Source organism: Tardiphaga sp. 862_B3_N4_1 (genome assembly GCF_051811085.1).
In the GTDB taxonomy this organism is placed as follows: Bacteria; Pseudomonadota; Alphaproteobacteria; order Rhizobiales; family Xanthobacteraceae; genus Tardiphaga; species Tardiphaga robiniae.
In genome coordinates, this window is sequence record NZ_JBPWQB010000001.1 from 683,482 (window position 1) to 741,152 (window position 57,671).

Here is a 57,671-nt window from a genome sequence, read left to right on the forward strand (position 1 = left end):
CTCGGCCCATAGCGGCAATACCAGCCGAGCGGACGCTCGCCGGTGGTGCGCGTAAGGCTCTCGACGGTCTTGCGAATGCGCTCGCGTTCGTCGGCCTCGGACAGCAACGGATGTCGCTCCCAGCGCCAGCCATGGGCGCAGACGTCGTAGCCATATTCCTGAATGGCGGCGCAGGCCTCGTTGTTGCGTTCCAGCGCCAGCGCGCAGCCCATGACGGTGGCGATCATGCCGCGCTCGGACAGAAGGCGCAGCACGCGCCAGAAGCCTATGCGGCTGCCATATTCGAACATCGACTCGGCGGCGAGGTCGCGGCCCTCGAAGCCGCCACCGCCACCTTCGGTCAGGGCTGCTTCGGTGACGCCGTCGCCATCGGCGTACGACGGCTCGGAGCCTTCTTCGTAGTTGATACAGAAGTTGAGTGCGATTCTTGCTGCGCCCGGCCATTGCGGATGTGGCGGGGTGCGGCCGTAGCCGACGAAGTCGCGGGTGAGGTGATCATCATGCGGCATCATTGCGATCCCTATGCGCTCTGCGGCATCACGGCGCGAATGTCGCCAGCGATATCGACGAACACGTCGTCGTCCTGTCGGCCGGTCATGCCCATGGCGACGGCAAATTCCATAGCCGCGCCGAGAACGGTCATGGGATGATGCCAGACATTGCGGGCGAAGGTGATGCTTTGATGCGCTCCGGCGATGAAGCACCGCAGGGTGGCCACATCAGGCAGGCCATCCGGGCCGGCATCGCACACGATCGCCAGGTATTGGCTGTTGCCGAGCGGGATGAAGGTCTGGGCGGAGAACGGATGACGCTCCAGCGTCGTGATTGGCAGGGGCAGACTGCCGAGCCTGGCGGCGCTGCTGATCCAGAAGGAAAAGGTGGCGGCGTCCTCGGTGCGATCGTCCGATGTCGGAAGATAGCGCCGGCGCACGTCGATCGGTCGCTCGGCTACATCGCCGAAGGCGGCAAAGGCGGCCGGGGACAGCGGTTCGGCCGCGACGGTATGGGAAGCAATGTGGTTCGGCGTCATTCAGGCGGGACATCTGGTTGGTCGGCCTGCTGCGAAGCGAGGCGATATTCCAATGGTATACCAGTGAACCGCCCATGCTGATTTCAGTCAAGCTGCGAAGCCCGGGAAGCTGCGTCAAATTTGGACGGAGTCCGACAAAATTGCGGGCAGCTGCAGAATTTTCGGACATGCACCCGCAGGGATTCTGCCTGATCTCGACCTAGCCGTGAGGCTCGGGCAGGAAGATCCCGAACCGTTCGAGCAATCCCTGCCGCACATTAGTGAGATGCAGGATCATCGCCTGACGGGCTGCGGCGGCATCACGATCGATGATGGCATCGATAATCGCCAGATGCTCGCGGGTGGCGGGCAGCAGCCGGCCAGGCTGGCGCTCTACATTGCACATCCGGATTTTCTGCCGGATTTCTCCAATCAGCTTCTCAAGCGAGCGATTGCCGCAATGCCGCGCGATCTGGTCATGAATTTCATCGTCGAGGGTCCAGTGAACCGTCCCGGACACTGTCGACGCAGCAATGATCTTCTCCAGCGCAGCCCTGATCGGTGCAAGGATATCCAGCGCGATGCGGGTCGCCGCAATGAACGTCGCTTCGCTCTCCAGCACCATGCGGAGATGGACCAATTCGAGCAATTCCGCCATCTCGATTGTGCGAACCACCACAGTGCCGTTGGACAATTGCTCGAGCCTGCCTTCACCCAGCAACCGGCTGATGCCAGCCCGCAGCGGTGTCCGCGAGACTTTCAGCCGCAGTGCAAGCCGGCGCTCTTCAATCACCTCGCCGGGCTGCAGCTGTCGCGACTCGATCAGGTTGTGCAGCTTCAAATAGGTTGCGTCTGTTATGCTGCCATTGGTCCGTGCCGGGCGTTTGCTGGTTGATTTCTTTGCTTTGTTGACAGAGGGCACGAACGTTGCTTTCGACGATTGGATAGATATGCCGCCATATCGGTAGACGTACGGTACGTTCTCGCCGCTGGTCAAGCCGAAGCTCTGGACGAGCCACCCATTCTCAATTGGTGTCGCCTTTTATGCGGACTTCGCGAAATTCCGCTGTCTTTGGAGCTCCACATGACCGCTTCTGGCGCAAAGCCGCACTCTCCACGACATGGTCGACCATCCATTTTTATTCCGGAACCAGCTCTCAGTTTCTTGCGGGTTTGCCGCCGCCACTTGCGGATATATCATGTCCGATGGAGTTGACGTTGCTCCCGCGCCGCGACAAGACCTCATCGCTGTGTCCATCGACGACATAAGGTCGTTTATTGAATGCATCCCCACGAGCTGAACCAGAGAGTATCGCTCGATACAATTCATGTGGCACCCCTACGCTACAGTATCCCGCGACACATGTGCGCCGTAAGACAATTTGGATCCCTCCGGCATAGACAATTACGATCCCGCTGTGCCTGGGTGTGAGAATTGTGTCGATTAGGCCGATATAATTTGCACAAGAGTAAACGCTGCATTCTGCCATCAATCACAGGCGCAATCATCGACGGTCGCTTATGAATCCGGGACGCCGGTGGTTTAAATAATTTTACAGACCCAGCCCGAATCTTCCTGCGCACGTCAACCTATCGACAATTTATCGATATGAAATGCCTGCATCGGACGACGCGTGGCTACGTAACGCGTTGCGCAGGGGCGAGGCAGATTATGGGTGGCGAGACAATACCGCGAGGCTTGTTGTTCGAGCCAGAATACGATTATCGCAGAAATTGCATCAGTTTTGAGTTCTGGAATTGTGGGAAGAGGCAGTCGGCTATCGTAAAGGTCGAGTCGCAGCTGCCTCCAGATATTGCTGTGAGGTTATTCAAGATCGCTTGGCCAAAGCTCTGGCTCAGTGCTGCTTGCACGAAACCGATCGATGGCGTCGTAGAGCTGGATTTCAAGCTGTAACGAAGCCTCTCGGCAGATGCGCTTGAGGCGGTGAGCATATCGTCAGACCTAAGATCAGCGGACCGGACTCGTCCCATCGCTATCAGATGCAATTGCGTTATCGCGTGCCTGGCGACCGGCGGATGTCGCGGTCCATAAATGGTCGAGTACGAGTGAGCCCGCTTCCTCATCAAATTCCTGTTCATGTGGTGGTGGCAAGGGAGTCGCCTGCAACAGAGCGCGGGCGAACAGATCGGAAGCTTCCTCCCCGCCGACGAAAATGCCGCCGCCTACGGGAATTTCGATCTTCGCATTCCAGCCTGGAGCCGGGCCGACTACTTCCGTCGCCAGGAGCTGAAGTTGACCTGGTGTCAGAAAGTGCGAGCTGCTCAAAGTTCCAATCCCGACGCTAAGTTCAACGCAGTCTCAACTGAAGAAATCTGCTGTATCTGGTGTCACATGAGGCGGGCGATGAATCGTGGCGACGTGGGGAGTATCCAGGGCTGAAGGTGAAGTGAAGCGGCCAGACAATACATCTTCGCCACCGCAATAGGCTGTCAGCACCATCAGACATAGTGCGGTAAAGGCCATGAGAAGAAGTAGAAACTCCGGACTCATCGTTTCTGACTCATCAGTGCGTATTTGGCCAATCGACGCTCGCAGAGATCTCAACGTAATCGCAATGGTCGCGCATGGGCGACCATATCGGTGGCCCTCAATCAAAATCTCGCAGGCACTTTATAAGTAGAACGTTGGCGCAAAAGTTATTGCTCAACGAAAATTCAGATTTGACGGCTGTCAACTCGCAACGGGTGATGTTGCCTATCCTGCCAATAAGCTCATCTGCACATCGGACGGTATCCGATGTGTGAAATCAGACGATGGCGACCAAAGGACAGGAGAGAATAATGAAGGTGGTGATCCTTGCAGGCGGCTATGGCACGCGCCTCAGCGAGCATACGTCGGTCGTTCCCAAGCCTTTGGTCGAAATCGGCGGGCGTCCAATACTCTGGCACATCATGAAACTCTACTCGCATCATGGTCTGAACGAATTTGTGATCTGCTGCGGCTACAAGGGCTCGGTGATCAAGGACTACTTTCTGAACTATTTGCCGCACCAGGGTGATCTCACCGTCGACCTGCAGCGTAACGACGTCGAGATCCATCGCAATGCAAGCGAGCCGTGGAAGGTCACGCTCGTCGATACCGGCGAGAAGACCATGACAGGCGGGCGATTGAAGCGCGTGAAGGATTATATCGGAAACTCGACGTTCTGTCTCACTTACGGCGATGGCGTAAGCGATGTGAATGTGCAGGAGCTTATCAAGTTCCACCACGAGCAAGGAGCGCTCGCGACGGTGACAGCGGTCCAGCAGCCCGGTCGCTTCGGTGCGATTAATTTGTCGTCAGAGCGTCCACGTGCGGCCCGCTTCCGGGAAAAGGATGCGCGAGACGGGCAGGTGATCAACGGAGGTTTTTTTGTCGTCGAGCCTGAAGCACTCGACGTGATCGAGGGCGACAGCACGAGCTGGGAGAACGAGCCGTTGGCTCAGCTCATCGATCGAGATCAGCTCGCGGTCTATCGGCATCACGGCTACTGGCAAAATATGGACACTCTGCGCGACAAGGCCGTCCTGCAGGAGTTGTGGGATACAGGAAACCCACCGTGGTGTGTCTGGGATCAGAAGTCCACGGGTCCGAGGTCCAATGTTTCGCGTATGTCTGATCCGGCATTTGCCGGTCAGACTGTTAAGTGAGGGCGAAATTATGCGTGTGTTATATACAGGAGCTGATGGCTATATTGGCGCAGTACTTGGGCCAAAGCTTCTCAGCAGCGGTCATGACGCAGTTGGCATCGACACAGGCCTTTATCGCCGGGGCTGGTTGTTTGATGATGGCTGCACACGGCCAATGGTCATTTCGAAGGACACGCGCCAACTAGCGACGACTGATCTTACTGGAATTGATGCAGTCGTGCACCTTGCCGAGCTGTCGAACGATCCTCTCGGCGAGAATGACCCTGGCATGACCATGGAGATCAATCACGAAGGCTCGGTCGCCTTTGCAAAGAAATGTAAGGATGCCGGCGTTCGACGATTTGTCTACGCGTCGTCATGCAGCATCTATGGCGCGTCCGGCGATGAGCTGAAGACCGAGACGTCATCGGTAGACCCGCGCACTGCTTATGCCAAATGCAAAGTTCTAGTTGAGCGCGACGTAAGGGCAATGGCCGACTCGCGCTTCACGCCAGTGTTTCTTCGCAACGCCACGGCATTCGGCGCTTCGCCACGGCAACGTTTTGACCTGGTCTTGAACAACTTGTCCGGCTTCGCATACACCTCTGGAACAGTGCGTGTGATGAGTGATGGGTCGCCTTTACGACCGTTGGTGCATATCGATGATATTTGCCAAGCGATTGTGTGCGCATTGGAGGCGCCCCGCGAAGCGGTGTGGGGCGAGGCCTTCAATGTCGGCGACGAGACGCAGAACTATGCGGTCCGTGACATTGCGAATATCGTCAATGAGACATTCGCCGGCTCCGTATTGACCTTTGGGCCTGCTGGAGCAGACGATCGTAGTTATCGCGTTTCATTCGCAAAGATAAAAGAGCATCTGCCAAGCTTTTGTTGCAAATGGGATGCGCGATTGGGAGCGCTGCAGCTAAAGAGCGTCTTTGAGCGCATTCAGCTTGACGAGAAAGTTTTCAATGCGGCGCCCTTTACGCGATTGGCTGAACTCCGGCATCTGCGGGATACAGAGCAATTGGATCCGCGGCTTCGTTGGACGCCAATGAAGGACATGTTCCCTGCAGTCGCGGCGGAATGACTGCAAACTAACCGCGACGTTTCCGCGCAGTCTGCATGTGTGCACTCTCGTGCCGAGTAGAATAAAGGTATTGCAATCCAGCCGAGTGCGCGATTGTCGATATTGCGAGTGCATAATTTATGCGCGTGTACCCAGATTTATACGGGTCATCGAAAAGTTCCATTTGATTCAATGAGTTGACACGGGGGCGTTCGTAGGTATTCTTGTTGCATTGCAGAATATTAAAGTGAGCGGCGGTAGAGGGCGCCCGAAGCAGAATTATCGCCGCATAAATTTGGATTACGCATACCAGGGGTTGGTGTCGTGTCAGTAATCTTAGTGGTCGACCAGCACAGCGTCTATCGAGCCGGCCTCAAGGACGTTATTGAGGCAAGACTTCCACACTCCAGAGTAATCGAGGCGTCTCGCCTCGAGGTTTTCGAAGCGGATGATTGTTTCGACTTGATCCTGATGGATCGAGCAAGCCTCAACGACCTTTCGCTTGAGGTGCTCGCGCAGGTTTATGAGCGAAGACCTGCAACGCGCGTTGCAATCATGTCGACGTCAAATACCCGCGCTGACGTATTTGGCTGCCTCTCGGCTGGGTTTCACGGATTTGTTTACAAGCTGCAATCCGACGAAGAGTTGCTGACGGCTATCAGCGATCTGCTCACTGGACGCATCTATGTTCCACGATGGCTCGCAGATGGCGATCATGGCAGCGTTGGCAGTCAGCGTACGATGACGGTCGATGTCGACAAACTTCGTTTGACGCGTCGCCAGCATGACGTGCTGCCGTTGCTGGCGCAGGGAATGTCGAACAAAGAGATCGCACGTGAGCTGAGCATCGCCGAGGGCACGAGCAAAATTCATACAGCTGCACTTCTTCGGGCGCTTGGCGCTCGCAATAGAACCGAGGCGGCGTTCATGGCCGCAAAGATTGTTGGACCGAAAGAACGTACTGCTAGCCGCGCTTCCAGCACTCGTTTCATGATCGAGGGGATGGGTATGAATGGCGGCCGATCACGCATGAGATTTCCGGCATAGAGCTGGCTGTCGTTGATCCTGGGTAACCTGGAGCTATCCCAGCGCTGGCGACTTGCTCGGCGCAGGGTCATACAGCAACGCGCCGCGCCAGATTGTGATCGCCCCAAACGTGATGATCATAGCGGTCCCGGCGCCATAAAGCCCCATGAGTGGCAGACAGAGCGACTGGGCGACGATCAGCCCAGTAACCGATGCGAGATTGGTGAGCGTCATAACGCCATCTCGGCGAGCCGTAAACAACGCCATGGCTCCAAAATCTGCGACGTTGCGCACTGCCATACCCGCCATGATAAGCCAGAATGCCAACAGGAAGTTTCCGATGGCTGGTTGCTGCTTCAAATACGGCAAGACGAGATAGAACGCCAATCCGGTCGCTGCACCCAATGCGATTGTCGAGAGCAATGTCGTGCCTAGAAACGGCATCAGCAGCTTCTGGTGTTCTGAATCGCCGCCATGATGGTGTGCCTTGATCAATATGGGACGCTGTACCTGCAGGACGGCAATGCTCACGAAGGTGCTCACGGCGTTTGCGGCCGACCAATAGAGAAAGTAAATGCCGGTTAGCTCCAGCCCGAGGAAAAATGAAACCAGATAGCGATCGATATATTGGCTTGCAACAAAACCGAGATCGCTCAGGTAAATGACGAAACCTTTCCTGATCGTGGAGAAAATTCGTTGTGGGTCGATCGCCGCCAGCGAGGTTGCTGTCCACGGCCACAGTCTGGTTGTCCAGAAGAACAGAGCCAAAGCCACGATACTGCCGGCGAGCCAGAAGCACAGCAACGCGGACATGGATCTGAGTTCCGGATACCAGATGGCCAGTGGGGTATAGACCAAGACCCAGAGGGCCCCGCGAATGAAGGCGCTTATGTTGGCCAGAAGGGGCTTTTGCAAATTTGATAGTAACTGGAAAGCGTCGTTGCCGAAGTGCTCTAGCAGCGTAATCGCGATGACCAGCGACCATATGCTTGATCCGTTCAGAAGGTGCGTGACCGGAAAGGAAACCGCCAGCGCTAGGGCGTAAACGATGGTGACAAAGGACCAGTAGTGCCGCAGCAGGTCGATCAATTCAGCGAGCGGCAGCGTAACTGCATCCCGCACGATGAGATGGACCATGCCCATCCCGACCAGGCTCGGTCCCAAGGCGACAACGCCGGCGCAGAGTCCAAAGACCCCTAGCGATGAAAGATCGAGATAGCGGCCAACAAAGATGGCGAGCCCGAACTTGCATGCCAAGATGGTTACCCGCATCCCGAGGATAGCGACTGAGGTGGCGAGAAGCCCCGTTCTGACCAATGGCATGCGCTCTTTCGATTGGTGAAAGGGCTTCACTCTCAAGCGATATGCCGCTTCACCCAGTCACGTCTCTGGATGACCTTGAATAGCAGCGTGAGCCACTCGATGGGGCCATCTGTGAAGTCCGCATTCAATCAAAAAAGGTCAGTGCATAATTGACGGTCGTCACAGAATTCGAAGATGACATCGATGCGTGAATCGCGCATATTCCATGCGTGATAGTAAATACGTAGAATGCTGCGCTCGGTGGCAATACGCCAGTATTATAGGCGCTATCATAACCAAAAATGTGCGCCAGCTAAGCGCAGTATAGTTTTCCTGACATTCGGTCTAGACCATCAGGCCGAGTTGGAACCATAGAAAACTTAGCGCACGAGCCTGAATTTTCTTAAAGTTGTCTGCATGCCACCTTCAACGCACGCTTTAACGTTGAGGGTTGGACCAATGCCGCTAGACATGGTTTCCCTAAAGCCGTCCTGCACACGCGCGCCGATTGGCCTTGCTGTGCTGCCCAGCAAGATAATGCTGGATCGTACTCCCACTCCGACGATTGTTCCGCGGGGCAGAGCCCTGTTCTGGGAGGGAGAGCAACAAAACCAGAAGATCGAAATCATCGAAGGCGTCGTGCGGGCAGTGCGTCTGCTCCCCGACGGCAACCGGCAAATCCTTGCCTTTTATTGGCCAGGCGATGTTGTCATGCCCACCCAGCAGGCGTGCCAAGAATTCACAGCTGAAGCAGTTACGGATTGCCGAGTCATTCGCACCACCGTTGCTCGCGTTTGTCATCAGGGCGAGCCATGCGGGACTCATCAAGTTCTGTCGGAAACACTCTCTCTTGTACTGACGATGAGCCAGCGAACCTGCGTCGCCCGGATTGCGTGGCTTCTGCTTCGCATTCAACCTCATTTGCGCGAGGACCCGAAGCGTCCCAAAGCGCTTCGGCTGCAACTATCTCGGGCCGATATCGCCGATCATGTCGGAACATCAATTGAGACTGTCTGTCGAGCACTCGCTGATTTCAAAGCGAAAGAGCTAATTGATTTGCCAAGCCGGAAGACCATTCGCTTCATCAATCAAAATGGGTTGATGAAGGTCGCAAGCGCAAGGGCGCAGAGATAGCGGATAGTGTGGTGAAGCTCTCAAGATTTGGTAGGAGCAGATTCAATGGATCCGGTGGGCGATCGAAAGGCCGCGGCGAGACTGGAGCGACCGCACGGTCAGCACGAGTTCGGCGTGCCGTCCTCCTTGTCAGTGATTTCCCCGCTCGTAGCGGCGCTTGACCTGGGATGGATTGTAATTCTGTCGGTCGCGACGGGCGTCATTTATGATGCTACCGCTGTCACTGGCTATAGCAGCGCGGAAAACAACCTGGGCTCGGGAATGGCTGTCGGCATTCTGTATTCCGCTATTAGTCATGTTTCGAAGCTGTATCAAGCGTCCAATCTGCTGCGAGGCCGGTGGCAGGTTGGCAGATCCGCACTGACATGGTTGGCCGTATTTGCGTCTCTCGCGGCTCTCGTTTTCTTGCTCAAGAGCGGCTCGACCTTCTCTCGTGGCTGGGTTTTGCTTTTCTTTGCAAGCGGTCTTGTTGTTTCTTCCGTGTTGAGAGTTATCGTCGCGGAACTCTGTTCCTATGTCATCCGCTCGAAGCTTATTCGGCCGAACCGGATCGTTTTGGTCGGTCTAGAGGAGGAACTCATCGGTAACGCAATGCTGAGTAAGCTCGAGTTATATGGCTACTCTGTTTGCAAAATCGTATCGCTTCCAATGGGGCCCGGCCAATTACTCGATCCCGCCATCCTCAAGGAACGCATGCGCGAGCTCGTTCGCTATGTCCGCCAAACCGGGGTGGACGAGGTCGTGATCGCAATGCCCTGGGCATTTCTCGATGCGGTCGGGCAAGTCGAAAGCGAGCTGCGTGTTCTCCCGATTCCAATCAAACTCGTTTCTGATCAAAGGACAGCTCGCCTGCTGGATCGACCGCTATTCGATTTTGGCCCGACAAAGGCCCTGCAGCTGCAGCGTGCGCCCCTGAGTGCCACGCAGCGGACAATGAAACGATCCATGGACCAGCTGTTGGCCGCATCGGGACTCATTGTCCTGCTGCCAATGTTTGCGATTATCAGCATCGCAATACGCCTGGAGTCGCCGGGCCGGTCGTTATTTCTCCAGCAGCGGGCAGGCTTCAACGGAAAGCCGTTCAAGATCTATAAGTTCAGGACGATGAACACGCGAGACGACGGACCGGTCATTGTTCAGGCCAAGAGGAATGATCATCGTATTACGCGGCTGGGAGCGCTGTTGCGAAAGCTCAGCATTGATGAGATACCGCAGCTAATCAACGTACTTCGTGGGGAAATGTCGCTCGTGGGGCCTCGGCCGCATGCATTGGCACACGATTCTGAATACGATCAGCTCATTGCAACCTATGCCATGCGACACAAGATCAAGCCAGGAATTACAGGCTGGGCTCAGGTCAATGGATTCCGAGGCGAAACCCCAGAGATCGGCATGATGAAGAAGAGGGTCGAAAGCGACCTGTGGTATATCGAATCGTGGTCGATCTGGCTGGATCTTCGCATCCTGGTTTTGACGGTCTTTCGGGTGTTGAAGACTGACAACGTTTATTGATGTGTTGTTGAAGCTTGTTGCACGGGCGGCAGTGAAACCTCAGAACACCACGCCTAGTGACGGCCAGTTCGGAGAAGCCGTAAGTTTACTTCCCCACCGCGTCGCCGGGATGTCGGGCGCCTTAGCACTGAAGCGAGATTGCGGTCACCCCCGTCATTTGATGAGCGCTGCTGTGCGAGCCGCATTGAGCGTAAGCGCGATTGTCATTGCGCTATCAGGGCAAAGTCTCGTTCAGCTATAGGGCGTCAATGCGCTTCTGTACACAAGGTGGGATGATCCAAATGGAGACATCGCGCTGCTGAAAAGCCGCGACGAAGGAATATCGATCTCCTACCGCCAACTACCATCTAGATCTGTCGAATCACGCAGAAATCTGCCACTTTCATGTTTTAAGGTATCTACGTGATGTGAACTGTCGACGTATGTGATACGCCGCCAGCGCGGCCGTGGTGGTCCATCCACGATGTCTTTGCTCCCCTTAAGCGGATCTGCAAACTATGTCTTTGATGCAGCATATCTTCGCACTTTGGCTTATCGCGCATTTGGCGTGGGCGGCACTTGTGTTGCAAAGGGAGTTGCAGAGGTCGCGGACGACCTTCTGTGGGATCGCTAGTCGGTCGGGCGACAATGTCTCGAACGCCTCACGGGGCAATCTGTAAGCTTCGATTTTATCCTATCGTGGATTCGGCATAACGCGAGTTGCGCCGATTTCCGGCTGCAGTATTGGAGGCTCGTGGTTTGCGTCGGGGTCTAAGCAGCGTCTTCGTGATCTGAGCGCTGGCTGGCGCGTTTGTCCCGCTGCTTGTTCTATCGCCATATCGATTGAAAACGGGGCGGACGGGGCGACCGATCAGATATGTGTCAATTCCGTCTTCTAGCGCTTTGCGATACACGTGGAGCGCTTGATCAACCGCATCGATCGTTTGATCGATATCGTCGTCGGAATGGGAATAGCTCGTCACCAGCGAAGGCGCGATAATTCCGTGGCGGCAAAGTTCTTGCAAGAACAAGGTGCGGTATGGCTGCGACGGTATCCCGTCTCCATCGCAGCAACTGTATACGAGATTGGACGGTCGCCCGGCCAGCTTGAATAACTGGCTCAAGCCATGGCGTGCCGCTGCGGCATCCACGCCGGCTTTCAATCGATCGCCTTGACGTTCCAATGTCTCAATCACGGCTTCTTCACGATAGACTTTCATCACCGCCAGCGCGGCAGCAAGTGCATGCGTTTCAGCGCCATGTGTCGTAGACAGCAAAAAGACGCGTTCTTTGTCGTGTTCGCGACCGCCCTGCACCATAATCTCGCGCTTGCCGGCCAGCGCTGAAATGGCAAAGCCGTTTCCCAGGGCCTTGCCGAAAGTGCTCACGTCCGGCGTTACCTTGTAGAAGTTCTGCGCCGTACGTGTCGGCCATCGAAATCCCGTGATCATCTCATCGAGGATGAGAAGCGTTCCGTTGCTCGTGCAGAGCTGGCGAATTCCCTCCAAGAAGCCTTCGGTTGGCGGAACATCCTTTTCGGCCTCTAGAATGATGGCGGCAATCCTGCCCGGATAGAGCGCGAACAGCACTGCCACCGATGCCAGATCATTGTAGCGGAACGTCAATGTGAGGTCTTTTGTCTCTTCGGGAATGCCGGCGGGCATCTGCGACGTGCCGATCGCCCAGTCATCATAGGAGTAGAACGGATGGTCGGAGCAGAGCGCAACAATGTCCCGTCCTGTGTAAGCTCGCGCGAGGCGGATTGCAGCCGTGGTCGCCGTAGATCCGTCCTTGGTGAATTTTACCATCTCGGCGCCTGGAATGACCTCCAGCAGGCTTTCCGCGCATTCGACTTCGAGTGGCGACGGCCGGGTAAAATTCGACCCATGTCGTAACTCAGCGGCCGCAGCTTCAATAACGGGGGGGAAGGCATGCCCCAATCCGACGGAGCGAAGCCCCATGCCATATTCGATGAATTCCGTACCCTCGGTGTCCCATACGTGGCAGCCTAGTCCTCTGGCAATGAAGGCTGGCGCGGAAACTGGGAACTGGTCGTCGCCCTTTGCATAAGTGTGGGCTCCGCCGGGGATTGCTGCGTGCGCTCGGATCCGCAATTGCTCGCGAACGGACGCGTCAGTGGATGAAACTCCATTCTCAAAAATGCTGTCGGACATGACGGTAACCTCTATCGACGCGACAATACAAAAGCATCCAATGATAATTTGTCGCAGCCAGATCGGGGAGGAAACTTGCGCGTCGTCAAGTCCGAACACGTTTTCGACGAAATTAACGAGCGATCGCTGATGGGTCATAGCGAGCACGACGCTGTATAAGACCCGCTTAAGCCGGTCTGGAAGGGGGGCCGCTGCGGAGACCAACCGATGTTCGCGTTGCGGCGTTGGGCGCGCGACCACGATGGTCTTCGACTATTGAGCATTGTCATGTTCAGGCGAGTTGAGAGAGTTAGCATCCATACTGCTCACGACGATCAGATGTGGATGACGCATATGGATAAGCTGAACTCACAAAATATCTTGGCTGACACCGTGATCTCGAAGGGCGAGCGCCGGAGGCTCGATTGGCCAACGGCCGTTGTCCTGCTGGCAACCGGCGCAACCATCGCCTGGATCTACGTGCTGGGCAGGGCATGCGTTACGGCTATCCAATTTGCTATCTTATAGGACGACTAGTCATCCGCGCGTTTGCACCACCATGCGGAGCTCTCGACGTGCATAGCTGTCGTGTGCCGTTCCAAGTGGGTATGAAACTATCTTATTCGCAGGCCTAAATGATCCTTACTGAGACAGATCTGGCAGGCGCTTTCGTCATTGACGTCGAGCGACACGAGGACAGACGTGGATACTTCTCGCGTGTGTTCTGTGTTGAAGAGCTCTCCGCTCCTGGGCTGGAAACCTCGATCCGGCAAGCGAACCTGAGCTATAACTGCAAGGCAGGAACGCTAAGAGGACTGCATTTCCAATATCCGCCGTACGCAGAAGAGAAATATGTTCGCTGTGTCAGGGGCGCCGTTTTGGATGTCATCGTGGATCTTCGTCCTGAATCCAATACGTACTTGAGGCATGTTTCCGTTGAACTTTCCGCCGAAAACGGTCGCGGGCTTTATATTCCGAAGCGGTTCGCGCACGGTTTCATCACCCTGGCTGATGATACCGAACTTCTTTACTTCATGAGCACGTCTCACATGGCCGGCGGCGAGGGAGGCATCGGATATCAGGATCCGGTCCTCGGCATCAGCTGGCCGGCTGTTTCGGTAATCTCCGAGCGGGACGAGGCCTGGGCGCCTCTCAAAGGCCGCGAAGCGGAAATGCGGGCGCGTATGTCTACGCCTGCGAGTAGCGAATTGGCGCACAGTCTCATTCCGATGGTCGACTAACATCGAGCGAACGATTGCCGCAAGGCGCTGCGCCAATCCGCAATCCCATCCGTCAAATAAAGTAGTTGTGATAACTTGACAGAGGTCAAGTGAACGGGTGCGCAGACAAATACGGTTCCGGTGCGAGATAACGCGAACGCGCATCAGGAGCGTACCCATGTTGAATCAAGAAGTCGCTGTGCAGTCCTTCAATTCGGCGTCGACACCGTCGTTGCATTCGGATGAAACATGTAGCTGCAGATTCTGTAGTGCTCCTCTGGAGAACGTGTTTCTCGACCTTGGGATGTCTCCTCTCGCAAATTCCTATCTGAAGAAGGATGACAATGGAGAGAAGGAGAAATTCTTCCCGCTGAAGGCCTATGTATGTAGCGAGTGCTTTCTTGTTCAGTTGGAAGAGTGGGAAAGCCCGGAGAACATCTTCGGCGATTACGCGTATTTCTCGTCATACAGCGAATCATGGCTTCAACATGCCAAGAAGTATGTCGACAACGTAATCACTCGCTTTAGCCTCGGTCCCGATACGAGCGTCGTCGAGATCGCAAGCAATGATGGATATCTCCTGCAGTACTTTGTCGAGCATGAGATCCCGGTCCTCGGAATCGAGCCGGCGCAGAATGTTGCCGCGGTCGCCAGAGCGCGCGGTATACCCACGCGCGTCGATTTTTTCGGTGAGCGGTCAGCCAAGACGCTTCGCCGCGAAGGGCTGCGTGCCAATCTTCTGATTGGAAACAACGTGCTGGCGCATGTGCCAAACCTGAATGATTTTGTCGGCGGGATCAGCATTCTCCTCGATGATCGTGGCGTGGCAACAATGGAATTCCCGCACCTCATGCGGCTTTTTGACGAGTGCCAGATTGATACGATTTATCATGAGCACTTTTCCTACTTCTCGTTTCTGACCGTTGAGAAGATCTTCGCATCCCACAGTATGACGTTGTTCGATGTTGAAGAGCTGTCGACCCACGGCGGTTCGCTTCGGATCTATGCACAGCACACGGGTCGCGGACGTCACGCGGTGTCGAGCCGGGTGTCAGCGTTGCGAGAAAGAGAGATCGCAGCGGGGTTCGCCAATCTAGAGCATTATCAGGCCTTCGAGGAGCGCGCCCTGGAGACGAAGCGGAAGCTGATCGACTTTCTGGAAACAGCAAAACGTGAAGGTAAACGGGTCGTCGGATATGGAGCGCCGGCCAAGGGAAACACTTTGCTGAATTACTGCGGTGTCAGCCCCGACCTCATCGAGTACACGGTCGACAGGAACCCACATAAGCAGGGGCATTTATTGCCCGGAACGCACATCCCAATCTATGAGCCGGAAAGGATAGGGGTGACAAAGCCGGACTATATCCTGATCCTGCCTTGGAATCTGCAACAGGAAATCATCAGCCAGCTGTCATTTGCCCGCAGTTGGGGAGCAAAATTTATTGTTCCTATTCCGGAGCCCGTTGTCATCGCGTGACGATCAAAGCATCAGAATAGAGAGTGGAATGAGACCAGGCGATGCATGATATTGTTCGGAAGGTGGTGTCGGGTCGACTCGAGAGGGGCGCTGCGACGACGGAATTGTCGGCCGATCGCAGTGGCCAGGCCATGCATGAATTCATTGCAGATCTCTATCCGATATGCAGGAGCATTACCGGCGAGGGAGTTCGCGAAACCCTTCGTCATATTCAGAAGTATGTTCCGCTTACCACTTGTGAGGTGCCGTCCGGTTTGAAAGTGTTCGACTGGACGGTGCCATCTGAGTGGAATATCCGCGATGCTTACATCAAGAACAGTGCGGGAGAGCGCATCGTAGATTTCCGTGCGTGCAATCTTCATGTGGTTAGTTACAGCGTGCCTGTTCATGTGCGCCTTAATCTTGAAGAACTGAAGAAGCACCTCTTTTCAGATCCAGACCATCCGGACGTCATTCCGTATCGCACATCGTATTATCACGCCGCCTGGGGATTTTGCGTCACACATACACAGTTGTTGGCGCTCAAAGAAGACGAGTACGAGGTTTGTATCGACTCGATGCTTGAACCCGGGCATCTGACATATGGCGACTTGCGGCTGCTGGGAAGTTCATCAGAAGAAGTCCTCATATCCTGCCACCTGTGTCATCCGTCTCTTTGTAATGACAATCTGTCCGGAATTTCCGTGGCGACAGCACTCGCCCAGTATTTGCGCAACATGGATCTACGCTACTCTTATCGATTTGTGTTTATCCCAGGCACGATCGGATCAATCACTTGGTTGGCGTTGAATCAGGCGCATCTCAGCCGGATCAAGCATGGCTTCGTTTTGACGTGTGTGGGCGACGCTGGGAGCCCGACATACAAATTAAGCCGCCAAGGCAATGCCGAAATCGATCGTGCGTGGACCTATGTATTGAAGCAAGGTGGCGAGCCCCACACAATTCAGCCTTTCTCACCATTTGGCTATGACGAGCGACAATACTGCTCGCCTGGCATCAATCTCCCGGTCGGCTCGTTCATGAGGACGCCGCACGGGAAATTCCCTGAGTACCACACATCGGCCGACAATCTGTCATTCGTGAAACCAGCGGCTCTGCGCGATTCATTGGACAGGGCAGTCGCGGCGATCGATGTGATTGAGAATAATCGAAAATATACCAATCAGAAGCCGATGTGTGAGCCGAAGCTCGGTGACTATGGTCTTTACAGCACCATTGGCGGGCGTTCTGCTGGTGAGTACCAGTTGGCGTTGCTATGGATTCTGAATATGTCGGACGGTGCAACCTCTCTGCTCGATATCGCCGAACGCTCAAGCCTGCCCTGGGGGACCCTCAAGGAGGCGGCTTCTGCATTGCAGTCCGCCGGCCTGGTGCGCTGAAGGGGGGCAGCGTCTGCCGCGCACAAGCGAGTTAGCGCGGCATATGCTGGTTCCGAGCGGTGGAGAGTACGGCGGTCGTAATTAAATCATCGTGCTACCGCTCGCGCAGACTTTCTTGTTTGTAGCGCAGCAGCGGGGACATGATGTAGCTGATAATCCGACGTGATCCGATGTTGATCTCAGCAGTGACAGCCATGCCGGCCGATAGATCAACGGTTCTATTTTCTACATCCATCTGTTTGCGATCCACCGAGATGCGTGCGGAATATACGAGCTCCTGACCGGCTGGTTCGCTGCTGGCAGTGTCTGTAGCAGGTGAAGAATCGACGCCTCGGGCAGGCGGCTTGTTGCGGGTGATGGCATCCTTCGAGATACTCAGAATCTTGCCGCTCAGAAGGCCGTAGCGCGTGAAATTGAACGTATCGACCTTGATAGCCACGTCTTGGCCTGGTTCAACAAACCCGATGTCCCTGTTGGAAATATTGGCTTCGATTTCCAGGCGGCTGTCCTCCGGGACAATCAGCATGAGCGTTTGGGCAGGAGTGGCGACCCCGCCAACAGTGTGAACGGCCAGTTGCTGGACGGTACCGTCGATAGGAGCCGTCAAGGTCTGTAGCGCGGTGCGGCGCTCCGCCTTGATGACGTCCTGCGTGAGCCCCGCGACCTTCTGTTCCGCCTTGGCCAATTCCTCGAAGAGCGACCTTTCATATTCTGCGACGGCCTTTGTTCGCATTTCGACTAACACCGCAATTGCAGCCTCCGCTTCGCTATGGCGGCTGTCCTGTACGGTCAGCTCCTGGCGTTGGGTAACCAAGTCCTGCAATTCGGTGAGATAATTGATCTTCGAGCCCAGGCCCTTCTGAAACAGCTGCTCCCGGATTTCGACCCTTTGCTGCAAGGGATTCAAGACGGCGCGTAATTTCTCGCTCAATGCCTTGGAAGTCGCTCGTTCGGCCTCCTTTTGCGCGATCTGGCCATTGATGGTTGCGAGTTTGGCAGCTTGCTCGGCTGTCTGGCTGATAAGAAAGCGCCGGTGCATCTCAACGAGGGCCAAGGGCGCATGGTCCGGCGGGGCAAAGGCAGTCAGGGGATTCAGCGCTTTATTCAAAGCCGCCTTCAGCCGTGCCACGTCAAGCTCCGACCCAAGGAGGTCACTTTTGAGGTGGCCAAGTTCTGCGGTGCTCATCGTGGCATCGAACGCGATCAATGGATCGCCGCTCCGCACGGCCTGGCCGTCCGTGACGCTGATCGCTCGAATGACGCCGGCTTCGAGAGGCTGGATTGATTTCGTGCGTCCGCTCGGGACGAATTTCCCCGGTGCGGTGGCCACAATATCGACGGTGCCGAATGTTGCCCAGATGAGCGCAAATGTGAAGATGGAAGCAATAGTATACGCAACCGCGCGCCCGATTGGAGACGGAGGGGTTTCCACGATTTCGAGGGCAGCGGGCAGGAATGCCAATTCATGAACTTGAGACGCCTGATCCCTTGGCTTCAGGCTGGCCACAGCGCTACCGAATTTTCGAGCTTGACTGGACACTGCGGCGGCGCCCCGTCGTGCAGTGACCAGAACCGCGACCTGGCCCGGGGGGCTATGCGACGTGGCCTGGTCGAGCCGGCGTGGCTTCTGGAGGATTCGTGTCAGCAGTTTGCGAATCCTCAGGGTCGATGCGGATACTGGAGATAACCTTTGGATCAGAAGGAGGCGTCCGTCCCAGAGTGAGGTGAATTGTGCCTCACTCAGAACGCTTGGACGAGATGCACCAGCATGGAGAACGACGACCTTCTCGCCGGCGACGCTACCGACAATCGAGAAACTGCCATTGCGAAGAGGAATGATGCCCGGCAGTGCATATTTGGGAAGGTCAATCCACCTTGTCTCGATACATCGTGCGGACAGCTCGGCCTTCCGTGCGTAAGCTAGGATGCTTGCAACATCGACGGGACCGTTGTTGCTGATGCTACGCAGCAGGGCAACGTCGACCTCCAATCCGGCCAGGCGTAACAGCATCTCCAGGGCAAAGAAGCCAGGATCGTCGCTACTGTGCAAGGATGTGGTCTCAAGTACGGTCAAACTGCGTCTCTCGTTCTTGGGAAAATTCGAATCCCGAGTAAGAATAATCTGGCAATGCATCGAGACAGGGATCAAGCCGGGTCATGAAACCCCGCCTGCAAACGATAAAGCTTGGCATAGCGCCCGCCGGCTTTTATGAGCTCCTGATGGGTACCGTCCTCGACCAGCCGTCCATTCTCGATCGTAATGATGCGATCGGCCATGCGGAGGGCGGAAAGGCGATGAGCAATAATGAATACTGTACGCCCCTTGGCGATCTGCGCCATATTCTTTTGGACAATCCGTTCGCTTTCGTAGTCGAGCGCGCTTGTAGCCTCATCGAAGATTAGAATACGGGGATCAGTTATGAGCGCGCGCGCGATGGCGACGCGTTGGCGCTGGCCGCCCGACAATGTGTTGCCCCGCTCGCCGACGACAGTATCGTAGCCTTCCGGAAGCTCGATGATAAAGTCATGGGCGCCCGCGAGAGCGGCAGCTTCGACAACTTTTCCGGCAGGTGTCGCTGGATCAACCAAAGCGATGTTTTCGCGAATGGAAGCGTTAAGCAGAACGCTATCCTGCAGGACAACGCCAATCTGCCGACGAAGCCAACTTGGATCGACCTGTGCGATGTCGACGCCGTCGACCAGCACCCGGCCCGTTTCGGGGACATAGAGGCGCTGAACCAGTTTTGCGAGCGTGCTCTTGCCCGACCCGGATGGGCCAACCACTCCAATGACCTGTCCAGCAGGACAATAGATGTTGATGTTGTGGAGGATTTCCGGTCCATCGATGCGATAACGGAACGTTACATGTTCAAAGCGGACGTCCCCTCTGATGGCCGCAAGCGACATCCGACTGGGCATATAGGCTGGCTCCGGAGCGGTATTCAGGATGTCACCAAGCCGGGCAACCGAGAGGCGTGTTTGCTGAAAGTCCTGCCAGAGTTGGGCCAGTCTGAGAATTGGTGCGTTGACACGGCCCGCGAGTAGATTGAATGCCACCAGTTCGCCAACGGTCAGGTCACCACTGATGACCAGTTTGGCGCCAAAGTATAGAATCAGCGCACTCACGATTTTGCTAATGAACTGAATGAACTGGCTGGTGAAATTGCCCAGACTGAGGACGCGAAAGCTGGCAGACACATAGGCTGCCAGCTGCTCCTCCCAGCGCCGCTGCATCTGGGGCTCGACCGCCATTGCCTTCAACGTTTCGATGGCAGTGACACTTTCGACCAGAAATGCCTGGTTCTCGGCGCCGCGCCTGAATTTTTCATCGAGCCGGTACTGGAATAGCGGCGTCGCAACCGCAGAGATGACGACATAAATGGGAAACGCGGCGACGACGATCCAGGTGAGTAGGGGCGAATAGACAAACAGAACGCCAATGAAGATGATCGTGAAGAACAGGTCGATGGCAACGGTCAAAGACGAACTGGTGAGAAAATTCCGGATGTTCTCCAGCTCACGGACGCGCGCCACGGAGTCGCCGACGCGCCGGGTCTGGAAATAGCCGATCGGAAGCGCCAGTAGATGTCGGAACAACCGGGCGCCAAGCTCTACGTCGATGCGGTTGGTGGTGTGAGACAGGAGATAGGTCCGAAGAATCGAAAGGACGGTCTCGAACAAAGCGATGGCAATCAGGCCAATCGCGAGCACGTCGAGGGTGCTCATACTGCGATGAACAAGAACCTTATCGACCACAACCTGGAAAAAGAGCGGAGAGACCAGCGCAAATAGCTGGAGAAAGAACGAAGCAAGGAGAACTTCGCTCAACAGCCAGCGGTACTTGTAGATTGCCGCGATGAACCAGGTGAGGTCGAACCGCCGAGCCAGATCTGAAAGGGTTGCCCGTCTCGTCATCAAGAGAAGAGGGCCGTCCCATACGGTTGTCAGCTCGGATGGCGTCATCATTGTCGGCTGCGATCGACCCGGCTGTAGGACAATGACCCTCTCGGGCTCGACCTTGCCGAGCAGGAGGAACTGACCGTCCTTGAGAAGCGCCAGGGCCGGCATTGGCACCTTGGACAGCCGCACCCAACTGCTGCGCACAATGCGCGCCTTTAGGCCGAGATCCTTGGCGCAACGGAGCATCTCAGCCACGCCGATGAGCTTGTGACCGAACTGATGTCGAATGCGCTCCGGGTCAATGCTCAGCCCCTGAAATCTGAGCATCATGACGAGAGCTATAAGACCGCCGTCAGGCTTTGCTGCTGTTGGCTCGAGGTGCTCTTCCATTGGTCCCCTCGCGCCGCGCGGCACCTGTGCTGCTACCATGTCGCGCTCGAGCCGCAGTAGTGATCCGATCCAATTCTGGCGCCGAAATAGAGGAGAAGTTCAGGCAGATGTCGTTGAGAGAGACTCTATTGCGCTGCGCTAAGCGGAGTTGACGCCCGTCAATATCACTGTCGTACCTACGCATACGCTTCGTTCATGGGTCGTTTGAGAGACGTCTGAGAGATGGCTTCAACCCATAAAGACGAGGTCATTACGCATGCCCGCCAGTAGCGCGTTCCGCAACGAGAACATCGTGATGCTAAGGCCGTCGCAGGCCGAACGTAGCGCGGACGGAGGCACCGATATTCAACGGCCGACACTGAGTTGCGCTGCGGATCAGGTCGAAAAGATCCTTGTCGCGAATAAATTCTTCTTCCGGAATGGCGGCTCAGAGGCCGTTATGTTCGACGAAATGGACTGGATGAAGGGGCGCGGCATCGACGTCATGGAGTTCTCCATGCGCGACAGTCGCAATCGCCCGTCGAAATACGAATCTTACTTCGTTTCCGAGAAGAGCTACAAGGCGGGGTCGAGAAGCAGCAAAATAAAAGCGGCGATCTCCTTCGTTCGGTCTCAGGAAGCCGTAAGTAATATTTCCGCGCTCATACGCGACGAGAATCCCAACCTTTTACATTGCCACAACATCTACCATCAGCTGACGCCGTCGATCATCAATGCCGCTGCGCGGCTTCATACGCCAGTCGTCCTGACGCTGCACGACTACAAGCCGGTTTGCCCGGTCTACACGCAACTGTCGAATGGCGCAGTCTGCACAGACTGCACCAGCGGACGTTTCGAATCGATTTTGCGTAAACGATGTGCGGACGGGTCGCTGGGGCGAAGTGCGTTACTTTGGGCGGAAGCGCGCTATCACGCGGTGGCGCAAAGTTATCAACGTGTTAGTCAATTCATCGCGCCCAGTCGATTCATGCGTGACGCCGTCGCACGCCGGTTTGGAGACGCGAAAGTCACGCATATTCCCAATGGTATCGACGCCTCTGCGATCCAGGTATCTCGTGAAGATGGCGGCTATGTCCTCTATCTCGGGCGACTTTCGTCGGAAAAAGGTGTGGCCACCCTGCTGAAAGCACATGCTGCAGACAGTGCCATTTGGCGGCTTGTGGTGGCCGGGACCGGGCCTCTGTTATCTGAGCTCCGGACGCAATTTCCAGACGCCGAGTTCAAGGGACATCTGGCTGGTGCAGATCTGACGAGTGTCATTCGCGGAGCCGCCGTCGTTGTGGTGCCTTCGGAGTGGCACGAAAACAGCCCGCTCTCGATCCTGGAGGCGATGGCGCACGGAAAAACCGTTCTTGCATCGCGAATTGGTGGAATTCCCGAGTTGGTCAGAGACGGATTGACCGGGCTGCTGTTTGCCTCGAAGGACGTTCACGACCTATCGAGCAAAATTCGACTGCTGCTCGCGGACCGTGACCTCCGTGGGCGACTTGGTGCTGAGGCCAGGAAGGTCGTCGAAGCCGAATACTCGCTTCAAACCCATGGGGCGGCGCTGCTCGCGCTCTACCAAAGCGTCGTGAATCCCCTGAAGGAACAGAACAGAGTCGGAGTATAAAATGGATCTCACTATCATTTCGACGTTCCGCTGCAATTCCAAGTGCCAGATGTGCTATATTTGGCAGAACCCGACCGATCCGCGGGAAGAGATATCACTCGAGACACTGTCGAAACTGCCACCTGGCTTCGACAACCTCAATGTGTCGGGTGGCGAGCCAACACTTCGCAAAGATCTCGCCGAGATCGCGGACCTGCTTTATCCGAAAGCGCGGGTCCTCGAGATTTCGTCGAATGGCCTGCATCCCGAACGCCTGGTTCCAATCATCAAGAAGTATCCGAACATCAAGGTTCGGTTCTCCGTCGAAGGTGACCAAGTAACCAGCGATACGATCCGGGGCGAGAAGGGCGGCTATGCCACGAAGGTCGCCGGGCTCCGGATGCTGAAGGAGGCGGGCGGCACGGATCTTGGCTTTGCGATGGTGATCCAGGACGAGAATGTCGATCAGCTGGTCGATGTCTACGAATTCGCCCGCAAGGAAGGCTACGAACTCGCAACCTCGACGCTGCATAACGCTTGGCAATTCTACAAGAACGACAACTATTTCTATGATCGGCGCAGTGTCGCGCGCAAGGTCGAGGGGCTCGTCGAGGCGCTGTTGAAAAGCAACAAGCCGAAGAACTGGTTCCGCGCCTATCTGAATCTCGGTTTGATCGAGAAGATTCTCGGTCACGACAGGCTCATTCCCTGCAGCGCCGGAAAGGATTTTGCGTTCATCGATCCGTGGTCGGATGTCTGGGCTTGCAACGTCCGGTCCGATCTTCCGATGGGAAATCTTGCAAAGCAGTCGTGGGATGAGATCGCCAACAGCGACACCGCCCGGAAAACGCTCGGCAAGGTCGCTGGATGCGCACAGAACTGCTGGATGGTGACCACCGCACGGACAGCGATGCGATCCCGGATCGTGCCGCAACTGCCAAAGCAGGAGCCATTGATGTGGGTTCTGAAAAACAAAGCCAAGGTGTCGATGGGCAAGAAGATCTGCTTCGACAGCTATATCGACTATTCGGATGCGCGGCCGTCGCCGCATGTCGAGCGACCGTCATTCCTGGACAAGACCGTCAAGGCCAAGCTGGTCAAGGGGCGCATAACAACTGACCAACATTACCCACTGAAGTCATTCATCAACAACTAAGAGCGGGGAGTGGCGTCATGGGTAAGGGAGAGGTCTACACGTTCGGGTTTCGTGGCTTCCCGGACGTTCAGGGCGGGATCGAGAACCATGTCGAGAATCTCGCACCGAGGCTTGCGAAGCTCGGACAGGGTGTAACGGCCTGCGTGCGATCGCCATATGTGGACGCGCAGGAAGGCGATGCTTGGCGCGGAGTGAGGATCCTTCGCCTCTGGACTGTTCGCAGTGTGTATCTCGAAACGTTGCTGCACTCGCTGATCTGTGCGCTCGTCGCCGGGATTAAGCGACCGAGCGTCGTGCATATTCACGGAATCGGCCCGGCGATTGTGACGCCGTTGCTGCGATTATTTGGCTTGCGCGTGGTCGTGACGCATCATGGCGAGGACTACAATCGAGAGAAATGGGGTTGGGCTGCGCGGACGATTCTGCGGACCGGCGAGGCATTCGGAATGCGATACGCGCATAAGCGGATAGCTGTCAGTCGCAGCATCGGTCAGCTCATCGAGGAGAAGTATGAAAAGACGTGCGATGTCATACCAAATGGGGTCGTATTTTCCGAGCTTCCGCTGAACACAGACAAGATCAACGCGCTGGGTCTCGAAGCGGGGCGGTATGTCTTGACGGTTGGGCGGCTGGTCCCCGAGAAGCGGCAGATCGATCTCTTGCGGGCGTTCGAGGGACTGAAATCGGATGGATGGAAGCTCGTTATCGTTGGGCGGATCGATCACAAGAACGAATACGCAGATCGGCTTGTGATCGAGGCGCAAGGCCAGGACAACGTTGTGATGGCCGGATACCAAAGCGGCGAGACGTTGCGTCAGCTCTATGCGCATGCGGGACTTTTCGTATTGCCGTCGTCGCATGAAGGATTACCAATCGTCCTACTCGAAGCCTTGAGTTATGGGCTTCCGGTGTTGGTTAGTGACATTCCGTCAAACTGCGAAGTTGTGACGGATCCAGCCAATATCTTTCCGGTTGGCGATTGCGAAGAACTCAGATCGAAGATGGCTGCTCTCACTGCGGTTCGGATGGGAGCGGCCGAGCGCGAGACGATTCGACACGAGAGTACGCGCCGTTATGACTGGAATGATATCGCTTCGAAGACGCTCGAAATTTATGATGCCGTGATGGGAGCGTCCCACCCGGACAGATCGACGACGCGTCCGCAGAAGGACAAGGATGACCTCATCGTCAGACCCCCAATTGGCCGCCGGCAGAAGCGACGACCATCGATGGTGGTGTCGGAGGTTGCGGTGATGAGGGCAAAGGCTGAGGAAGCGATCACCGATATGAGTGGCCGTCGATGAGCGAATTTGCGATCGAAGGCCGACCCACTGTTGCGGTACCGAAGTCGTCTTACTTCTCGATGTTCTGCATCGGCTTGTTGATCGTCAATCTTTGCGCATTTCTTTATCACTTTCTGGGAGCGCAAGTCTTCAATGCCGTGGGAAACGCCGTCAGCCTCGCGATCATCGCATATTCAATTCAGATCATTATGCAGTCGAAGCGGGAAGACGGCGCGGCGAAGGGATATCTGCTCGTCGCGCTGGTGACGACGACGTTAAGTGTCATCTACAATCTGCAGGTTGCGTCGATGACGGATGCTCTCAAGTACCTGTCAATCTATGTGTTCTATGCTGCGGGACGCGCAACCGGTGGCAAGATGAAACCGATCGAGTTGCGCTGCATTGTTGCGCTCGGCATTGTGCCGATACTTTTCTTGCTGACCAAAGGGAGCAGCAAGGTTTACGAGAATGAGAGCTTTGCGAGTGAAGTCTTCTCGTATTTTCCGAACGCGAATACCGGTGTTCTGTATTTTTCTGCGCTTCTGTTTGCGGTAACGCAGCTCTACGGCAACCGGGTCATTCTGTTCCAGTTCATCAATGCTATCGTCATGAACAAGCTGGGGGCAGCCGTCGCGACAGCAGTGGCATCCTGCTTGTGGATCGTCATGCCGATCCGGAGCAGTTCTATCGTTGCTCTTATTGCCGTTGGCATAGGCGGTGCTGTCGCGCTGTCGGTTGGCGCCCTAGATCGCGGAATTGCGACGTTCGACAACTTGATGCTGGTATTCAGCATGGATCCGAGCGCGATTGCGTCAATGTCCTACAAGCAGCTTGTCACCATGACGGGTTCCACAGATCTTTCGGCATTCTTTCGTCTGATACATTGGACGGATATCTGGAATGTGTATTCGAGCCAGGGGACCGGTGTTTTTCTCTTCGGTTACGGATCGGGGCAAACGGCGCTTGTCACCTATGCCGCGCTCGTTGCGCATAACGACTATCTGCGCATTCTGGTAGAGTACGGTTTGATCAATCTCGCTATCTTCGTTCCATTTCTGATCCACGTTTACCGATCACTTCCGGTTGGAGCGACGCGAGTTCTGTTTGTCGTTCTCTGTATCTATTTCTTCTCGGAGAACCTTCTCGATAATTTTACATCGATGGCCCTGTACTTTGCCTATGCGGGCCGGGCGTCGGTGATGCATGTTCCGACGCGCAGGCGAGCGTAAGGAAAAGGGCGCGATACATCAGTCGGGAGACCGACGAAAAAGAATTTCTCTAGCTGGCCCGAGATGTCGAACCGTGAAGATTGTAACGGCTGAACGTGGTGGTCCGTATGTGAGGCCGAGCGCTGCGTGTGGGGTGGATGATGAGTGAGACGCCGAATGTCGTGGTCGTGGGCGGCGCTGGGTATATAGGGTCGCATTGCTGCAAGGGTCTTGCAGAAGCCGGCTATCGTGCAATTTGCTATGACAATCTGTCGACGGGACATCGATCATCGGTCAAGTGGGGCCCATTGATCGAAGGCGATATTCACGATCAGCGACGCTTGGCGGAGACGATTGAGAAATATCGCGCCGTGGCGGTGTTTCACTTCGCCGCCTCGAGCCTCGTCGGCGAATCCGTCAGTGATCCGGAAAAATACTACAGAAATAATGTTGAAGGCACGGTGAGTCTGTTGCGTGCCATGCGCGATGCGTCGTGCAAGACATTGGTGTTCTCGAGCAGCGGCGCTGTCTATGGATGCGTCGATAAGGATTTGATTGAAGAGAGTGAAGTCCTGCAGCCGATCAATCCATATGGGAGAACCAAGCGGATCGTCGAGGACATGTTGGCGGATTTCGGTGAAGCCTATGGCCTGGCGACAATCTGCCTGCGATACTTTAACGCGAGTGGTGCGGATATTGGCGGAGAGATTGGCGAAGACCATTCCCCCGAGACGCATCTAATCCCGCGCGCTATTCTGGCGACGCAGGGCAAGCTGGATGATTTTGCGATTTTCGGAGACGACTATGCGACTCCCGATGGCACAGCCATACGTGACTATATTCACGTTACGGATCTGGCGCAGGCTCATGTCCTTGCCTTGAAGCATCTTCGCGCGGGTGGGGCCGGTGGATGCTTCAATCTGGGAACGGGAAGGGGATACTCCGTCAAGGAGATTATCGGTCAAATTCGGCGTGAGACGAATAGGGAGACGCCGTTCGTCATCAAGCCTCGGCGGAATGGCGATCCGCCGGTTCTGGTTGCAAATCCGGGGCGCGCCAAGGCAGTTCTGGGCTTCCAGCCCAGGTATTCCGACCTTTCGACCATCGTCGGCTCTGCATGGAAGTGGCATCAGCGAGCGACCTGAGAGAGACGCGGTATGCGATGCGCTCTCACGCAGTCATAGGCTGTCGGTTTGCCGTTATTATTCGGCTATCCAAATCGCACCGGATTGAACACTGGTGGCGCCGGCGTGCGAACATGCTAAAGGGAAGCGGTACGTAGACCCTGGACGCCGGTTCGTGCGCACACCGACTGGCAATCTGTTTAGCCTGAGATGGCCGGCGCCAATGAGCATTGTTGAAGCAGAAGCTGCCGCCTCGCAGATCGCAGCAGGCTTGCTCGATCGGATCATAGATGATGCCAAGGTTAGCCTGAGCGTCGCCGATGCACCCTACCTCAGCTTGTTGCCAGAATTCGCGAGAAATCCGATCGCCATGGCACATGATAAGCTCAGGGAAATTATAGAAACGTTATTGCAATTTGAGACGGTCTGCGAAGATGCATGGGAGTTTCAGAGAATCGCGAGTGGTCTGACGCAGGCAGAGGAGGCTAGCCGTCCGTATCAGCGTCTGAGATTCGTGCATTCCCATTTGGAGTATCTGTGCACCTCGTTCGACGAAGCGGTTATGCGTTTCGGGGTCTGTTATAACGCTGGGCTCGAATTGCTATCTGCCGATGAAGAGCCGGTCGATGTTGGGTCGTTGACGCCGGGTATCCGCTCCAATTTGCAGGCGGCGCATGGTGAGACGTTGCCAAATGTGGGGCCGTGGTATACGGCTTCACCGAAATCGGCCGAGTTTCCGTTTCTCAATACGCCACGGATCGTAAGTCGCTGGCCAGATGAGTGGCCGTCTTTCGCGGAATTCTATGCTGAAGCCGATAAGGCGCTGACTCGTGAAATCCAGCGCTGCTGCGAGGAGATGCGAGCGAGATCCACGAGTATTGTTCTCGCCCATGGACCGGCTGTTCTTGAATTAGTTGGTCGACACAACACGATCGTTAGAAATTTCCAGTCGCAAAATCACGCTCCGTGAGGAGTGAGAAAAGGCTCCTCGAGGGGCGCGCATCTGGAGCGGCGCCCCCTAAGATTGATGTTGTCAGGTGTGCTGCTGCGATTGCGCTAACGTCTGTGAGAGAGTGGTGAGGGAGTCGGCCGCGTTCGCCAAGGGGCTGGTCCCGTAATCTGAATTGACAGCACTTGTTGCGGAATATTGATTGATAAGGTCGACGGCACGTGATGCCTGAGCCAGACTGGCCTGTGACGCGGATGTTATCGGCTGCTTGGCCACCAAACTCACATTGTCATAAAGTGCGCCCAAGCCGTCGCCGCCTTGGCCTGCGACCTCACGAATGGTCAGACGGTCAGACCCACCTGTGCCGGTCACCGTAAAATTATAGGTCTGCCAGCTACTTCCTGGTGGTACGCGCGCGACCACGGTGTCGTTCCAGAGAATTTCCATGGAGCAGGTTGCCCCCGTAAAGCCAGGCCGACTGCGCGCGTCGAGTGAGAGGTCGTAACTCTGGCCCTGGATAGTCAACACGTTCTGGTAGAGCCCGTCATCGGCGCCGAGATAATCGAGCTCTCCAAAGTTCACGCCATTGGTCGCTTTTACGCCGTTCAAATTGTTCCAAAGTTCGATCGTGCCACCGCTGACGGCCGACCATCCCGGAATCGTACTGAATCCAGCAAACCAGCTGGATTTCACGGCTGATGCCTCGAACGATCCGTTGACCAAAAGATTCTCACCCGTGACCGGGGGCGTAGAAGTCCCGTCTCCATCGACCCTGACGTTGAGCGGCGATGACGCTGTACTTGAGTTGCCGGCGACATCGGTGGCCGTAGCTGAAAAAGTGTGAGTGGCCGTCGATAGTGGCCCCGTTACCAAACTCCATGATCCCTGCGAATCGGTCCTTACGGTCCCGATCTGGGTCGCCCCATCGAACACCTTGACGGCGCTGCCAGCCTCCGCTGTTCCGGTCAGCTTAATGACAGTCGCGTCGGTCTTGCCGTCTCCGACGACGCCCGTGTCGGGAGAGAACGAGAGAAGCTTCGGTGCAGTGGGGGCAATCGTATCGACCTGAACAGTGAGGGTTGTCGATGCGATGCTCGTACTTCCTGAGGCACTGATGGCCTTTGCAGTGAAGCTGTGCGACGTGCTGGTAAGCTGCGCCGTCGTAAACGTCCATGCACCGGACGCATCAGCCTTGGTGGTCCCGAGAAGCTGGGATCCGTCAAAGACGTTGACAGCGAGTCCCGCCTGAGCGGTCCCCGTCAACTTCAAGACAGATGCGTTCGTAATGCCGTCGCCGACGACGCCGCTATCGGCGCTGAAGAGCGTGATGGTAGGCTTTGGAACTTCCGTAACCACTCCTTCAAGCGGTGGTGGCAGGTCTGCCTGAAATTGAGCTGTCGTTGAGGAATAGAACCCGAGCGTGGTCCACTGAGTCGACAGCTCGACCCAGTTGCTCATGCCTGCCCCGGGATTATTGGTCATTCCGTTGGCGTAGCCGACCGAAGGGGTGCGCCACCAATCGGCGCCAACATTGGCGATCAGTTGCAGATTGGGATCGCTGACCTTCATATCCATCTGCACATAGACGGCATCAACCGCCCCCGCTGCATAGATACCGCGCGCGCTGGGCCAGAAATGGTCGTTATATCCGGCTGGCGGCGTCGCCATTGTCGCGCTCCCCGCGGCCTGGGATCCGATCTTCATGGCGATCGCCGAGTTACCGCTGAAATCGGCGACGAAATGCGCGCCCGCAATCTGGTTATTGGCCTGATTCTGAACCAGAACCCACTCACCTGTGGCCTTCAGGTGCACATATGTCTTGGCGTTGGCGACATCGATGGTGGCATTTGGATTCGAATACGCCGGGGCACCAGCCTTCTGATAGACTTGCCCCCATCCAGTTACCGACGTGAAGTCGGATGGCGGACCGCTATAGCCAACTGGCCTATACAAACCGTTGTACCATGCGTAGCTCGCCGGCACGCCAACTGGTTTACCCTCACTATAACCGATCGTGTTCTGAGCTATGATATCCGAAACAGAAATTGCCATCCTATGTCCCCGGTTGTCGCTGCTTGGTGCGCCCGATTTCAAAAGAAATACCTGTGAAGAGCATCCATCTCGGCCAAGAAGATGGGATTTTGACTGTTTCGAGATTATGCCCGTACGAAACATGCGGGCGACGCGAAACTAGAGTTTTGCCGAGTGCCCACCGAACTTGCATCTGTCCCGGATGTCGGCCGATGAGGGTTGATGTGACGAAGGCTCTTGTCGTTTGAAACGATTCGTAGCTTATGCGTAGTAGTTGTGCAGTCGCCAATAAATCGTGCATTGACGAATCAACAATAGTGTAGCGAACCGTGGCAATACATTTTGTTTTCAATGTGTTCGTGTTGCACCGCGTAATGCGCAGCAGCAGCGATACACTGATCGAGTAGTAGCTAACTACATAATACATTTAGAGAACGCATCTGCTATTGAATGCGAACGTCAATGTAATCGCGGCACTGTGTCGCGGCGTGCAGTTTCCGAGGCGCCTTTCAAGATAGCTATTGCGGTTGGGTTTCGCGACTGAGGGAACAAGGTATCCTCGCGATGTCGCGCCGCTTCGTTTTCGTAGGCATGTAGGGTGGCCGCGTGGATAGTAAGGGAGGCGGTGGGTCGGCCCACAGGTCGTCGTTGCTGGTCGAGTAGAAGCGTAGCGTCGACCACTGCGTCGAAAGGGTGAGCCAGTTGCTCATTCCGGCTCCGGGATTGTTTCCGAAGCCGTCTTCGAATGCGGCTGTTGCGTTGCGCCACCAATCGGCCCCGACGTTAGCGACGACGTTCAGTGCGGGATCAGCCGATCGCATATCCATTTGTACGTAGACCCCGTCAACGCTAGAGGCTGGATAGGTGCCGCGCGTGATGAGCCAGAAATGGCTGTTGTAGCCGGGCGGTGGCGCGCCAATCATCGCGGCGCCGCCTGGGCTTTGGCGAATCTCCATCCGGATCGCCGCATTCTTGGAAAAGTCGGAGACGAAATGCGCACCGGCGAGCTGCATGCGCGCCTGACTTTGGACCAATACCCAACCATTCCGTCCTTTGAGGTGGACATAGGTGCGTGAATTGGCGACCTCAATGACCGGATCGAGTGTGGAATATTCGGCTGCGCCTATTGCGGGATAGATTTGCCCCCAGCCGGTCACAGCGGTGAAGTCCGGTGGAGGCGCACGGTTGTTAGGCGGCCTGTAAGATCCACCACACCAGGCAAACGTCTTCGGGACGCCTGCAGGATACTGATCGCTGTAACCCGGAGTGTTTTGAACCGTAGCGTCTACTAGTGGTGTATCAATTGTGACCTCTCGCTCCGGTTTGAATCGCGGTATCCCAATTCGCCGTGGAGCCAGGTCCACTGAATAGGCTGCGAGCCGATAAGGCTGCGCCATAGCGGAGCGCGGCGTCGCGATCGTGAGGAGTTGCGTTGAATCAGATGCTGGAGGGGAGGAACCGTCAAAAGCGTTGGCGCTAACATTGAATGCAAGCAGAAGCGTTCCAGCAGCCGCAGTCACCGATTTTCGCTGATATCCAGAAGAATGTTGAGTGCTATTCTGGCCTCGAAAAAATGCCGTCCATGGGTGAAACGGCTGGCGACAAGCAGGCATTTTCACACCAACTGCTCTGACGCGCCCCGACGCCGCTGGCGCAGATAGTCTGCAATGAAAGGAGGGCAGAGGACGAGTGCGAAGAAACGTAAGCCGACTTTTGGTCCGGCGGACGTCAGATAACTGCGGAATTTCCAAAGTAAGGTGATAAATCGGTCCATCTTCCCGCCGCTTGATCGATAATCGGAGAGAACGGTCAAGCCTCGTTGTGCAAAACACCGACGGGCATTGAGCTGCAGAAGACGCTGTTGCTCGGGGTCTCCGACATACTTTACGGCAAGGTCAGAAATCATTTCCTCCATATGCCGTCCGTCCAATAGCAGCTCCTCCGGACTCAATCGGGACGTCTCGGAGTTGCCATGATAGGAGAAGGTCGCGCATGGCTCGTTCACCAGCCCAGCTTCGCCTAGAAATAGAAGTGGTGCCCAGGCTGCGATATCAGCCATATGAGGACACTCCGGAGGAAATCCTCCATTTGCCCGAACGTAATCGACACGCAGCAGAACGCTGCACATCGTGACAGTAATGTTATTCTGCAGGAACTCATCCAATACTGCCGTTCCTGGCCAGATTCCCGTCGACAACTTTCGGCTCCCGCGAGCCGCGAACGTCTTGCCAACAGCTTCAGAATGCAAATTGCTCAGCGTAACGACTATCGGCAGGCCGGGTCGTTTACGGACAACGTCGATAGCTTTCTGAATCATAAATGGCGACACACGATCGTCGTCGGAGAGAAAAACGACGTAATCGCCCTTTGCATTGGCGAGACAAGCATTCCAATTCGGAAGTAGTCCAATATTGCTCTGCTGCTGGACAATACGAAGCTTCTCGTCTGAAAATTCCTTCAGCACCTCGTACGTTGTGTCCGTTGATGCATTGTTGGAGACCAGAACTTCGAAATTATCGTAAGTCTGAGCGAGCGCCGATTTGATGCAATAGCGCAGATGCCTTGCGCGATTAAATGTCGGAATGGCGATTGTGACCATTGGCGACTGACGGCGCGGTGATCCGACGTCTAAACGAGACGGGTCCGAATGAACGTTGTCATCACTATCAAAACAGATTTGATCCATAACGCGTCCATGTATGCTCAGTTTCAAAATACAATGACAAATCGGTCACCAAGCGGCGCGACTCATTCGGCCGCTTGTGCTGCCTTCAACGCAGCCTTGTATTCGCGAACCGATCGGATGCCGATTTCGTTCATTGCGAGCTCGCGCTCTTCAAGCTCGTACTGATCTTGGCGCAAGCCGCTCAATTCCTTCATGATGATGATGGCGGATCCCGCAATTACGCCGCCGAACAGCGCCAGCAGGACAAAGTGAAATCTCTGCGGAAAGATCGGTCGGAGAGGGCGATCGGCAGCTTGGATTACACGCACGCTCGACAACTGAGTTTTCTTGGCGATGTCGAGATTGATCTTTTCCTCGATGACTCGTGCGCCGTAGTGATCGGCGGCCGTGGAGGCACGGACCAACGCGCGCTTGAGCTGGTCATACTGGGATTCCTTGGACGATAATGACGCGAGCTCGGCATTCACATGTTCGAGCTCGTCAGCAAGGAGGCTCTCGAGCTTCATGGATCCGTTCAGATCGGTATTGACCTTGAAGAGAGTGGCGACGGCGTCCTGATACACTTTGATCAGCAACAATGGAGGGGTTTCCTCAAAGTTCTGAGGTGTCCCGGCAGCATTTGGCGTAACTGGATAATCACGCGCACCCAGGCTATTGACGATACCAGTGACCGTTTTCGATTGTTGAACCGGCTTCAGTATCAGGAGCTGATCAACGATGGACTGCTTTTGGCCCTTTCGATCCTGGATCTGCGCACGGGTCGTTGAGATTAACGTACTCAGCTCGTTTGCCCGCTTGAGGAGCAGTGCGCGTTGCTCCGCGACAGAGTATATCGCCGCTCCGACCGAGAAATTCTGGAGTTCGGTCGCCGACTTTTCAGCTTCCAACTGCAGCCGTCTCGTTTGATCTTCAAAGAAGATATCGGCGCCAGGTGTCTGGACGAGATCGGCCTGAACCGCGACGAGGGCATTTGCCAGTTCAGTTAAAAAGCGTGTGGCAACAGCAGCGTCGGGATAGCGAAAGGAAATGCGCAGCAGGTCTGACCGCCCCTCCTGCTTCGCGGTAATCAGATCACGGAGCGAAGCGACCAATGCCGCCTCTTTACTTGGCGCCTGATCGCTGGCCTCGTTCGTGTCAGCCGGCTTCGACCAACTCGCTAATGCATCGGCGACACTCTTCGGCAGCAGCCGCGAAAGATCGATAGACCCGATCGTCTTGCTCATGGACGCCATTAGACTGTTGTCTCGGCCTTTGTTGAAGCGATCAAAGCCGGTGCTGGACGCTGCTTCCCGGACAACGTGGTCAGTCGTAACAAGTCGAGCGAGCGAATCGATTCGGATAGACAGGTCGGCGCCCTCGGCGAACGGATTCACGCTTGCGCCTGAGGACCGGTCTTTGATGCCCTGGCCGACACGCAGCAGAGTGTAGGACTCATATCTTTCACCGATCGTTGCGTAGGCCATGAGGGTCAGGAGTGAGACGACAACGATGGAGCTGCCGACAATGCCCTTTTGGCGCCAAATGCTTGGCAAGAGGACTCCGAGGAGCTGACCGTATCGTGTCATGTGCATTCTCCGAATTCAGGACGACGCGACGGCCTCTCCTGATTGGAGAAGACGCGGGTTCTGTCGCCGCGATCATGCGAGACGCGCATGGGTCAAAGTTGATGGGTGTCAAATTCGGGGGGCGATTTCCCCATGAATGCTCAGCACCTCCAAATGCCGTCAGGGGAGGGGCGGTTAGGTGCGCTCCCTTCGAACGCCAGCGTATTGAGAGTTGTCAAGTCTAAGGGCGTTGCCTGCGTTTAGCTGGTTCACACAGGTCGATGACGTGCCAATTGCAGACTGACGCTTTGCAGGATCTCGAGCTCATGGATGAGGGTTGGATCGGGTTTCGTACCAACGCCGTGACGCCGGCGAATCTGCCCACATGGCTAGATCTCGCCCGTACGATGGCTGCAATCGAGGTGGTTGCGTTCCACTCCTACCAATTGATGTTTCTGGAAAGGTCTCCGGACCCGGGAGATGGCTCTCCAGTCAGCTATCTCTACTCTCTTGTACAGACCCTCAGCGCGCATGGTATGGCCGCTGTCATCGTCTTCTTCGTTTTGAGTGGCTATCTCGTGGGCGGACCAGCGATCGTCAGAGCAAGATCGGGGCAGCTCAATGCGATTGAGTACTTCGCGGCCAGAGGCGCTCGCCTCTATGTGGTGTTGATGCCCGCACTTGTGACGTCCATCTGCGCATATGGTTTGGCGAGACATTTGCCGAACTGGCAGGAATTCGTTGCGACGCGCCACGACCTATATGATGCAGGGAGGCTGTTCTCTGCAAGCGCGGGGGCAACGACGGCTGTATGTAATGTCGCCTTTCTTCAGACGATCGCATGCTCGGAGTTTGCCGGAAATCTGGCATTGTGGAGCCTCTCCAACGAATTCTGGTACTATGTCCTGATCTTTGCTCTTGTCGTCGTTTGGTCTCGTCCCAGTTTTACATTCTTGATCATCGGCATCCTCGCCTTGTTCTGGTATGCGGAAAGGCATGACCCGGCGGGGACACATATCGGAACCAAATTCATCTTCTACTTTTTGATATGGTGCCTTGGCGCCGCCGTTTACGCCATTAGGGCGCCTGCCGTGAGTTGGCTGTTCTTATTCTGCGTAGGTCTCGTTGGAGCCTGGCTGCTCTATGTAGGGGGGGCGGCGCCGAAATGGGCGGCAAGCCAACTGGCAACCGGCCTGATTGTCGCAGGCAGCATCGTGGGGCTGACCCTCTCAGGTGCATCTATGCCAAGGCAGCTGCACCCACTCGCAAACGGCGCGAAGTATAGTTTTTCGCTATATGCAACACACTATCCAATTTTGGTGGTGCTGAACGTTATCTTCAGTAGTGGCCCAAGCGAGTTTACGTTGTTCTCTCTCGTTCGCTTCGTGTCCTTCATGCTGCTCTGTGGTGCGCTATCTGTTGCGTTTTATCGCCTGTTCGAAATACACACTTCATCGGTCAAGGCGTTCGTCGCGAAAGCTGTGAGAACGATAGCGACCGAGACAGGAACGGCATTCGCTTCTCGGAGAGTTATCGAAGAGTATGCGTCGACTACAAACTCAACGAGGAAAGAAGATCTACTTTTGCCCGACGCCCGGGCCGTTGGGGCTCGCGATAATTCCCGGTAATCTAGACACCGAACTGATAGCTCTCGGGATAACAGCCTGCTTGCAAAAGTATGGGAAAGGCAGCAGGTCGAAATCGCTGTGCTGAGGCTTAGTTGCCCCAACGTCGTGTCAATTTCGCAAGAGGATTTCGAGTTGGTAAGGAGAATACGAGGCCGCAAAAATAGGTTTCATACCCTGAGCTTAAAACTGCGTTCGAGTGAAAGGCCGATCTGCAACGCCGCATCTCGGAATTTAGCTTCGGTTGGATTATTGGTCGGTGTTATCAGGCATTCCCAGCTGTCATCCACGCGAAATACAAATATATCCAGGTTGCTGGGCCACGGGCCGATGAGTCGGGTAGCTTCAGCAGAGATCATGCGGATAATTTCGGTTGGTGTCGTCTCTGTCTTGCCCATGCGTCTGGCTCGGGTCTCGGTTTAGATTGTAGAAATTGATTTCATGTTCTTGTTAAGGAGATGGGATTGACAAGATAAGCTGAATTCGATTCACGGAAAGGCGGATTGACGCGAGATCACGATCGACTTGCGCTGTTAACAGCCTTCATCACGGTGCCTCGCGGCGTAAATAATCGTCTGGATTAAGCGTCACGACGGATATGCGCGCTCGGCTTTTGAAAACATTCCCCTTTAAGAGTGGGTTTTTGCGAACAGTATCAGAATACAATTTATGGAAGCTGTCACTAACTATTATCGGGAAAGGAATATTCTCGTGACCGATCCTTTCAGTGATCGACTGTTGTTTGCCGTAGAGATTGACGGACATCCGACGTTAGCGTTCGATGCGAGTTCTGTTGAGGTCGCGAAAGGCATATGTCTTCTTTCTGAGTTTCGAGAGGATCTCGGTAGGGTGACGTGCGACGGTCAGCGAATTTTCAGGCAGACATCGGTTATCAGTGTGCGAGGCGCAAGCGCGTGCGAGGCTGCAACGTTTTATGCCGCCTTGAAAGATTTGGGGCCCACGGCTGAAATATCGTTTGTGTTCCTCAGCAAGGTCGATCGTATTACTCTTGCAGCCGATGAAGGCGCTCAGCCACTTCCGGATGCCTTGGTCACTATCCGCAGAACCCATCCCTCATTTTAAAACGAGGCCCCGAGTTCCTGAGTGATCGTGCGTAGTTCACTCTCAAGCCCGCTTGGCCTGCGGCCTATACAACCGATTGGGTCGCTTGTGCCGGAAGGATTTCGATCTGGAGCAAGTGCTAGGCATCATCCTGCTGGTTGTAATCGTCGTTGTGCTCGCGATCGGATTACAGGCTGCCTACACAACACTTCCGACCTGGATCGATCATCCTGTGCAACCCCGTTGTTAATCAGCACGACATTGACCGGAAGCTAGTGCTGAGAAACAGTCCATAGCACCTGTTGGAATGCATGGCGCTTTCATCGCCGACGTAACAGACGATCGGACTTTTGGGATTGGCCAAGCTCATTCCCACCTATGCTGGATGCTCCAGAATTCGAGTGGCGTGGTCCGGCGGACAAGGGCGCTTGGTACAATCCCAGGACAGGCGAAAGTATGCGGCCTGATCGAGCGCACGCAAAGTGCGGTTGGGGCGAACGGTGGGGTTGATCCGGAAGAAATCGTAAAATCTAATAAAATCAACAAACAATGCGGGATACAGCTGGCATCACCACAGCTTTGCAAGCCTTACTCCTGATATGGCATCGAGTGCGGATAACCAACGGCCGTGCGGCACCGGCGGGAGATGCGGCAATTACACCGAGTTGATCGGAACTGCCTATACCATCGATATTGCTTCATTCAATATTTCATGAGCGGCATTGCTTTAGGTGGCACGCTGTGGCCGCAATCGCTGCCCTTCGTAAAAGATGCATCATGCCTCATCTCGAGGAAGGAGTGGAACTACAGATCGCGCGGCTAACTCTTCCAGGCCATCAGAAATCCAACGGGCGTAGTGCTTCTCGATCATTGAGGTGCGCGCTGTCACGCCCGTAGATGAGCGCGACGAACTCTACCGGCCCCAGAATGCCGGCGTCGCCTTGAAGCGCCGCCATTTCTTGCGCAGCGTTTTCGCGGCCGCAATCTCGTCGCGGGCCTGCCAGCCAGTGACCGTGCCGATGGCGAGGTGAAGCGCGGCCTGACCGTCCTGCCTGACGGAACCGAGCAATCCGCGGATACTTGCGATATCGCATACGCGTCCCAGACTCTTCTGGAGTCTGGCGAGCCGAGCCACGTAGCGCTTGGCGGGCGCATGGCCGGCGTAAAGTGGCAAGAAGAATTCAGCCGCATAGCGCAGCCTCTTGAGCTGGATCCTGAGACTGTGCCGTGCAGCGGTGTCGAGCTGCCGGAAGTGCCCGCCATGCTTGCGCACCTTCCGCTGCTGTCGCGCCAGAATTTTGTCAGCGAGCGCCGGTATTGGCTGCGACAGGACAGCCAGCGCATCGCTGTCGATATCGTTGCGCCAGCTGCGGCGCTCGACCCAGTGCCCGAGCGAAAGCAGAAAACGGCTGTAGCGCGGATCGTCGAGAACCGCCTGCAGGCTGCCATAGCTCGACTTGCGCTGCCGCTCGATTGCCTCGCGCAAGCCGCCGAAGTCGACCTCCGGCGTGGTCGTCGCCACGCGAGAAACGATCGTGGTGGCGAAAACGTCCCAATCGCGGGTTCGGCCGAGCTGTCGCATCAGCGACCTCGCTTCGCTGTTGATCGCCTCAAATGAGGGCGATGGGATCTCGCGCCGGAACAGCGCACAGATCGTGCGCAAACGGCGCAGAGCGATGCGCATCTGGTGCACGCCTTCGGGGTCGGATCCCGCCTTTGCCACCGCATGATTGCGCAGGAGATGATGCCAGCAGGCGCCTCCCAGCAGCGCAATGACGTCGTCAACCGCGTGCTCGGCAGTGATGTTGACAGGTTCGGCTTTCACTGCCGGTTGCATGACATTGAACGCCAGCGCATAACCGCGTTCTGCCTTGCTCCGTGTGCCGACCTGCAGCGGCGCGGCATCGAGCAACTGCGTTCCGAGATCAAACAGCGCGCCGGCGTTGCCGCTCTTCAATTCGAGCTCGATCTCGGACAGGACTTCTTGACGCGTACCGGCCTCGATAGTCCCCACGTCGAAGGCGATCTCAACTGACGCATCAGGCAGATCGAGCTGCCGTGCATGCCGGCGAACTCTTGTCGCAAACGCTGGCACGAGCGCATCGGGCGTAAGCGTCGTCAGCGGATCGCCGATCTCGGCGCCAGGAAGTCGCGCCAGATCGGGAGTCATACTGTCAACCGATGTTTCCCACTGCCGTCGCGCCAACGGCCGCCCGATGTCGGGCAGAAGCTTCAATGTCTGAATGAAATGCTTGCCGCTGCGTCGCACGCGCAGCGACATGCCGCGTTGAAACAGCGCCCCCTCCGGTGTGTCGTAATAAATTGTCTCCAGCCGGCGGACCACGCCGCGATTGCGCGCATGCTGCACGATGACGGGCATCTGGCGCAGTTTTTCGAGGATAGCTTGCGGCGCCAGCAGCTTAAGTTCGATTTCCGCCTGTTCGCCCGGTCGCACGGCAATTGCTGCGCCAGCAGAATCGGGCACGATTGGCTGCTGGGCGTTCAATGGTAACTCCATCGGAAGCACGCATCATATTTTATGACACTAGCAAGACATGCCCAAGATGGCGATGGAATGACGCGGTAAATTACGACGGCAATTTCCGGATCGATCGGGACCAGCGGGACTCAGGGCTGTTCGAATGGTGCGAACGCCCACATCCGTGAAAAGCAAATCCCTACCTCAGCTGGCGGCCTTACTTTGCTTTTCGCTCGGCGGTTTGATCGCGGTCTGCGGTACGGGACCGGTCACGACTGGAGATGATCTACCATTGGATGGCTTATCATCGGAGGCGTGACTTCTGATTGTCTCGAGCACCAGGAAAAACTTCTCGGCAAGCATGGCAGTAACCTCGCTGGCGAAGTATCTCCATCATTAGTTGCGTCGAGTTGCTGAAAATTCAATCACTTACGGCAGGCCGCCGCAATTAAATTTACGCGCCAGAGTATCGCGAACGGGGCAGCGATATCCGCCTAGTTTACCTCGTCGGAGCGAAAGCGATCCGGCGGAAGCCGGCGCTGCATTCCGGACGAGCTACATCGTCCTTCTGGAAGCGGGACTGGGCCGCAAAGCGGCCCTCGGCACGATTGAGCCTAAAGGCGCTCCCATAAATTATATAATGATATCAATTATATAATGCGCCTCTTCTTCAGGCGTATCGAGCGCAAGATCGAGGTAGCAATAGGCTGGTTCGAACAGGACAGAGAATGATGGTGCCAATCCGGATAAGGACGGATGGTGCCGTGCAAATCAATCTCGAAGCAAAGGCAGGAGTATTTTGCCTTGTCGCTCGATCTCCGCCAGATAGGGCGTGTCGGACAGGATAAAATACTTGATGCCGAGATCGCGGTATTTCTGCAGCGAGCTGGCCACTTCGGATGCCGAACCGACCAGCCAGGTGGTGCCGGCGCCGGCTGCGCCGAATTTTCCTGGTGCCGTATAGAGATTGTCGTCGAGGACGTCGCCGCGGGCCTGCAGGTCGAGCAGTCGCCGTTGGCCGATTGCGATGGCTGGGCCGTGGTCGTTCCAGCCCGCGCCAGCTTTCTTCGCCATGTCGGCAACCTTGGCTTCCGCCGCAGCCCAGGCTTCGGCCGAGCTCTCGCGGACAAGCGTCGTGATCCTGAGTCCAAACTCCAAAGGCGAGAGGTCCCGATCGAGGCGCTGACTCAAGGTCTTGAGCCGTTCGATGCGCTGTTTGACGTCACCGAGCGGTTCGCCCCAGAACAGCTGGACATCGGCTTCGGTTGCGGCGACATGCTCGGCCGCGTCCGACGCCCCGCCGAAATACAGCTTCGGATGTCGGCGATTGCCGCGCTGGAGTATGCGCGGCGCCGCGGTCGAGTCTGAAACGCAAAAATGTGCGCCGGAATAGGTGACGTTTTCTTCGGTCCATAGCCGCCGGACGATGCGCATGAATTCCTTGGTGCGCGCATATCGCTGCGACGAGTCGGCTTCGTCATCCCCATAAGCTGCCAGATTGTCCTTGCCGGAGACGATATTGATGCGAACCCGGCCACCGCTCAATTGATCCAGTGTGGCTGCGGCAGATGCAAAATGCGCCGGCTGCCAATAGCCGGGACGGATGGCTATCAGCGGCTCGAAACGCGTCGTTCGGGCCGCCAGCACTGACGCGACAGTGAATGTGTCCGGTCTTCCCCAGCCGGTTCCGATCAGCGCGCCTTTCCACCCATGACGTTCCAGCGCTTGCGCCTGGTCGGCAAGCGTCTCGACGCTGTTGTGGTTTGGATCGACGACATCGCCGCGGTGACCTGCCTTCACGTCATTCGGGATGTACCAAAGAAACTCCGAACGATCGCTCATGATGTCCTCTGACGATGGGACCGCATGTTTGCGTGCGGCTCACCGTCCCGTGCCGTTGTCAAAATGGGCGCACCGATGTCGCGCCGAACACGATGGCTGCGATCAACGCAAATGCGCCGTAAACGGCGGCCGTGTGCAGGCGCACCGCTGTGCGGTTCGACGACGCGCGCGCACGGTTATGCAACCGGGCTTCCGCCGATAGTTCACGCATCATCTTTCTCCAACGCGACATTTGCAGATAACAAGGCGATAAATCCGATCTACGCAAGCGCGTGCCAGAAATAATGATGATCAGCACGCCGGGGCGTTCCGGCGTGGAGTAATATTCTCCATGCCGTCTGCGCCGGGCAATTTTGTTCGTTCGGCGCTGATTGTCATTCTGGTTGGGGTCGGGACAGTCTCGATCTCAACGAGCCGTGGCGATACGGGATTGGCTAGCCTTGTGACTTCGCTGGTCGATGAGTGCCTTCGCCGCGCGTTCCGCTGCACGGGCCGATCCGAAATGGTCGCCTTCGAGCGTGTCGAAGGCAGGCTCGGATGAAAAGAAACGAAATCCGCGCTCTTCGGCGACGACGATTCCGGCAGTACGATTGAAGACTTCGATGACATAGGCATTGGACATGCGCGTTCTGTTCGCCGCCGAGGCAGCGATCCTATCAATGAGTGATGGGATGTTCGGTGTGAGTCGTTACGCTGGAATCAACAACACGCGCCGGTGGCCGCGGACACGCAGCGGCGTGTTACGCGCTTGCGCAACTGGCTTACTACTGTTGTCTCATATGCGGTCATGCAGGCATTCCGAAGTGCATAATCTGTGTCACGAATATCCGACGGCGGCGTTCGTTCGTCAATGAAATGGCCATCCAAATTTATCGTCATCGCAATGACGACGCTGCTGTGCGCAGGCATGTGCGGCGAATGGATGGCTGTTTGGCGACGGCAGCAGCCATCCGACCACGGGAAATCGTTCCGCCAAGCAGCGTGCCCAAGGTTTGGAGCTGCGCGCGCTGGGTCGACTGCTTGACTGTGATCGTATCGGAAGCGAAGGCACGTGACGTGAGGTCGGCGCGTGAGAAGAAAGGATGGACGTATCGAAAATGGGGCACTTTTGGAATTCCTTGTCCTCGGCTCATGAGTCACAGTTGCAGCTGCATGAGATCGGAACAGGGGAGCCGCGATGTCGAGGGTTGCCGACGACGTCAAACAAGACATAGGTCGGGACGGTCCGGCGCCGCTTTGGGACTTGGGTACGATCGTTGCCGGGCTGCGCGAGTCCCGCGACGTTGCCCACAATATCTGGCAGCGTGGGCCGAGCAGACGGGCGCCGTCGCGCGAAGCCCTCGCGGAGGTGCTCAAGAGCCTCACCGAGGCATTGTTTCCCCGGCATTACGGCCGCTCCGATTTCGGCACCGAAAACATCGATGCGTTTGTCGAAGGTAAACTTGGCGCTGCGCTGGATGGCTTGCTCGAGCAAGTCTACCGCGGGCAGACTTTCGTTTCCGACGGCGCACCGACCGAGCGACATTTCGAGGATGCCGTTACGTTGACGCGCGACTTCGCCGCCCGGCTGCCGGAGATCCGAGGCAGGCTGGTCAGCGATCTCAGGGCCGCCTTCGTGGGAGATCCTGCTGCGACGAGCTTTCCCGAAATCCTGATTGGCTATCCCGGCATGGTGGCAATCATCCATCACCGCGTCGCGCACCTGCTCTACAATCTCGGGGCGACGATGGTGGCGCGGCTGATCGCCGAGCTGGCGCATAGTGCAACGGGAATCGACATTCACCCGGGCGCGCGTCTTGGCGCCAGCATCTTCATCGACCATGGCACCGGCGTCGTGATCGGCGAAACTGCCATCGTCGGCGATCGCGTCCGAATCTATCAGGCGGTAACGCTTGGAGCCCGGCACTTCCCCACCGATCACGAGGGCAAGGCCATCAAGGGCAATGCGCGCCATCCGATCATCGAGGACGATGTCATCATCTATGCGGGCGCAACCATTCTGGGACGCATCGTGGTCGGAAGCGGCTCCACTATCGGCGGCAATGTCTGGTTGACCGAAGACGTGCCGCCCAACAGTTTCGTGACGCAGGCATCGGTGCGCAGCAAGATCAGCCCGCGATGATGGTTGGATAGCCGGCCCGCTGCCGCTGTCGCGACAGGCACGGCCCGTGGTCGGGCCATGCTACATCGCGTCAGGGAGAACACGCGAGCTGCCCTCCCGCTGGGATTACCAGGCGGCGAGGATCGAGCCGTTGAACTTGGTGCGGATGAAATCCTTCACCGGCTGCGAACGATAGATCGAGATGAATTTCTTGATCTGCGAATCGTCTTTGCGATCGTCACGCGCGGCGAAGACGAGGGTATAATATGGCTTGGCTTCGACGACGCTGGTCTCGGCCGCAAGTGCCTTGTTGAGGTCCAGGCCAGCGAGATAGGCGTAGTTGGATGACACAAAGGCGGCTGCCACGTCATCGAGAGACCGCGGCAACTGGGCCGCGTCGATTTCAACGATCTGCAGCTTCTTCGGATTTTCAGTCACATCGAGAATGCTCGCCGAGAGGCCGGCATCGGTCTTCAACTTGAGCAGTCCGGCTGTCTGAAACAGCAACAATGCGCGTGCTGCATTGGTCGGATCGTTGGGGATGGCGATCTTGGTCCCGTCGGGAATGTCGGAGGCCTTGGTGTATTTCTTGGAGAAGACGCCGGCCGGCACCAGGATCGATTCATCGAGGGCGGAGAGCTTGTAGCCGCGCGCCTTCGATTGATTGGCGAGATAGAAGCGGTGCTGGAAGTTGTTGAGGTCGATGTCGCCTGCCTGTAGTGCTGCATTGGGCTGGTTCCAGTCGCTGAACTCGATGATCTCCGCCTTCAGTCCCTCTTTCTCGGAAAGCCGCGCGGCCTCGCGAAGAATGTCACCATAGGGCCCTGCCGAAACGCCGACCTTGAGCGGCTTGTCGGCGGCATTGGCCTGCAGGGTGGGTAACGACAGTGCAAGCGCTGAAAGGGAGAGAATGAGAAATCGAGATGCAGCTTTCATGATGTGTCCAGGTTGGGAATGAAGTGAATGTACCGCGCTCGCTACGATGTCGCAGCGTTCCGGATGGCCTAGAAGAAGCCCTTGGCCGGCAGCGGCGTGCCGTTGATCTCATACGCGCCGATCGCCTGCGCCTTGTAGGTCACCGGGTTGTGCGACGACAGCGTCCGCGCATTGCGCCAGTGGCGGTCAAGATTGTCGGACTTCTTGGTCGCGGATGCGCCGCCGGTGTCGAACAGCAGGCTGCCACTGCGGATGGCCAGTTCGTCGACGACGATCTTGGCCTTGGACGATGCGAGGGCGGCATCCAGCGCCGGCTTGGTGTCTTCGCGATCAGGGGCGTTGCTCGATACGTCAAGCGCGTCGGCCGCGGCCAGCACGGTCGCTTCTGCCGCGAACGCATTGCTTGCGATCTGGCCAATAGTCTGCTGCAGGATCGGGTCCTCGCGCGGGCGAAGGGTGGGCGCGTAATAGAAACTGCGCGCGCGCCGCCTGACCAGGTCGCTGGCGTCACGCAGGATGGCTGCGGCGATGCCGGCATTGATGGCCGTCAGATAGAGTTGCGCGAACGTGTTCTGATAGGCGGCCCCGTAGCCGATATTGGGTTGATCGAAAATGAGTTCGGCCGCTTCGACCCGGACGTTATGAAAATGCGTGGTGCCGCTTCCGGTCAGGCGCTGGCCCGAACCATCCCAGTCATCGACCAGCTCGATGCCTTCGCGCTTGACCGGAACGATCGTGGTCGCGAGCGCTTCATTGGCGTCCGCGACGCGCACCAGCACGTAGTCCGCATAGAGCGTGCCGGTGCTGTAATATTTGGTGCCGTTAAGGCGGTAGCCGTCGCCATCCGGCGTGACGATAGTGGCGGGAGCGATGTCTCCCACCTGCGAGCTGCCGAGCTCCGTGGTGGCGAGGCCAATGATGGCGCCAGCCGCGACGTCGTCGCGCCACTTGCGATTTTGCGCGCTTGGCGGCGAGGCCAGCAGGCGCTCGACCACGCTATAGTGATTGCGCAGGATATGCGCGACATTGGCGTCGGCTTCCGCCAGCCTGATGACGGCAGTGAGCAGTTCTCGCACGGTACTGCCGCCGCCGCCGTCGGCCTTGGGAATGCGGAGCGCGCCGATCCGCGATCGGCGGATCAGCTCGATGATGTCGTAAGGCAGAACACGGTCGTGCTCGCGCTCTGCCTCGCCCTGCGCGATGTGATCAAACAATTGTTGCAGATCGGACGAGCCGATCCGGATCGGCTGCGACACGTCGAACGCGTGATGTGGTGTGGGCTTGTTCATGGGATTCTTTCTCGGCGATTCCGGTGGGAGGATCGAGCGGCGACAGAGGCTTAAAGACTGGCCAGATGATCCGAGACGGTGACGGACTCGGGCAGGACCTTTCGCTCGGTCAGCCAGTTCGCTGCGGTTTGCAGTTCTCCGACGAATTTCTTATCCGACACGGGGATGAGCGTGTAGTTGCGTTTGCGCTCGATGAACTGGTCTCGAATCCGGTCGTCATATTTCGCGACCTTCTGGATGAGATGCTCGGCGTCGGTGGTGTTCTTGTTGACCCACTGCGCTTCCTTCTCATAGGCCGCATTGAGCGCCCGCACGATGGCCGGATTGTCCTTCGCGAACTTGCGTGACGTCACGTAAGAGGAAAAGTCGATCTGGAACGGCAGGTCGCGTCCCTCAAGGAAAACGTCGTGAGCCTTGTAGTCCAGCCGCGCGATGTCGACGCCCGGCGACCACATCGACCAGGCATCCACCTTGCCGGATGCGAGTGCCGGCGCTGCGTCCGGCGGGTTGAGATAGACGAGTTTCACCTTGGAGCGGTCGACCTTGTGCTTCTCGAGCGCGGCGATGAGCAGGAACTCGCCAAGCCCGGAGCGGTTGACCGCGACCGACTTGCCGACCAGATCCTCGACCTTGTTGATGCCGGAATCATCCTTGGCGATGATCGCCGTCGTGCGCGGCTCGTAGAGCACGAATTGGGTGAAAACGAGCGGCGAGCCGGCGATGATGGCCGCCAGCGCGGGCGTGGTGCTACCGCCAAAGCCAAAATCAGCACTGTCACCGGTCACCGCCTGTAAGGTCGGCGCGTGGTTCGGGAATGGGCCGAGCCATTCCACCTTGATGTCATGCTGGGCGAGTGGCTTCTCGAACTCGCCGCGTTCCTTGGCGATCAGCGTGAGGCCGTGATAGCCCCAGGTGAGACGGACCTTGTCGGTCTTTCGCCCGGTGCCTTGCGCGATGGCGTCGTCATGGCTGGCGAGATGAATGCCGGCATAGGCGCTGACACCAGCCATCGCTAGACTGAGAAAATCCCGGCGTGACGATGTGAAGAACGGATTTGACATGAGAAAACTTCCTGTGAGGTGGAATCAGGCGACCTGGAGATTGGTGGCGACGCCGAGTTCGCGAAGCAGTTGATCGCGGGATGCAGCCGGCCCGCCATGAGTGTCGGCGCGGTGCTCGGACGCGATCACGCCGTTGCGCATCACCAGAATTCGATCGGCCAGAGCAATTGCTTCATCGACGTCATGTGTAACGAGAAGAACGCCAGGCTGGTGGCGGGCCACAAGCTCCTTGACCAGCACATGCATGCGAATTCGCGTCAGCGCGTCCAGTGCTGCGAAGGGTTCGTCGAGCAACAGCAGCCGGGGCTCCTGCACCAGCGCGCGGGCGAGGGCGACGCGCTGCGCCTGTCCGCCAGACAGATTGCGCGGCCAGTCGTCCAGTCGGTCGCCGAGCCCGACTTCGACCAGAGCAGCGGCGGCGCGCTTGCGCGGATCCGCGCCGGGAAGGCCGAGCGAGACATTCTGCCAGAGCGTATCCCACGGCAGCAGGCGATGTTCCTGAAACACCACGGCAGGTCGCCCGGGCGCATCGATATGTCCACCCTGGATCGGGTCGAGACCGGCGAGCGCGCGCAGCAACGTGGTCTTGCCGCAGCCGCTTTCACCGAGAAGGGCGACGAATTCACCGCGCCCGATGCGAAGATCCAGCCTGTCGATCACCACCCGCGGGCCATAGGCCCGCGTCAGGCCACTCACGGTTACGGCGTTTTCGCTTGATGTCACGGATGTCGGGCTCATGATCGTGCGCCCTTGCCGTAGTTCGGATGCCAGGCGAGCAATTTGCGTTCGAGCAGCCGGGCGATGGAGTCGGCGGCAACGCCGATCAGCGCGTAGATCACGATGGTCAGCACGATCACGTCGGTGCGCAGAAACTCGCGGGCGTCCATGGCGAGGAACCCGAGGCCTGATTGCGCACCGACGGTCTCGGCCACCACAAGCGCCAGCCATGCCGTTGCCAGCGAATAGCGGACACCGGTGAGGATCGACGGCAGCGCGCCGGGCAGGATGATGCGCCGGATCAATTGCAGCGTGGACAATCCTTGCACGCGGCCGAGCTCGATCAGCTTCGGATCGATCTGCCGAATGCCGAGGGTGGTGTTGATATAGATCGGAAAGGCGACGCCGAGCGAGACCAGAAAGATCTTCTGTCCTTCGCCGACGCCGAACCAGACGATGACGAGGGGCACGAGGGCGAGGAACGGGATCGCGCGGATCATCTGCACGCTGCGATCGATCAATGCTTCGGCGATGCGCGAGAAGCCCACCAGCGTGCCGAGAATGAAGCCGATGCTGCCGCCGATTGCAAAGCCCGCGGCCGCACGCAGCAGGCTGACGCCGAGATCGTTCAGCAGCGAGCCCGACAAAGTCAGCTTCCACGCCGTGCGTAGCACCTTTGAGGGGGCAGGAAGCACTTGCGGCGACAGCCAACCGGCCTGCGCCAATGCCTCCCAAACAACGATAAGAATAACGGGCGCGATCCAGGACAGGACGATCAGATTTGGCTTCAGGCCGGGTTTGGCAATGGCGGAAGCGTGGCGCGCGGGTGCCGGCGTTGCGGGCGCGCGATACTCCTGTTGAATGACGTAGTCGACGTTGCTCACCCTGCCATCCGTTGCTGCAGTTCTGAAATTCAGCGGCGATGATAGAGCAACGAAAAGCGCAGCGTCTTCAGTTTCTTCGGCGAAACCATTCTCCATGCGATATTAGATCAGTTTGATATCCGAGCGACGCGATTGAGAGGTGAACGATCTTTTGCAGTGCTTGTTTTTGGAAAATGAAGCTGCGTGTTGCCTTGAAATTTGATCGGCCCGAAGCGCAGTGGAATTTTCTTGTGGTGCTATGCGTCATGCGAAGAAGAAGTTTCTCGTTCGATCCGCGCTATTTTGCCGCCGATGTCATGAGTGCATGGCGGTGCTTGCATTGTTGTGTGCGGGTCGTCTTATAGCGAGAGCGACGTGAATATGAGGCAGACAATGAGCACGAATCCTCTTCGATTTGGCGTCTGGGCACCGGTGCATGGGCCACGGGCGGCGCATCAAGATCCCGAAGAGCCGTATGATGCATCGTGGGAGCGTAACAAGGCGCTGGTCCTGCAGGCCGAGGCACTGGGTTACGATTCGACTCTGATCGCGCAGCACACCATCAATCCGCATCAGGAAGATCTCGACCAACTCGAGACCTGGAGCTCGGCAGCGGCGCTGGCTGCGCTGACCAGCCGGATCGAGATCATTGCGGCGATCAAGCCCTATCTGTTCCATCCGGTCGTACTCGCCAAGATGGCACTGCAGATCGAGAATATCAGCCGCGGCCGCTTTGCGCTCAATCTGGTCAATGCCTGGAACAAGCCCGAGCTGGAGAAGGCCGGTATCGGCTTTGCCGAGCATGACGATCGTTACGCCTATGGCAAGGAATGGATCTCGATCGTTGCGCAGCTGACGAGCGGGGAGCGGCTGACGCACAAGGGCGAAAATTTCGACATCCGAGACTACGCGCTGCGGCCGAAGGACCTGTACCGCGCGCGGCCTGCGATCTATGTCGGCGGCGAGTCCGAGCCGGCGCGCGATCTGGTGGCAGCGCATGGCGATGTCTGGTTTATCAACGGCCAGCCGCTGGCCGATGTGGCAGCGCTGATCGCCAATGTCGCGGCACGACCGCGCGCCGGCGCACCGCTGCGTTTCGGCCTGTCGGCCTTCGTGATCGCGCGTGAGACTGACGCAGAAGCCGAACAGGCACATCAGCGTCTGCTGGCGCTCGCCGCGCAGGACGCGCCGATGAAGGCCATTCAGCGGGCCAATACCGATCCCAAGGTCGTGATGATGCAGACGATGCAGAAGTCACCGCGGGTCGGCACCAATGGCGGGACCGTTGCGGGTCTGGTAGGAAGCTACGATACGGTCGCTGCCCGTATCCGCGAGTTCCATGCCGCCGGCATCGAGTTATTCATGCTGCAATTCCAGCCATTGGAGAGCGAGATGCAGCGTTTTGCCGAGCAAGTCTTTCCACGGGTGAGGGGGAAGGCAGCTTTGCTGAAGACCTCGCGCGGTTGAGTTGACACCGCGAAGCGGTCTTGCCGGAAGGCGAGAGCCCCGCTTAGCCAAACCACCACACGAACAGGCTGAGGAACGTCGCGTGTCCCAGTACCAAAACGATCATCTTTCCGAGATACATGCCTTGGTCCCTTCTTCCGTCTACATGGCCGATGCGTTGTCTCTGACTGTATCGAGGCGGAGCGCCTGCAGGGCACGATCGAGTTGCTGGGCTGGCGTCGCTGTGGCTGCAGTATTCCGGGACGTGTCAGGCTTGGGCTGATGGGCAGCGTGATAGGTCTCGACGGCCGTCGCAAGCGCGAGAGCACCTGCGATGGCGACGGCGAGAAGTGGCGGATGTGGCATCAATTCGACTCCTGAAGACACTCATTAACGCTCCACGCAGCGCGCTTGGGAATTCCAAAGTTGGGCCGAACGGCTTCCAATCCTTCTTTCGGAGCGCCGGTCACGAGGCGTAAATGCTTGCAGATGCAAGCGATGTTCCGGGTGCGGAGAAGCACCGACGCCGAACGTTGTTCACGATGATCGTGATCACAACATTAAACATCTTCAATCGATACCGATGCTGAAATCACATCATCCGTTTTCACGCTGACGGGAAATGACGTTCTTATTTGAGACGCCCCATTGGCGCGGTGGGTCTCCGGGATCAGATTGAACCAAATGGGCCGCATGAAATGTGTGATGAGCCCATGTCAATCGGGAGAACCATCATGGGACTGCTCAACGAGAAGATCACGGCCGGTGCATTCGTCACCGCGGATCTGAACTACCTGGCACCGATCAATGGCCGCCCTCGTACCTACACATTCGATCCTCCGGCCGGCGAGCCGCGCTCCACTGCGGAGCCGGAGCCGCATGCGGTTGCGATCCATGATGCGCGACCGAGCATCGATCAGTGGTCGCTCGATGAACACGGCTTTGCGGTGGCGCACCAGCACAGCGCGGTGTCCGATTTCTACGACGACGAGAACGTCAAGGACGTCTACTATCCCGAAGCCGAGAAGCTGCTCAAAGACATCACCGGCGCGAGCCGTGTCTTCATCTTCGATCATACCGTGCGCAAGCGCGTCGATGGCGTCAATGACCGCGGCGAAGGCCCGCGCCAGCCTGTCGCCCGGGTGCATGTCGATCACACCGATAAATCGGGTCCGCAACGTGTCCGCGATCTGCTCCCGGAGGATGCGGAAGAATTGCTCAAGGGGCGCGTGCAGATCATCAATCTGTGGCGTCCGATCCGCGGCCCGTTGAAGGATTCGCCGCTGGCGGTCGCCGATGCGCGGACCGTTCGCTTTGACGAACTGGTCGGATCGGATCTGGTCTATCAGCACCGGGTCGGTGAAACCTACGCGGTGAAATTCAATCCGCAGCATCGCTGGTACTACGTGCCGGATATGACGCCTGACGAGATACTGCTGCTGAAGTGCTATGATTCGACCAAAGACGGCGTCGCACGTTTCGCTCCGCATACGGCCTTTGCCGATCCGACCGCGCCTGCGGATGCGCCGCCGCGCGAGAGCATCGAGCTGCGGGCGCTGGTGTTCCACGCGCCATAGGGCAGGTTAGCGCGACCGTGAATGCTCCCGTCGATCGCGACGGGAGCAGTCATCCATAGTGATATCACGCCGTGACGGCCGCTGCGGGGCGCTTTGCATAGCGGCTGGGCGGACGTTCGAGTCCGAAGTGATCGCGCAGCGTGGTCCCCTCGTAGTCGCGGCGGAAGATGCCGCGCTTCTGCAGCAGCGGGACGACCTCGTCGACGAACACGGCCAGACCGGTCGGCAAGACGTCAGGCATCAGGTTGAAGCCATCGGCGGCACCGGCCCTGAACCAGGCCTCGATATCGTCGGCGATCGCCTCGGGCGTTCCGACGATGATGCGATGGCCGACCCCGCCGCCCAGCGCCTTGAGCAGTTGCCGTACCGTCAGATTATCCTTGCGGGCCATGGCAACGGTGCCCTTGAACATCGTCTGATTGGCATTGGCGGGCAGTGGAATGTCCGGCAATGGCTTGTCGAGCTCGAGGATGTCGGGCGAGACATGCAGTGTTCCTGCGAGCCGCGACAGGCTGTACTGGATCGGCACCAGGTCCCACAACTCATCCTGCCGTCGCTGCGCTTCGGCCTCGGTGCTGCCGATGATGGTCGCGAGGCCCGGCAGGATCACGATGGAATCCGATGGGCGGCCATAGGCGACGGCCCGCGCCCGCAGATCACGCGCATAGGCGACGCCATCCTCGATCGATTGCGACAGCGTGAACACCGCATCGGCCTGCGCGGCGGCGAGATCGCGGCCGTCGCTCGAACCGCCGGCCTGCACGGTGATCGGCCGGCCCTGCGGCGAGCGCGGCACGGTCAACGCACCGGCCACGGTGTAATGTGTGCCGCGATGATCGATGGCGTGGACCTTCGACGTATCGACGAAGCGCGCCGTCGCCTTGTCGCCGACAAAGGCGTCGTCTTCCCAGCTGTCCCACAGCGCGTGCACGACTTCGGCGAATTCCTTCGCGCGTTCATAGCGCAAGCCGTGTTCGAGCACGTTTGAGAGGCCGAAATTGCGGCTCGCAGACGCGTCCGCCGTGGTCACCGCATTCCAGCCGACGCGTCCGCCGCTCGCATGGTCGAGCGTCGCGAAGCGCCGTGCGATGTTATATGGCTCGTTATAGGTCGTGGATGCGGTGGCGATCAGGCCGATATGCGTGGTCGCGGCAGCCACGCTAGCCAGAACGATGGTCGGCTCCATGGATTGAAATGGCCGCAAGTCGATGCGGTCGGTGATGGCCGGAGTGTCGGCGAGAAAGATCGCGTCGAATTTTCCGCGCTCGGCGATCTTCGCGACATTCACATAATGCTGCACATCGTAGAACGCGCCGGGATCGCTGTCCGGCAGCCGCCATGCCGATGCATAAACCCCGGAATGGAGCAGGTTCACGTTGAGATGCAGTTTGCGTTCACTCATGGAGCATTCCTGATGGGCGAGGCGGAGAGCGATCCAGTTGTCTTCGGGCTCGCACGTATGACATTCGCCCACTGATCGCATCGCATCGCGAATGATCTTTCAAACTTGGTGTAGCGACGGTGAGATCGCGTGAAGTGCATTGTCTTTGCGCGGATTGCAGATTTAGATCGCGCTACAAATTGCTACCGCGTTGCAGCGCTCAGATGAAGTGGCAACTCCATGCCATCGATCACTTCAGAAAATGCGAGACGTTGCTGCTGCGGTTGGTAGTGAAAAACACCAACGGACGGTCCCCAATGAGGAAGATTAGTATTTCGCCACGCACTGCGATCGTCATCGCGTCGGTCATGCTGGGCGGACAGCTTGCGCAGGCGCAGGAAGGCAAGCCGGTTTCCGGCGGCGCCATCACATGGGGCGTTGCGACCGAGCCGAGCTGCTTCGATCCGCATCGCGCCTCGCAGCAGGCTGCATTTTTCGTTGCGCGCAACTATATCGACTCGCTGGTTGGCAAGAAGACCGACGGCACCTTCGCGCCATGGCTGGCCACGGAGTGGTCGATCTCGCCGGACGGCAAGGAATATACGTACAAACTGCGCGAGGACGTCGTCTTCCACGACGGCGAGAAATTCGACGCCGCGGCGGTGAAGGCGAATTACGATTTCGTCAAGAAGCCGGAAAACGCCACCAATGCTGTCGCGCTGCTGCAATATTTCGATCGCGCCGAAGTGGTGTCGCCCTATGTCGTCAAACTCATCCTGACGCAACCGGATTCGACGTTCCTGGAGTCCACTTCCAACGTCAAGCTGGGCATCATCTCGCCAAAGGCCCTCGCCAAGGGCGATCTGTGCGGCGGCGGGCCGCTGCTGGCGGGCAGCGGGCCGTTCGTGTTCGAGCGCTACAGCCGCGGCCAGTCGGCGGTATTCGTGCGCAACAAGGATTACAAGTGGGGACCGGGTTATGCCGCGCATACCGGTCCGGCCTATCTCGATCGCGTGACGCTGCGGTTCCTGCCGGAGGCCGCGGTGCGGGCCGGCGCGCTGACGTCGGGGCAGGTCGATCTCATCGAAGGCGTGCAGCCGACCGATGTGGCGCTGTTCGCGGATCAGGCCGAGTTCAAATTGCTGACCGGCCCGTCCGGCGCCAGCACGTCGTTCACGTTCAACATCAACTACACCATTCCGCCTGCGGATGACGTGCGGGTCCGGCGCGCGCTGCGAGACGGCTTCGATCTCGAACCGCTGGTCAAACAAGTCTATCTCGGTACCGTGCCGCGAGCATGGTCGATCATCGGCCCGGCCAACCCGGCCTATAACAAGGCGCTGGTCGGTGCGTGGGGCAACAATATCGCGGGCGCCAACAAGCTGCTCGACGAAGCCGGCTGGACCGGCCGCGACGCCGAAGGCTTCCGCACCAAGAACGGCGTACGCCTGAAGATCGACGTCGGCTATCCGCAGCCTTACGTCCGCGATAACCGCGAAGTGCTGATCCAGGGTATCCAGGCCGCGCTGCGCAAGAATATCGGCTTCGATCTCAACCTGCGCATCATCACCGCCGGCGAATATGCCAAGAACAACGCCAACGGCAACTGGACGATCTATCCGAACACCGACAATCCGTCGGATCCGGCGCGGGAGTTGTGGGACATGCTCGGCTCCAAAGGCTTTCTGTATTCCAACATCGCCAATCCGGATCCTCAGATCACGGGTCTGATCGATGAAGCGCTGCGTTCGACCGATGTAACGAAGAAGCGTGCTCTCACCGATGAAATCCAGAAGCTCGGCGTCGATCAGGCCTTCATCGTGCCGATGTTCGCTCCGAGCTGGTTTCTGGCGGCGAAGAACAACGTCAACGGGCTGAGCTTCGAGGCGGGTCTAGACTCGCCGTCGAGCGCCTATGACTTCTGGCTGGCGAAGTAGACGAGATCATGTGGTCTCGTATCATTTCCAGATTGCTCACAAGTCTCGTGGTGGCCTGGGCAAGTGTGACGGCGGCATTCTTGGCGCTGCACGCCTTGCCGGGGCGCATCCAGGATATCCTGGCGGGCGATCTGGAATATCCAGGGCTGCGCGAGGCGATTGCGGCGGAGTGGGGGCTCGATCGCAGTCTGCCCGCGCAGTACCTGGATTTTCTTCTGCGCATCCTGCAGGGCGATTTCGGCACGTCCTATGTGCTGCGTCAGCCCGTCACCGAGGTGGTGGGATCACAACTGATGCCGACGGTGCAGCTTGCGCTGCTCGGCGGGCTTCTGGCCATCGCGATCGCAGTCGGGCTCGCGCTGCTGACGGCAGGGCGTGGGCGCATCTCGCGCCAGATCGCATCCTTTCTGGAACTGGTATTCGCATCGACGCCGGTGTTCTGGCTCGGCATTCTGCTGCTGATGGCGTTCTCGTTCACGCTGCGCTGGTTTCCGGTATCCGGCGCTAGCGGCTGGAAATCGATTGTGCTGCCGTCGCTGACACTGGCATTGCCGACGGCCGGCCTCCTCGCGCAGGTGCTGCGTGAGGCGATGGAGAAGACGCTCGATCAGCCCTTCGTCACCACGGTGCGTTCGCGCGGCGTCGGCGAGCTCGTGATCCGCGCGCGCCATGTGCTCCGGCATGCCTTGCTGCCGGCGGTGACGCTCGGCGGCTGGCTGATCGGCGGACTGCTCGGCGGCGCTGTGATCACGGAGAAAGTCTTCGGGCGTCCGGGGCTCGGCACCGTGACGCTCGGCGCGGTGCTGACCCATGACGTGCCGGTGGTGCTGGCCGTGGTGCTGCTGGCGGCTTTCATCCATGTCGCCGCGTCGACCTTGCTCGACATCCTGTATTTGCTGATCGATCCGAGACTGAGGGCGCAATGAACGTGCAAACCCGTCCGCTCGCGGACCTGTCCATCGCGCTCGACCCGCAGGTTAACCCGCCCGGTGCGGTGGAACCGGTGACGACGGCCGCCGTGATCGCACCGCGATTGCTGTCGCCGGGCCTTGCGATCTCGCTGGCGTTCCTGTTCGTGCTGCTTCTGGCCGCGGCATTCCCACACGCCTTCACCCAGTTCGATCCGCTGATCGGCGATTACGCGCTGGGGCTGAAGCCGCCGAGCTGGGAGCATCTGTTCGGCACCGACCGGCTTGGCCGCGACGTGTTCGCGCGGACCATCCACGGCACGCGCTATTCGCTCCTGATCGGGCTCGGCGGCATGGCGATCAGCCTGGCCTTCGGCATCGTGCTTGGCATTCTCGCCGGACAGCGCAACCGGTTCCTCGACGAGGCGACGTCGCGCGTGTTCGACGTGCTGTCGTCATTCCCCGGCGTGCTGCTGGCGATGCTGGTGGTCACGTTTCTCGGGCAGGGTATGCTCAACATCGCCATTGCGGTCGGCATCGCCGGCATCCCGAAATTCGGTCGCGTCATTCGTGCCCAAACGCAGCTGGTGCGCGATGCCGATTACGTGACACATGCGGTCGTCTACGGCCTCAGCCGCTGGCAGATATTCGTCCGCCATGTGCTGCCGAATGTCTTGGTCGCGGTGCCGGTGATCGCGACGGTCTATATCGGCAATACGATCCTCGCGGTGTCGGGCCTCAGCTTTCTGGGGCTCGGCCCGCAACCTCCGACGCCGGAATGGGGCGTGATGCTGGCGGAGAGCCGCGATGTGCTGCGCGTGGCGTGGTGGCCCGGCGTATTTCCCGGCCTCGCGATTACGCTGACGGTGATCGCCTTCACGCTGGTCGGCAATGCCATCCAGAAACGGTTCGAAGGACGGCTGGCATGACGGACAAACCATATCTGGTCATCCCGCAACCCGACGACTTGCTGATCGATATTGAGGGACTCTCGATTGGCTTTTCCGGCGCCAATGGCGGCGCACCGATCGTCCGGAACTTCGACCTGACGATCCGCCGCGGCGAATGCGTGGCTTTGGTCGGCGAGTCCGGATCGGGCAAGAGCATTACGGCACGCAGCCTGCTCAACCTGTCCGGCGATGGGGCCGAGGTCGACGCTGATCGATTCCAGATCAAGGGCCGCAATGCGTTGCAGTTTCGCGAAACCGACTGGCGCAAGCTGCGCGGCACGGTCACGGGCCTGGTCATGCAGGACGCGCTGGTGTCGCTGGATCCGCTGCGCACCATCGGTCAGGAAGTCGGCGAGGTGCTCTCCGCGCATCGGACATTACGTGGGCGACACACTGTCGCCGCACGTGTCACCGACGTTCTCCGCAAGGTCGGCATTCCCGATCCCGAACATCGGGCTACGCAATATGCGCATCAGCTCTCCGGCGGTTTGCGCCAGCGCGCGCTGATTGCGTCGGCCATTGCGGCCGACCCGGATCTCGTCATCGCAGACGAACCAACCACATCGCTGGATGTCACCGTCCAGGCGCAGGTACTGGCCGTATTGGCCGAGCGCGTGCGGGAAGGCTCCGGGCTGTTGCTGATCAGCCACGATCTCGCTGTCGTGGCTGGAATCGCCGATCGGGTGATCGTGATGCGCGACGGCCGCATTGTGGACAGCGGAGCTACAGCGGATGTCTTGCGCCG

At 57.6% G+C, this 57,671-nt stretch carries 48 protein-coding genes (2 of these 48 only partly in view); 24 read left to right on the forward strand and 24 right to left on the reverse strand.

Annotated features, from left to right (window positions below; translation table 11 throughout):
• From AB8B02_RS03260 to AB8B02_RS03275, 4 genes are all read right to left on the reverse strand, one after another.
• Positions 1-509, reverse strand: partial view of an allantoinase PuuE gene (locus AB8B02_RS03260; protein ID WP_199712030.1) — the 5' portion only. It extends 403 nt beyond the left edge of the window; the window shows 509 of its 912 coding nt (coding positions 1-509); its start codon is at positions 507-509; its stop codon lies off the left edge, out of view.
• Positions 510-520: 11 nt separating this feature from the next.
• Complete coding sequence (locus AB8B02_RS03265) at positions 521-1,030, reverse strand: ureidoglycolate lyase (protein ID WP_120288731.1); 510 nt, start codon at positions 1,028-1,030, stop codon at positions 521-523.
• Positions 1,031-1,229: 199 nt separating this feature from the next.
• Positions 1,230-1,850: a GntR family transcriptional regulator gene (locus AB8B02_RS03270; protein WP_439062523.1), complete on the reverse strand. Its 621-nt coding sequence runs from the start codon at positions 1,848-1,850 to the stop codon at positions 1,230-1,232.
• Positions 1,851-2,978: 1,128 nt separating this feature from the next.
• Complete coding sequence (locus AB8B02_RS03275) at positions 2,979-3,296, reverse strand: hypothetical protein (protein ID WP_439063110.1); 318 nt, start codon at positions 3,294-3,296, stop codon at positions 2,979-2,981.
• Positions 3,297-3,811: 515 nt separating this feature from the next.
• Between AB8B02_RS03275 and rfbF the strand changes: the two genes are divergently transcribed.
• The 3 genes from rfbF to AB8B02_RS03290 all read left to right on the forward strand — a co-directional run bounded on the left by rfbF (position 3,812) and on the right by AB8B02_RS03290 (position 6,755).
• On the forward strand, positions 3,812-4,660 hold the full coding sequence (gene rfbF / locus AB8B02_RS03280) for a glucose-1-phosphate cytidylyltransferase (protein ID WP_120288734.1): 849 nt from the start codon (positions 3,812-3,814) through the stop codon (positions 4,658-4,660).
• Between the two features lie 10 nt (positions 4,661-4,670).
• The gene (locus tag AB8B02_RS03285) at positions 4,671-5,729 is read left to right on the forward strand and encodes an NAD-dependent epimerase/dehydratase family protein (protein WP_120288735.1); all 1,059 of its coding nucleotides are present in this window, start codon (positions 4,671-4,673) and stop codon (positions 5,727-5,729) included.
• A 303-nt stretch (positions 5,730-6,032) separates the two neighbouring features.
• Complete coding sequence (locus AB8B02_RS03290; RefSeq protein WP_120288736.1) at positions 6,033-6,755, forward strand: response regulator transcription factor; 723 nt, start codon at positions 6,033-6,035, stop codon at positions 6,753-6,755.
• Positions 6,756-6,788: 33 nt separating this feature from the next.
• On the opposite strand, the gene AB8B02_RS03295 is transcribed toward AB8B02_RS03290, so the two are convergent.
• Positions 6,789-8,057 carry a polysaccharide biosynthesis protein gene (locus tag AB8B02_RS03295; RefSeq protein WP_120288737.1) on the reverse strand — a complete coding sequence of 423 codons (1,269 nt, stop codon included), beginning with the start codon at positions 8,055-8,057 and terminating at the stop codon, positions 6,789-6,791.
• 516 nt (positions 8,058-8,573) lie between these two features.
• Here AB8B02_RS03295 and AB8B02_RS03300 point away from each other — a divergent pair.
• Both AB8B02_RS03300 and AB8B02_RS03305 read left to right on the forward strand, forming a co-directional pair.
• Positions 8,574-9,170: a Crp/Fnr family transcriptional regulator gene (locus tag AB8B02_RS03300; RefSeq protein WP_158596788.1), complete on the forward strand. Its 597-nt coding sequence runs from the start codon at positions 8,574-8,576 to the stop codon at positions 9,168-9,170.
• 45 nt (positions 9,171-9,215) lie between these two features.
• The gene (locus AB8B02_RS03305; RefSeq protein ID WP_120288738.1) at positions 9,216-10,682 is read left to right on the forward strand and encodes an undecaprenyl-phosphate glucose phosphotransferase; all 1,467 of its coding nucleotides are present in this window, start codon (positions 9,216-9,218) and stop codon (positions 10,680-10,682) included.
• Between the two features lie 668 nt (positions 10,683-11,350).
• Here the strand turns inward: AB8B02_RS03305 and AB8B02_RS03310 are convergent.
• A complete protein-coding gene (locus AB8B02_RS03310; protein ID WP_120289193.1) occupies positions 11,351-12,835 on the reverse strand; it encodes a glutamate-1-semialdehyde 2,1-aminomutase in 1,485 nt (494 codons plus the stop codon).
• A gap of 333 nt (positions 12,836-13,168) precedes the next feature.
• Between AB8B02_RS03310 and AB8B02_RS03315 the strand changes: the two genes are divergently transcribed.
• The 4 genes from AB8B02_RS03315 to AB8B02_RS03330 all read left to right on the forward strand — a co-directional run bounded on the left by AB8B02_RS03315 (position 13,169) and on the right by AB8B02_RS03330 (position 16,890).
• On the forward strand, positions 13,169-13,342 hold the full coding sequence (locus AB8B02_RS03315) for a hypothetical protein (protein WP_158596765.1): 174 nt from the start codon (positions 13,169-13,171) through the stop codon (positions 13,340-13,342).
• A 107-nt stretch (positions 13,343-13,449) separates the two neighbouring features.
• On the forward strand, positions 13,450-14,055 hold the full coding sequence (locus AB8B02_RS03320; RefSeq protein ID WP_120288740.1) for a dTDP-4-dehydrorhamnose 3,5-epimerase family protein: 606 nt from the start codon (positions 13,450-13,452) through the stop codon (positions 14,053-14,055).
• A 157-nt stretch (positions 14,056-14,212) separates the two neighbouring features.
• Entirely contained in the window at positions 14,213-15,511 is a 1,299-nt protein-coding gene (locus AB8B02_RS03325) for a methyltransferase C-terminal domain-containing protein (protein WP_120288741.1), read from the forward strand.
• A 41-nt stretch (positions 15,512-15,552) separates the two neighbouring features.
• A complete protein-coding gene (locus AB8B02_RS03330) occupies positions 15,553-16,890 on the forward strand; it encodes a DUF4910 domain-containing protein (protein ID WP_199712032.1) in 1,338 nt (445 codons plus the stop codon).
• 94 nt (positions 16,891-16,984) lie between these two features.
• Here AB8B02_RS03330 and AB8B02_RS03335 read toward each other — a convergent pair whose 3' ends face one another.
• Together AB8B02_RS03335 and AB8B02_RS03340 are read right to left on the reverse strand one after the other, a co-directional pair.
• Positions 16,985-18,964: an HlyD family type I secretion periplasmic adaptor subunit gene (locus tag AB8B02_RS03335; protein WP_158596766.1), complete on the reverse strand. Its 1,980-nt coding sequence runs from the start codon at positions 18,962-18,964 to the stop codon at positions 16,985-16,987.
• Positions 18,965-19,035: 71 nt separating this feature from the next.
• The gene (locus AB8B02_RS03340) at positions 19,036-21,180 is read right to left on the reverse strand and encodes a type I secretion system permease/ATPase (protein ID WP_231081185.1); all 2,145 of its coding nucleotides are present in this window, start codon (positions 21,178-21,180) and stop codon (positions 19,036-19,038) included.
• Between the two features lie 256 nt (positions 21,181-21,436).
• Between AB8B02_RS03340 and AB8B02_RS03345 the strand changes: the two genes are divergently transcribed.
• The 6 genes from AB8B02_RS03345 (at position 21,437) to AB8B02_RS03370 (ending at position 28,512) form a co-directional block, all read left to right on the forward strand.
• On the forward strand, positions 21,437-22,792 hold the full coding sequence (locus tag AB8B02_RS03345) for a glycosyltransferase family 4 protein (RefSeq protein ID WP_120288743.1): 1,356 nt from the start codon (positions 21,437-21,439) through the stop codon (positions 22,790-22,792).
• A 1-nt stretch (position 22,793) separates the two neighbouring features.
• Positions 22,794-23,927, forward strand: coding sequence for a radical SAM protein (locus AB8B02_RS03350; RefSeq protein ID WP_093760290.1), 1,134 nt, complete (start codon positions 22,794-22,796; stop codon positions 23,925-23,927).
• A 17-nt stretch (positions 23,928-23,944) separates the two neighbouring features.
• On the forward strand, positions 23,945-25,231 hold the full coding sequence (locus AB8B02_RS03355) for a glycosyltransferase family 4 protein (RefSeq protein WP_120288744.1): 1,287 nt from the start codon (positions 23,945-23,947) through the stop codon (positions 25,229-25,231).
• Positions 25,228-26,439: an O-antigen ligase family protein gene (locus tag AB8B02_RS03360; RefSeq protein WP_120288745.1), complete on the forward strand. Its 1,212-nt coding sequence runs from the start codon at positions 25,228-25,230 to the stop codon at positions 26,437-26,439. The genes AB8B02_RS03355 and AB8B02_RS03360 overlap by 4 nt, the downstream gene beginning before the upstream one ends.
• Before the next feature lie 140 nt (positions 26,440-26,579).
• Positions 26,580-27,563 (forward strand): UDP-glucose 4-epimerase GalE, encoded by a 984-nt coding sequence (gene galE / locus AB8B02_RS03365; RefSeq protein ID WP_120289199.1) that lies wholly within the window; start codon positions 26,580-26,582, stop codon positions 27,561-27,563.
• A gap of 202 nt (positions 27,564-27,765) precedes the next feature.
• Positions 27,766-28,512 (forward strand): hypothetical protein, encoded by a 747-nt coding sequence (locus tag AB8B02_RS03370; RefSeq protein ID WP_120288746.1) that lies wholly within the window; start codon positions 27,766-27,768, stop codon positions 28,510-28,512.
• A gap of 63 nt (positions 28,513-28,575) precedes the next feature.
• On the opposite strand, the gene AB8B02_RS03375 is transcribed toward AB8B02_RS03370, so the two are convergent.
• The 4 genes from AB8B02_RS03375 to AB8B02_RS03390 all read right to left on the reverse strand — a co-directional run bounded on the left by AB8B02_RS03375 (position 28,576) and on the right by AB8B02_RS03390 (position 34,773).
• Positions 28,576-30,543: an Ig-like domain-containing protein gene (locus AB8B02_RS03375; protein ID WP_120288747.1), complete on the reverse strand. Its 1,968-nt coding sequence runs from the start codon at positions 30,541-30,543 to the stop codon at positions 28,576-28,578.
• A 497-nt stretch (positions 30,544-31,040) separates the two neighbouring features.
• Positions 31,041-31,679 (reverse strand): hypothetical protein, encoded by a 639-nt coding sequence (locus tag AB8B02_RS03380; protein WP_147421615.1) that lies wholly within the window; start codon positions 31,677-31,679, stop codon positions 31,041-31,043.
• 458 nt (positions 31,680-32,137) lie between these two features.
• Positions 32,138-33,208 (reverse strand): glycosyltransferase family 2 protein, encoded by a 1,071-nt coding sequence (locus tag AB8B02_RS03385; protein ID WP_439063111.1) that lies wholly within the window; start codon positions 33,206-33,208, stop codon positions 32,138-32,140.
• A 62-nt stretch (positions 33,209-33,270) separates the two neighbouring features.
• Complete coding sequence (locus AB8B02_RS03390) at positions 33,271-34,773, reverse strand: hypothetical protein (protein WP_147421616.1); 1,503 nt, start codon at positions 34,771-34,773, stop codon at positions 33,271-33,273.
• A gap of 305 nt (positions 34,774-35,078) precedes the next feature.
• Here AB8B02_RS03390 and AB8B02_RS03395 point away from each other — a divergent pair, with 305 nt between their 5' ends.
• The gene (locus tag AB8B02_RS03395; protein ID WP_158596767.1) at positions 35,079-36,380 is read left to right on the forward strand and encodes an acyltransferase family protein; all 1,302 of its coding nucleotides are present in this window, start codon (positions 35,079-35,081) and stop codon (positions 36,378-36,380) included.
• Between the two features lie 167 nt (positions 36,381-36,547).
• Here AB8B02_RS03395 and AB8B02_RS03400 read toward each other — a convergent pair whose 3' ends face one another.
• Positions 36,548-36,775, reverse strand: a complete 228-nt coding sequence (locus tag AB8B02_RS03400) for a hypothetical protein (RefSeq protein ID WP_120288752.1) — start codon at positions 36,773-36,775, stop codon at positions 36,548-36,550.
• A 313-nt stretch (positions 36,776-37,088) separates the two neighbouring features.
• Here AB8B02_RS03400 and AB8B02_RS03405 point away from each other — a divergent pair, with 313 nt between their 5' ends.
• Positions 37,089-37,460 carry a hypothetical protein gene (locus AB8B02_RS03405; RefSeq protein ID WP_309947029.1) on the forward strand — a complete coding sequence of 124 codons (372 nt, stop codon included), beginning with the start codon at positions 37,089-37,091 and terminating at the stop codon, positions 37,458-37,460.
• A gap of 892 nt (positions 37,461-38,352) precedes the next feature.
• Here the strand turns inward: AB8B02_RS03405 and AB8B02_RS03410 are convergent.
• The 4 genes from AB8B02_RS03410 to AB8B02_RS03425 form a co-directional block, all read right to left on the reverse strand.
• Positions 38,353-39,924 (reverse strand): CYTH and CHAD domain-containing protein, encoded by a 1,572-nt coding sequence (locus AB8B02_RS03410; RefSeq protein WP_158596768.1) that lies wholly within the window; start codon positions 39,922-39,924, stop codon positions 38,353-38,355.
• Positions 39,925-40,689: 765 nt separating this feature from the next.
• Entirely contained in the window at positions 40,690-41,760 is a 1,071-nt protein-coding gene (locus tag AB8B02_RS03415; RefSeq protein WP_439063112.1) for an LLM class flavin-dependent oxidoreductase, read from the reverse strand.
• Positions 41,761-41,818: 58 nt separating this feature from the next.
• Positions 41,819-42,058 (reverse strand): hypothetical protein, encoded by a 240-nt coding sequence (locus AB8B02_RS03420; RefSeq protein ID WP_439064669.1) that lies wholly within the window; start codon positions 42,056-42,058, stop codon positions 41,819-41,821.
• 108 nt (positions 42,059-42,166) lie between these two features.
• Positions 42,167-42,382, reverse strand: a complete 216-nt coding sequence (locus AB8B02_RS03425; protein ID WP_093759209.1) for a hypothetical protein — start codon at positions 42,380-42,382, stop codon at positions 42,167-42,169.
• 555 nt (positions 42,383-42,937) lie between these two features.
• Here AB8B02_RS03425 and epsC point away from each other — a divergent pair.
• Positions 42,938-43,882, forward strand: a complete 945-nt coding sequence (gene epsC, locus AB8B02_RS03430) for a serine O-acetyltransferase EpsC (RefSeq protein ID WP_439063113.1) — start codon at positions 42,938-42,940, stop codon at positions 43,880-43,882.
• Positions 43,883-43,987: 105 nt separating this feature from the next.
• Here the strand turns inward: epsC and AB8B02_RS03435 are convergent, their stop codons facing one another.
• The 5 genes from AB8B02_RS03435 to AB8B02_RS03455 form a co-directional block, all read right to left on the reverse strand.
• Positions 43,988-44,797: a MetQ/NlpA family ABC transporter substrate-binding protein gene (locus tag AB8B02_RS03435; RefSeq protein ID WP_439063114.1), complete on the reverse strand. Its 810-nt coding sequence runs from the start codon at positions 44,795-44,797 to the stop codon at positions 43,988-43,990.
• Between the two features lie 68 nt (positions 44,798-44,865).
• Complete coding sequence (locus tag AB8B02_RS03440; protein ID WP_439063115.1) at positions 44,866-46,086, reverse strand: acyl-CoA dehydrogenase family protein; 1,221 nt, start codon at positions 46,084-46,086, stop codon at positions 44,866-44,868.
• 50 nt (positions 46,087-46,136) lie between these two features.
• Positions 46,137-47,147, reverse strand: coding sequence for an NrtA/SsuA/CpmA family ABC transporter substrate-binding protein (locus tag AB8B02_RS03445; RefSeq protein ID WP_439063116.1), 1,011 nt, complete (start codon positions 47,145-47,147; stop codon positions 46,137-46,139).
• 24 nt (positions 47,148-47,171) lie between these two features.
• On the reverse strand, positions 47,172-47,885 hold the full coding sequence (locus AB8B02_RS03450; RefSeq protein WP_439063117.1) for an ABC transporter ATP-binding protein: 714 nt from the start codon (positions 47,883-47,885) through the stop codon (positions 47,172-47,174).
• On the reverse strand, positions 47,882-48,748 hold the full coding sequence (locus AB8B02_RS03455) for an ABC transporter permease subunit (RefSeq protein ID WP_439063118.1): 867 nt from the start codon (positions 48,746-48,748) through the stop codon (positions 47,882-47,884). The genes AB8B02_RS03450 and AB8B02_RS03455 overlap by 4 nt, the downstream gene beginning before the upstream one ends.
• 372 nt (positions 48,749-49,120) lie before the next feature.
• On the opposite strand from AB8B02_RS03455, the gene AB8B02_RS03460 reads away from it, so the two are divergent.
• A complete protein-coding gene (locus AB8B02_RS03460; protein WP_439063119.1) occupies positions 49,121-50,194 on the forward strand; it encodes an LLM class flavin-dependent oxidoreductase in 1,074 nt (357 codons plus the stop codon).
• A gap of 141 nt (positions 50,195-50,335) precedes the next feature.
• Here AB8B02_RS03460 and AB8B02_RS03465 read toward each other — a convergent pair whose 3' ends face one another.
• Positions 50,336-50,539 carry a hypothetical protein gene (locus AB8B02_RS03465; protein ID WP_439063120.1) on the reverse strand — a complete coding sequence of 68 codons (204 nt, stop codon included), beginning with the start codon at positions 50,537-50,539 and terminating at the stop codon, positions 50,336-50,338.
• 368 nt (positions 50,540-50,907) lie between these two features.
• On the opposite strand from AB8B02_RS03465, the gene AB8B02_RS03470 reads away from it, so the two are divergent.
• Positions 50,908-51,750, forward strand: a complete 843-nt coding sequence (locus AB8B02_RS03470; RefSeq protein WP_439063121.1) for a CmcJ/NvfI family oxidoreductase — start codon at positions 50,908-50,910, stop codon at positions 51,748-51,750.
• Positions 51,751-51,814: 64 nt separating this feature from the next.
• Here the strand turns inward: AB8B02_RS03470 and AB8B02_RS03475 are convergent, their stop codons facing one another.
• On the reverse strand, positions 51,815-53,152 hold the full coding sequence (locus tag AB8B02_RS03475; RefSeq protein WP_089268109.1) for an LLM class flavin-dependent oxidoreductase: 1,338 nt from the start codon (positions 53,150-53,152) through the stop codon (positions 51,815-51,817).
• Between the two features lie 296 nt (positions 53,153-53,448).
• Here AB8B02_RS03475 and AB8B02_RS03480 point away from each other — a divergent pair, with 296 nt between their 5' ends.
• The 4 genes in view from AB8B02_RS03480 to AB8B02_RS03495 are tightly spaced (at most 8 nt apart) and all read left to right on the forward strand, a layout consistent with a single transcriptional unit that may run on beyond the window.
• The gene (locus AB8B02_RS03480) at positions 53,449-55,068 is read left to right on the forward strand and encodes an ABC transporter substrate-binding protein (protein WP_439063122.1); all 1,620 of its coding nucleotides are present in this window, start codon (positions 53,449-53,451) and stop codon (positions 55,066-55,068) included.
• Positions 55,069-55,076: 8 nt separating this feature from the next.
• On the forward strand, positions 55,077-55,994 hold the full coding sequence (locus AB8B02_RS03485) for an ABC transporter permease (protein ID WP_439063123.1): 918 nt from the start codon (positions 55,077-55,079) through the stop codon (positions 55,992-55,994).
• The gene (locus tag AB8B02_RS03490) at positions 55,991-56,905 is read left to right on the forward strand and encodes an ABC transporter permease (protein ID WP_439063124.1); all 915 of its coding nucleotides are present in this window, start codon (positions 55,991-55,993) and stop codon (positions 56,903-56,905) included. The genes AB8B02_RS03485 and AB8B02_RS03490 overlap by 4 nt, the downstream gene beginning before the upstream one ends.
• Positions 56,902-57,671, forward strand: partial view of a dipeptide ABC transporter ATP-binding protein gene (locus AB8B02_RS03495; protein WP_439063125.1) — the 5' portion only. It continues 1,000 nt past the right edge of the window; the window shows 770 of its 1,770 coding nt (coding positions 1-770); it begins with the start codon at positions 56,902-56,904; the stop codon falls past the right edge of the window. Before AB8B02_RS03490 ends, AB8B02_RS03495 begins: the two co-directional genes overlap by 4 nt.

Coding starts and splice junctions, on each gene's coding strand:
- AB8B02_RS03265 (WP_120288731.1), bottom strand. CDS start 1,030: ATGACGCCGAACCACATTGCTTCCCATACCGTCGCGGCCGAACCGCTG.
- rfbF (WP_120288734.1), top strand. CDS start 3,812: ATGAAGGTGGTGATCCTTGCAGGCGGCTATGGCACGCGCCTCAGCGAG.
- AB8B02_RS03285 (WP_120288735.1), top strand. CDS start 4,671: ATGCGTGTGTTATATACAGGAGCTGATGGCTATATTGGCGCAGTACTT.
- AB8B02_RS03295 (WP_120288737.1), bottom strand. CDS start 8,057: ATGCCATTGGTCAGAACGGGGCTTCTCGCCACCTCAGTCGCTATCCTC.
- AB8B02_RS03300 (WP_158596788.1), top strand. CDS start 8,574: ATGCTGGATCGTACTCCCACTCCGACGATTGTTCCGCGGGGCAGAGCC.
- AB8B02_RS03305 (WP_120288738.1), top strand. CDS start 9,216: ATGGATCCGGTGGGCGATCGAAAGGCCGCGGCGAGACTGGAGCGACCG.
- AB8B02_RS03310 (WP_120289193.1), bottom strand. CDS start 12,835: ATGTCCGACAGCATTTTTGAGAATGGAGTTTCATCCACTGACGCGTCC.
- AB8B02_RS03315 (WP_158596765.1), top strand. CDS start 13,169: ATGGATAAGCTGAACTCACAAAATATCTTGGCTGACACCGTGATCTCG.
- AB8B02_RS03320 (WP_120288740.1), top strand. CDS start 13,450: ATGATCCTTACTGAGACAGATCTGGCAGGCGCTTTCGTCATTGACGTC.
- AB8B02_RS03325 (WP_120288741.1), top strand. CDS start 14,213: ATGTTGAATCAAGAAGTCGCTGTGCAGTCCTTCAATTCGGCGTCGACA.
- AB8B02_RS03330 (WP_199712032.1), top strand. CDS start 15,553: ATGCATGATATTGTTCGGAAGGTGGTGTCGGGTCGACTCGAGAGGGGC.
- AB8B02_RS03340 (WP_231081185.1), bottom strand. CDS start 21,180: ATGGAAGAGCACCTCGAGCCAACAGCAGCAAAGCCTGACGGCGGTCTT.
- AB8B02_RS03345 (WP_120288743.1), top strand. CDS start 21,437: ATGCCCGCCAGTAGCGCGTTCCGCAACGAGAACATCGTGATGCTAAGG.
- AB8B02_RS03350 (WP_093760290.1), top strand. CDS start 22,794: ATGGATCTCACTATCATTTCGACGTTCCGCTGCAATTCCAAGTGCCAG.
- AB8B02_RS03355 (WP_120288744.1), top strand. CDS start 23,945: ATGGGTAAGGGAGAGGTCTACACGTTCGGGTTTCGTGGCTTCCCGGAC.
- AB8B02_RS03360 (WP_120288745.1), top strand. CDS start 25,228: ATGAGCGAATTTGCGATCGAAGGCCGACCCACTGTTGCGGTACCGAAG.
- galE (WP_120289199.1), top strand. CDS start 26,580: ATGAGTGAGACGCCGAATGTCGTGGTCGTGGGCGGCGCTGGGTATATA.
- AB8B02_RS03370 (WP_120288746.1), top strand. CDS start 27,766: ATGAGCATTGTTGAAGCAGAAGCTGCCGCCTCGCAGATCGCAGCAGGC.
- AB8B02_RS03375 (WP_120288747.1), bottom strand. CDS start 30,543: ATGGCAATTTCTGTTTCGGATATCATAGCTCAGAACACGATCGGTTAT.
- AB8B02_RS03385 (WP_439063111.1), bottom strand. CDS start 33,208: ATGGATCAAATCTGTTTTGATAGTGATGACAACGTTCATTCGGACCCG.
- AB8B02_RS03390 (WP_147421616.1), bottom strand. CDS start 34,773: ATGACACGATACGGTCAGCTCCTCGGAGTCCTCTTGCCAAGCATTTGG.
- AB8B02_RS03395 (WP_158596767.1), top strand. CDS start 35,079: ATGGATGAGGGTTGGATCGGGTTTCGTACCAACGCCGTGACGCCGGCG.
- AB8B02_RS03400 (WP_120288752.1), bottom strand. CDS start 36,775: ATGGGCAAGACAGAGACGACACCAACCGAAATTATCCGCATGATCTCT.
- AB8B02_RS03415 (WP_439063112.1), bottom strand. CDS start 41,760: ATGAGCGATCGTTCGGAGTTTCTTTGGTACATCCCGAATGACGTGAAG.
- AB8B02_RS03425 (WP_093759209.1), bottom strand. CDS start 42,382: ATGTCCAATGCCTATGTCATCGAAGTCTTCAATCGTACTGCCGGAATC.
- epsC (WP_439063113.1), top strand. CDS start 42,938: ATGTCGAGGGTTGCCGACGACGTCAAACAAGACATAGGTCGGGACGGT.
- AB8B02_RS03435 (WP_439063114.1), bottom strand. CDS start 44,797: ATGAAAGCTGCATCTCGATTTCTCATTCTCTCCCTTTCAGCGCTTGCA.
- AB8B02_RS03440 (WP_439063115.1), bottom strand. CDS start 46,086: ATGAACAAGCCCACACCACATCACGCGTTCGACGTGTCGCAGCCGATC.
- AB8B02_RS03445 (WP_439063116.1), bottom strand. CDS start 47,147: ATGTCAAATCCGTTCTTCACATCGTCACGCCGGGATTTTCTCAGTCTA.
- AB8B02_RS03450 (WP_439063117.1), bottom strand. CDS start 47,885: ATGAGCCCGACATCCGTGACATCAAGCGAAAACGCCGTAACCGTGAGT.
- AB8B02_RS03460 (WP_439063119.1), top strand. CDS start 49,121: ATGAGCACGAATCCTCTTCGATTTGGCGTCTGGGCACCGGTGCATGGG.
- AB8B02_RS03465 (WP_439063120.1), bottom strand. CDS start 50,539: ATGCCACATCCGCCACTTCTCGCCGTCGCCATCGCAGGTGCTCTCGCG.
- AB8B02_RS03470 (WP_439063121.1), top strand. CDS start 50,908: ATGGGACTGCTCAACGAGAAGATCACGGCCGGTGCATTCGTCACCGCG.
- AB8B02_RS03475 (WP_089268109.1), bottom strand. CDS start 53,152: ATGAGTGAACGCAAACTGCATCTCAACGTGAACCTGCTCCATTCCGGG.
- AB8B02_RS03480 (WP_439063122.1), top strand. CDS start 53,449: ATGAGGAAGATTAGTATTTCGCCACGCACTGCGATCGTCATCGCGTCG.
- AB8B02_RS03485 (WP_439063123.1), top strand. CDS start 55,077: ATGTGGTCTCGTATCATTTCCAGATTGCTCACAAGTCTCGTGGTGGCC.
- AB8B02_RS03490 (WP_439063124.1), top strand. CDS start 55,991: ATGAACGTGCAAACCCGTCCGCTCGCGGACCTGTCCATCGCGCTCGAC.